The sequence below is a fragment of the Endozoicomonas sp. genome (assembly GCF_051008435.1).
Lineage (GTDB): Bacteria > Pseudomonadota > Gammaproteobacteria > Pseudomonadales > Endozoicomonadaceae > Endozoicomonas_A.
The window spans coordinates 1-44,633 of the sequence record NZ_JBPCXO010000487.1 but is presented as its reverse complement, the minus strand read 5'-3'; the positions used below and the strand labels follow the sequence as shown (position 1 = coordinate 44,633).

The 44,633-nt window shown below is 49.3% G+C and carries 41 protein-coding genes; 21 read left to right on the top strand and 20 right to left on the bottom strand.

Features of this window, described 5'->3' with window-relative positions:
* Positions 1–93 precede the first annotated feature (93 nt).
* Together ACR2PX_RS24140 and ACR2PX_RS24135 are read left to right on the top strand one after the other, a co-directional pair.
* On the top strand, positions 94–510 hold the full coding sequence (locus tag ACR2PX_RS24140; protein WP_434001905.1) for a GNAT family N-acetyltransferase: 417 nt from the start codon (positions 94–96) through the stop codon (positions 508–510).
* A gap of 443 nt (positions 511–953) precedes the next feature.
* Positions 954–2,084 carry a helix-turn-helix transcriptional regulator gene (locus ACR2PX_RS24135; protein ID WP_434001904.1) on the top strand — a complete coding sequence of 377 codons (1,131 nt, stop codon included), beginning with the start codon at positions 954–956 and terminating at the stop codon, positions 2,082–2,084.
* A gap of 164 nt (positions 2,085–2,248) precedes the next feature.
* Here ACR2PX_RS24135 and ACR2PX_RS24130 read toward each other — a convergent pair whose 3' ends face one another.
* Entirely contained in the window at positions 2,249–3,205 is a 957-nt protein-coding gene (locus ACR2PX_RS24130; protein ID WP_434001903.1) for a WD40 repeat domain-containing protein, read from the bottom strand.
* A 123-nt stretch (positions 3,206–3,328) separates the two neighbouring features.
* Between ACR2PX_RS24130 and ACR2PX_RS24125 the strand changes: the two genes are divergently transcribed.
* The 6 genes from ACR2PX_RS24125 to ACR2PX_RS24100 all read left to right on the top strand — a co-directional run bounded on the left by ACR2PX_RS24125 (position 3,329) and on the right by ACR2PX_RS24100 (position 10,420).
* Positions 3,329–3,469, top strand: a complete 141-nt coding sequence (locus tag ACR2PX_RS24125) for a hypothetical protein (RefSeq protein ID WP_434001902.1) — start codon at positions 3,329–3,331, stop codon at positions 3,467–3,469.
* Between the two features lie 331 nt (positions 3,470–3,800).
* Complete coding sequence (locus ACR2PX_RS24120; RefSeq protein WP_434001901.1) at positions 3,801–4,868, top strand: Rieske 2Fe-2S domain-containing protein; 1,068 nt, start codon at positions 3,801–3,803, stop codon at positions 4,866–4,868.
* 262 nt (positions 4,869–5,130) lie between these two features.
* The gene (locus ACR2PX_RS24115) at positions 5,131–6,738 is read left to right on the top strand and encodes a GMC family oxidoreductase (RefSeq protein WP_434001900.1); all 1,608 of its coding nucleotides are present in this window, start codon (positions 5,131–5,133) and stop codon (positions 6,736–6,738) included.
* A gap of 514 nt (positions 6,739–7,252) precedes the next feature.
* Positions 7,253–8,911 (top strand): arylsulfatase B, encoded by a 1,659-nt coding sequence (locus ACR2PX_RS24110; RefSeq protein WP_434001899.1) that lies wholly within the window; start codon positions 7,253–7,255, stop codon positions 8,909–8,911.
* Positions 8,912–9,082: 171 nt separating this feature from the next.
* Positions 9,083–9,292 (top strand): YgdI/YgdR family lipoprotein, encoded by a 210-nt coding sequence (locus ACR2PX_RS24105; RefSeq protein ID WP_434001898.1) that lies wholly within the window; start codon positions 9,083–9,085, stop codon positions 9,290–9,292.
* Positions 9,293–9,427: 135 nt separating this feature from the next.
* A complete protein-coding gene (locus ACR2PX_RS24100; protein ID WP_434001897.1) occupies positions 9,428–10,420 on the top strand; it encodes a hypothetical protein in 993 nt (330 codons plus the stop codon).
* A gap of 40 nt (positions 10,421–10,460) precedes the next feature.
* Here ACR2PX_RS24100 and ACR2PX_RS24095 read toward each other — a convergent pair whose 3' ends face one another.
* From ACR2PX_RS24095 to ACR2PX_RS24075, 5 genes are all read right to left on the bottom strand, one after another.
* Positions 10,461–11,291, bottom strand: coding sequence for an SDR family NAD(P)-dependent oxidoreductase (locus tag ACR2PX_RS24095; protein WP_434001896.1), 831 nt, complete (start codon positions 11,289–11,291; stop codon positions 10,461–10,463).
* An 82-nt stretch (positions 11,292–11,373) separates the two neighbouring features.
* Positions 11,374–12,423: a 4-hydroxy-2-oxovalerate aldolase gene (gene dmpG / locus ACR2PX_RS24090; RefSeq protein WP_434001895.1), complete on the bottom strand. Its 1,050-nt coding sequence runs from the start codon at positions 12,421–12,423 to the stop codon at positions 11,374–11,376.
* 2 nt (positions 12,424–12,425) lie between these two features.
* The gene (locus ACR2PX_RS24085) at positions 12,426–13,355 is read right to left on the bottom strand and encodes an acetaldehyde dehydrogenase (acetylating) (RefSeq protein WP_434001894.1); all 930 of its coding nucleotides are present in this window, start codon (positions 13,353–13,355) and stop codon (positions 12,426–12,428) included.
* Between the two features lie 69 nt (positions 13,356–13,424).
* A complete protein-coding gene (locus tag ACR2PX_RS24080; protein WP_434001893.1) occupies positions 13,425–14,216 on the bottom strand; it encodes a fumarylacetoacetate hydrolase family protein in 792 nt (263 codons plus the stop codon).
* Positions 14,217–14,237: 21 nt separating this feature from the next.
* Positions 14,238–15,062: an alpha/beta fold hydrolase gene (locus ACR2PX_RS24075; RefSeq protein ID WP_434001892.1), complete on the bottom strand. Its 825-nt coding sequence runs from the start codon at positions 15,060–15,062 to the stop codon at positions 14,238–14,240.
* 257 nt (positions 15,063–15,319) lie between these two features.
* Here ACR2PX_RS24075 and ACR2PX_RS24070 point away from each other — a divergent pair, with 257 nt between their 5' ends.
* From ACR2PX_RS24070 to ACR2PX_RS24040, 7 genes are all read left to right on the top strand, one after another.
* Positions 15,320–16,075 (top strand): NUDIX domain-containing protein, encoded by a 756-nt coding sequence (locus ACR2PX_RS24070; RefSeq protein ID WP_434001891.1) that lies wholly within the window; start codon positions 15,320–15,322, stop codon positions 16,073–16,075.
* 755 nt (positions 16,076–16,830) lie between these two features.
* Positions 16,831–17,607 carry an SDR family oxidoreductase gene (locus tag ACR2PX_RS24065; RefSeq protein WP_434001890.1) on the top strand — a complete coding sequence of 259 codons (777 nt, stop codon included), beginning with the start codon at positions 16,831–16,833 and terminating at the stop codon, positions 17,605–17,607.
* A gap of 3 nt (positions 17,608–17,610) precedes the next feature.
* Positions 17,611–18,105: an SRPBCC family protein gene (locus ACR2PX_RS24060; RefSeq protein ID WP_434001889.1), complete on the top strand. Its 495-nt coding sequence runs from the start codon at positions 17,611–17,613 to the stop codon at positions 18,103–18,105.
* Positions 18,106–18,264: 159 nt separating this feature from the next.
* Positions 18,265–19,812, top strand: a complete 1,548-nt coding sequence (locus tag ACR2PX_RS24055; protein WP_434001888.1) for a type I restriction-modification system subunit M — start codon at positions 18,265–18,267, stop codon at positions 19,810–19,812.
* On the top strand, positions 19,809–20,330 hold the full coding sequence (locus tag ACR2PX_RS24050; RefSeq protein ID WP_434001887.1) for a restriction endonuclease subunit S: 522 nt from the start codon (positions 19,809–19,811) through the stop codon (positions 20,328–20,330). Before ACR2PX_RS24055 ends, ACR2PX_RS24050 begins: the two co-directional genes overlap by 4 nt.
* Positions 20,275–20,976, top strand: coding sequence for a restriction endonuclease subunit S (locus ACR2PX_RS24045; RefSeq protein WP_434001886.1), 702 nt, complete (start codon positions 20,275–20,277; stop codon positions 20,974–20,976). Before ACR2PX_RS24050 ends, ACR2PX_RS24045 begins: the two co-directional genes overlap by 56 nt.
* Before the next feature lie 59 nt (positions 20,977–21,035).
* Positions 21,036–24,599, top strand: a complete 3,564-nt coding sequence (locus tag ACR2PX_RS24040) for a DEAD/DEAH box helicase family protein (RefSeq protein WP_434001906.1) — start codon at positions 21,036–21,038, stop codon at positions 24,597–24,599.
* A gap of 309 nt (positions 24,600–24,908) precedes the next feature.
* Here ACR2PX_RS24040 and ACR2PX_RS24035 read toward each other — a convergent pair whose 3' ends face one another.
* Together ACR2PX_RS24035 and ACR2PX_RS24030 are read right to left on the bottom strand one after the other, a co-directional pair.
* Entirely contained in the window at positions 24,909–25,349 is a 441-nt protein-coding gene (locus ACR2PX_RS24035; RefSeq protein WP_434001885.1) for a nuclear transport factor 2 family protein, read from the bottom strand.
* A complete protein-coding gene (locus ACR2PX_RS24030) occupies positions 25,346–25,732 on the bottom strand; it encodes a nuclear transport factor 2 family protein (RefSeq protein WP_434001884.1) in 387 nt (128 codons plus the stop codon). Before ACR2PX_RS24030 ends, ACR2PX_RS24035 begins: the two co-directional genes overlap by 4 nt.
* A 294-nt stretch (positions 25,733–26,026) precedes the next feature.
* Here ACR2PX_RS24030 and ACR2PX_RS24025 point away from each other — a divergent pair, with 294 nt between their 5' ends.
* Together ACR2PX_RS24025 and ACR2PX_RS24020 are read left to right on the top strand one after the other, a co-directional pair.
* Positions 26,027–26,698 (top strand): hypothetical protein, encoded by a 672-nt coding sequence (locus tag ACR2PX_RS24025; protein ID WP_434001883.1) that lies wholly within the window; start codon positions 26,027–26,029, stop codon positions 26,696–26,698.
* A 16-nt stretch (positions 26,699–26,714) separates the two neighbouring features.
* Positions 26,715–26,972, top strand: a complete 258-nt coding sequence (locus ACR2PX_RS24020) for an anion permease (RefSeq protein WP_434001882.1) — start codon at positions 26,715–26,717, stop codon at positions 26,970–26,972.
* 51 nt (positions 26,973–27,023) lie between these two features.
* Here the strand turns inward: ACR2PX_RS24020 and ACR2PX_RS24015 are convergent, their stop codons facing one another.
* From ACR2PX_RS24015 to ACR2PX_RS23995, 5 genes are read right to left on the bottom strand one after another with little or no spacing between them, the layout of a single operon-like run.
* On the bottom strand, positions 27,024–28,226 hold the full coding sequence (locus ACR2PX_RS24015; protein WP_434001881.1) for an acetyl-CoA C-acyltransferase: 1,203 nt from the start codon (positions 28,224–28,226) through the stop codon (positions 27,024–27,026).
* A 38-nt stretch (positions 28,227–28,264) separates the two neighbouring features.
* Positions 28,265–28,756, bottom strand: a complete 492-nt coding sequence (locus ACR2PX_RS24010) for a MaoC family dehydratase (RefSeq protein ID WP_434001880.1) — start codon at positions 28,754–28,756, stop codon at positions 28,265–28,267.
* A gap of 5 nt (positions 28,757–28,761) precedes the next feature.
* On the bottom strand, positions 28,762–29,544 hold the full coding sequence (locus ACR2PX_RS24005; RefSeq protein WP_434001879.1) for an SDR family oxidoreductase: 783 nt from the start codon (positions 29,542–29,544) through the stop codon (positions 28,762–28,764).
* 59 nt (positions 29,545–29,603) lie between these two features.
* A complete protein-coding gene (locus ACR2PX_RS24000; RefSeq protein ID WP_434001878.1) occupies positions 29,604–30,806 on the bottom strand; it encodes an acyl-CoA dehydrogenase family protein in 1,203 nt (400 codons plus the stop codon).
* Positions 30,807–30,826: 20 nt separating this feature from the next.
* Positions 30,827–31,999, bottom strand: a complete 1,173-nt coding sequence (locus ACR2PX_RS23995; protein ID WP_434001877.1) for an acyl-CoA dehydrogenase family protein — start codon at positions 31,997–31,999, stop codon at positions 30,827–30,829.
* A 144-nt stretch (positions 32,000–32,143) separates the two neighbouring features.
* On the opposite strand from ACR2PX_RS23995, the gene ACR2PX_RS23990 reads away from it, so the two are divergent.
* Positions 32,144–33,583: a YcjX family protein gene (locus ACR2PX_RS23990; RefSeq protein WP_434001876.1), complete on the top strand. Its 1,440-nt coding sequence runs from the start codon at positions 32,144–32,146 to the stop codon at positions 33,581–33,583.
* Complete coding sequence (locus ACR2PX_RS23985; RefSeq protein ID WP_434001875.1) at positions 33,580–34,572, top strand: TIGR01620 family protein; 993 nt, start codon at positions 33,580–33,582, stop codon at positions 34,570–34,572. The genes ACR2PX_RS23990 and ACR2PX_RS23985 overlap by 4 nt, the downstream gene beginning before the upstream one ends.
* Positions 34,573–34,576: 4 nt before the next feature.
* On the opposite strand, the gene ACR2PX_RS23980 is transcribed toward ACR2PX_RS23985, so the two are convergent.
* From ACR2PX_RS23980 to ACR2PX_RS23970, 3 genes are all read right to left on the bottom strand, one after another.
* On the bottom strand, positions 34,577–34,957 hold the full coding sequence (locus tag ACR2PX_RS23980; protein WP_434001874.1) for a thiol-disulfide oxidoreductase DCC family protein: 381 nt from the start codon (positions 34,955–34,957) through the stop codon (positions 34,577–34,579).
* Complete coding sequence (locus tag ACR2PX_RS23975; protein WP_434001873.1) at positions 34,935–36,551, bottom strand: serine/threonine-protein kinase; 1,617 nt, start codon at positions 36,549–36,551, stop codon at positions 34,935–34,937. The genes ACR2PX_RS23980 and ACR2PX_RS23975 overlap by 23 nt, the downstream gene beginning before the upstream one ends.
* Before the next feature lie 125 nt (positions 36,552–36,676).
* Complete coding sequence (locus tag ACR2PX_RS23970) at positions 36,677–36,994, bottom strand: hypothetical protein (RefSeq protein ID WP_434001872.1); 318 nt, start codon at positions 36,992–36,994, stop codon at positions 36,677–36,679.
* Between the two features lie 272 nt (positions 36,995–37,266).
* On the opposite strand from ACR2PX_RS23970, the gene ACR2PX_RS23965 reads away from it, so the two are divergent.
* A complete protein-coding gene (locus tag ACR2PX_RS23965) occupies positions 37,267–37,890 on the top strand; it encodes a hypothetical protein (protein ID WP_434001871.1) in 624 nt (207 codons plus the stop codon).
* Between the two features lie 260 nt (positions 37,891–38,150).
* On the opposite strand, the gene ACR2PX_RS23960 is transcribed toward ACR2PX_RS23965, so the two are convergent.
* From ACR2PX_RS23960 to ACR2PX_RS23945, 4 genes are all read right to left on the bottom strand, one after another.
* Positions 38,151–39,281, bottom strand: coding sequence for an acyl-CoA dehydrogenase family protein (locus ACR2PX_RS23960; RefSeq protein WP_434001870.1), 1,131 nt, complete (start codon positions 39,279–39,281; stop codon positions 38,151–38,153).
* 37 nt (positions 39,282–39,318) lie between these two features.
* Positions 39,319–40,506 carry an acyl-CoA dehydrogenase family protein gene (locus ACR2PX_RS23955; protein WP_434001869.1) on the bottom strand — a complete coding sequence of 396 codons (1,188 nt, stop codon included), beginning with the start codon at positions 40,504–40,506 and terminating at the stop codon, positions 39,319–39,321.
* A 113-nt stretch (positions 40,507–40,619) separates the two neighbouring features.
* Entirely contained in the window at positions 40,620–41,747 is a 1,128-nt protein-coding gene (locus ACR2PX_RS23950; protein ID WP_434001868.1) for a nitronate monooxygenase, read from the bottom strand.
* Between the two features lie 193 nt (positions 41,748–41,940).
* A complete protein-coding gene (locus tag ACR2PX_RS23945; protein ID WP_434001867.1) occupies positions 41,941–42,618 on the bottom strand; it encodes a nitroreductase in 678 nt (225 codons plus the stop codon).
* Positions 42,619–43,044: 426 nt separating this feature from the next.
* On the opposite strand from ACR2PX_RS23945, the gene ACR2PX_RS23940 reads away from it, so the two are divergent.
* Positions 43,045–44,526, top strand: coding sequence for a hypothetical protein (locus ACR2PX_RS23940; protein ID WP_434001866.1), 1,482 nt, complete (start codon positions 43,045–43,047; stop codon positions 44,524–44,526).
* Positions 44,527–44,633: the final 107 nt, after the last annotated feature.

Sequence of the window (44,633 nt, the reverse complement as noted above, 5' to 3'; positions counted from 1 at the left end):
AGGTGCATTACATGTAAAACTGATGTTTTTTAGAATCAGGGAAAACAGCCTGACTGCTTCTCAGGAAAATCCGGCAAAACTATACGACGAAAGGTGTTCTACCTGTGCTTTGAAATTCCTATACATCGAGATAGCTTTCTGGACTTTCTGACAGAAGAGTTTTCCGATGCGAACCTGCAAAAAAGAATCCGAACCGAACAGGTTCTGGTGGTGGAGTCAGGCGAACACATTTGTGGCTATGCGGTTTTGGATCGACCCGAAAAAGGCAAAAAAAGTGAACTGATCACGCTTTACTTACTGCCTGAATTTCACGGAAAAGGTGTGGGAAAAACTCTGCTGGACGAAGCCATAAAGCAGTCACCTCAAGGCATATGGCTTAGCTGTTACGAAGGTAATCAAAAAGCATTAAATTTCTATAAAAGACAGGGGATGAAAGTGACTGGAACTCGCTATTTTCAACTGGATGAAGAAAAGCATTTGAACTGGATTTTAGAAAGTCAACCAGCTTAACACAGGCCCAAAGCAACACACAACATCGTCCAAAAAGACGATAAAGCGCTTGCTTGACAGGTCTTTAACGAAGTATCCTGCTGCCATAAACGTGGTGACCGAAAGGAGTTTACGGGTTACCGAGATAACAACAGGGATAATCCCATCAGTACCATTGCATCTGATGTTTACCAACAAACTCTGAGCGACTGTTTGCCCGCATAGTAGTAGCCATGAGCCACTCTAGGAGCCTGTCGGACTTATGCTTTCGGGCATAAATTTCAGTAGAACGAGTCGAATTATTCGATGGATTCGTGAGAATAGTTGACCTATTTAATCGAATTCATCGAATAATTGAGCCGTTCTTTCTGGAATTTAGGCCGAAATTGTCTTAAGTCCGACAGGCTCCTGGGCCATGATTAAAAAAGAAAGCAGTCCTGGGTAAGAAGAAAAAGAACAGAGCCATGAGCGAGATTATCAGTGTAGAAGAGTTCAGCCATCTTACAGGCGCATTATACGAAGGGCTTCAGCAAAAGGTCCCCTGGAAATCCTTTCTGCACAGTCTGCAGGAAAAAATGGATGCCAATTTTGTGACCTTCATCATACGACCACCTTCCAACGAATCAGATGGACTGATTCTCAGTACCGGACATACCGGTGATGAAGTGGTCGCCTCATACAACAAACACTTTTTTGCGATGGATCCTTTTGTCGACCTGCCCAGCAGCAGTGTTGTGACACTGGATGAATTCATTCCGGAAAGTGAGCGCAAAAACTCGGACTATGTTCAGCAGTTTCTGGCCCCCATGAATGTCCATCACATTCTGGGCACGGACATCAATACCCGTGACGGAGCCAAATACAGCCTGCGAATTAGCCGAAGTTCCGAAAGCGACCCATTCACGCAGAAAGATAAAGAGGTGGTCAGCCTTTTTGTCCCTCACTTGATGCACGCTATTGATATCAACCACCAGATTAATCGGGTTGAAACGGAACGAGATCTTTATGCCGGTGCGGTCGACCAGCTTGCGGTCGGCACTATTATTCTGGATGAAGAAGGTAAAGTGCTTCAGACCAACCATGTGGCCCAGGATCTTATCCAGGAAAATGACGGACTGAAGCTCACTGGGCACTCACTGCAAGTGGGAACCAGCCGTGACACCCGTAAACTCCGGGAACTGATCAAACAGGCGCTTTCTGCCCAACAAAATAACACGCCATCGGTTGTAGAAGCCCTGAGAATTCAGCGACCTTCCGGCAAGAGTGATCTGGGTATTGTGGTTCGCTCCGTCCCCACCAACCAGTGGGCGGAAGGCAAGCACTGCCCATCCGTCGTGATTTTTGTCAGCGATCCTGACCGACAGTCACAGGCACCGCAGGAAATCGTCAAAGCACTGTTTGATCTGACTCCTGCTGAAGCTCAACTGGCCATGCTGCTGGCCAACGGTCTGACCCTGGATGAAACATCAGAGCAACTGTGCATCAGCCGTAATACCGCCCGTGCTCACCTGCGCTCGATTTTCTCCAAGACCGGCGTTACTCGCCAGACCATGCTGGTGAGACTGATTCTCAAAAGTGTGGCAACTCTGGGCTAACTTTCAGAAGAAACAGAGGGGCATTTTTTGTCTACGGCTTCCCTGAGTTGCTGAGTCATCTTCTGAACATCATCCTTGTTCAGATCCAGTTCCTGAGCAATCCCGAAAATGGAAAGTCGCTCAGGTGGCTTGCCGTGGTGTGCTCGGGTCTGGTTCCGTTGAGGCTACCACAACCACGCCATACCCATGATCATCAACAGGGTAGCCGCTGACAGGGGAGTCGTAGAGGTACTGTCCGGGATACCTGTTGTACTTACCCCATAAATCCTGACTGTTCCGTCAAATCCTCCGGTCGCCAGCCAGTCGCCGTCGGGGCTGAAGGCGACGCTCTGCACACAATCTGTCGCCTCGGGCAGGGTCTGCAGGGGGCGCGAGGCCGGTGCCGTCCCGCTGTATATCCTGACGTCAGTGTCACCCCCCCCAGCCGCCAGCCAGTTGCCATCGGGGCTGAAGGCGACGCTGTACACCCTATCTGTCGCCTCGGGCAGAGTCTGCAGGGGGGGCGAGGCCGGTGCCGTCCCGCTGTATATCCTGACCTCTCTGTCAAATCCCCCGGTCGCCAGCCAGTTGCTGTCGGGGCTGAAGGCGACGCTGTACACCAAACCTTCCGCATCGGTCAGGGTCTCCAGGGGGGGCGAGACCGGAGCCGTTCTGCTGTATATCCTGACTTTTTTGTCAACCTCCCCAGCCGCCAGCCAGTCGCCGTCGGGGCTGAAGGCGACGCTCCGCACCCTACTTATCGCCTCAGGCAGCATGTGCAGGGGGGGCGAGGCCGGTGCCGTCCCGTTGTATATCCTGACCTTTGTGTCACCACTCCCAGCCGCCAGCCAGTTGCCATCGGGGCTGTAGGCGACGCTGTACACCAAACCTTCCGCATCGGTCAGGGTCTCCAGGGGGGGCGAGACCGGAGCCATCCCGTTGTATATCCTGACCTTTTTGTCAACCCCTCCGGTCGCCAGCCAGTTGCCATCGGGGCTGAAGGCGACGCTTCGCACCCAATCTGTCGCATCGGGCAGGGTCTGCAGAAGTTCGGGCTCTTCCCGGGTTATATCAAAGATTTGCACAGCGCCTGAGTATGGGCAGTCAGGAAACCCTGTCCCCGAACCTATCCCGACGGCCATCCGGGCATTTTTACGATTCCAGGCAACACTAAGAACCCAATGGGGTTCACAATGCGTGGGCATCGTCGTGTGTGTGGGTGTGGGGTTTTCGGTTCCCAAGCGATTGGGGTTTATGGAGATGCTATGGATCAATTCAAAGGGCATGCCTGTGGGTGTTTCAGAGGTAGCCGCCCAACCCTGAACCGACAGACAGCCGACCAGAATGGAACCCGTCAGCATCGCAATAGATGGACTCGCTTTAACTGTCATGATGACGCCTTTTGATTCGCTTTGAACCGTTTTAAACCAAGGAAACAACACTATAGATCAGAACAGCCAACAGTATGGAAAACACCAACAATATACCTGTGACCCTTCAGGGCAATCTCATTTGGCATCCAGTAACAGACAGTGATTTGGACAAAATGTGCTCCGTGAATTTTCTGCCACAACACCATCAGCCGTTGAAGTCTTGATGGGCTGCCTGTACCTGATGCCTCTGAACTTGTTAATCGTCCAGTCAGACGATGCCCTACCCCACCCTAAATCTACAATGCCAGAAAAGCATTCTAAAAATTCCAATCAGGCTATACAGCCCAGCGGGAGAATAATAACGATGAGCCAGCTGCATAGAATTGAAGCCAAAGAAATAGAAGATCGCTACGCCAGAGGCTGGCACTGCCTTGGCCTGGCTGAAGACTACAAAGACGGAAAGGCTCATACTCTGGACATCTTTGGCACCAAACTCGTAGCCTATCAAGGTGAAGACAAGGAAATCCACATCCTGGACGGCTATTGCCCTCACATGGGTGCGGACCTGAGTAAAGGGTGCATAGAGGGTAACTCCATTCGCTGCCCTTTCCACGATTGGCGTTGGGACTCCGATGGCAAGTGTGACGAAATTCCCTATGCCAAACGCATCCCCCGCAAAGCCCAGATCAAGTCCTGGCCCATCAGCGAACAGAATAACCTGCTCTTTATCTGGAACGACCCTGAAGGCAACCCGCCTATTGAAGAACAAGCGATACCCAGAGTAGAAGCGAGTTTCAGTGATGACTGGGCTGACTGGGAAGTCGCCGATCTTACGATCAACACCAACTGTCGTGAGCTGATCGACAACATTGCTGACAAGGCACACTTTGGTCCGGTACACGAATCACCCAACACCTTCTTCTCAAACCGGTTTGAAGCCCATGTAGCCGAACAAACCATGATCGGAAACAGCCCAAGACTCTCAGGTGAAAGTCAGCTGAAGACGGTAGCGACTTATTACGGACCGGCTTATCAGATTACCGAAATGACGGGCGAGATGGACGGTATGCCCATTCACTCTATTTTGCTGAACTGCCATGTACCTATTGATCGCGATAGTTTCCAGCTGCGCTACGGTGTACTGGTTCAGAAGGTTCCGGGTCTGACAGCAGAGCAGAATCGTGAAATTGCCCAGGGTTACATTCAATTAGCCCAGGAAGCCTTCTTTGAAGACGTAGCGATCTGGGATACCAAGGTTCGCGTTGATAATCCTATCCTCTGTGATGGTGACGGACCTGTGTATCAGTTAAGAAAATGGTACGATCAGTTCTACGTTGACGCTGCGGATGTCAAAGAAGAAGTAAAAGAGCGTCAGTACTTTGAGTACATAGACGAAAAACATGAGGAAAAGCTGGAAGCAGAACCAGCCTGAAACTCTGAGCCACTATGAGAACTCTGTCACCACTCACAGTAATGACATAATTTTCATAGAGATTACTCAATAGAGATTACTCAATAGAGATTACTCAGATAAATCGAAAACAAAGGGATGCAAGGCATCCCTTTTTAGAAACTGTTTGAATGCAAGGCGATTGACTTATAATCATTAAAACGTCTATCTTCATTCACTTCTTACTGAAAAATCCCCCAATAAAGAGCTGCTGATGGCTCACAAACTATAAAAGGGATCCTCCATGATTGATGCCGTTGACTACATCATCATCGGTGCTGGCTCCGCCGGATGCGTTCTGGCTAACCGGCTCTCCGCCTGTGGAAAATACCAGGTACTAATGCTGGAAGCTGGCGGCGGTGACCGCAACCCCCTGATTCATTTACCCATGGGTTTCAGTCAGCTGATTGCTACCCCGAGTGTTAACTGGGGCTACAAGACCGAGCCAGAACCTTTCATGAACAACCGGATCATAGACTGGCCCAGAGGTCGTGTTGTTGGTGGCAGCAGCTCTATCAATGGCATGGTATACGTCCGTGGTCAACTTGAAGATTTTGACGACTGGAACGCCCTGGGGAATGAAAGCTGGTCGGGTAAAGAAGTACTCCCCTACTTCAAGAAAAGTGAACAGTTTGAGCGCGGTGGCAATGAGTATCATGGCAATCAGGGCGAAATGGCTGTTTCCGATTCGGACTACAGAGACCGCCACCCTCTGACCAACCTTTATGTTCAGGCCGCCAACCAGGCCGGCTTGCCCTTTAACGACGATTACAATACGAACACTCAGGAAGGGATCACCTTCACTCAGAACACCATTAATAATGGCCGCAGGGCAAGCACTTACAGAGCATTTGTAAAAAATGAATTAAAAGAGCGCAATAACCTGACGGTGATCACAGACGCTCTGGTCGAGAAAATTGACATTGAAAACGGCGCAGCTTCTGGCGTGACCTTCCTACACAAGGGTCAACGACACACCGTCAAGGCAACCAGAGAAACCTTACTGGCTGCAGGTGCTAACAACAGTCCAAAGATTCTGGAGCTTTCCGGAGTGGGACGAAAAGACATTCTTGAGAAAGCCGGTGTTAAACAGAAGCACGAATTGAAGGGTGTCGGTGAAAACCTGCAAGATCATATCCAGATGCAAGTGGTTCACCAACTCAAAGGCGTTGGCAGCGCTAATGACGCCCTGAAGCCCCACCGCCTGATTATGGAAACCGTTAAATATCTGGTGAAACGACGCGGCTTCCTGGCCAATGGCGTAGCACCCATTCTGGGCTTTATAAAAAGCAATATCGGTGAATCCCGTCCTGATCTACAACTGCACTTTGCTCCGGCTGGCGGTGATGTAACAGACACTGGACGTTTATTACCTGCAAAAATACCGTCCATCACTTCTACAGCCAATGTCATGCGACCCGAAAGTAGAGGTTATAGCCATATCAGAAGCAGTGACCCGAAAGAAGCTCCTGCTATTCTGGCCAATTACCTGTCCACCGATCATGATCGCAAAAAATCCATTGAGTGTGTGAAGTGGCAAAGAAAGATTTACTCCCAGTCGCCACTAACCCAACATCTGGACAAAGAGACTTTCCCTGGAAAAGCCATTGTCAGTGATGACGAGATTCTCGACTACATCATGCGGGAAGCAAAAACAGCCTACCATCCCGTAGGTACCTGTAAGATGGGTCATGACTCTGAAGCGGTAGTCGACTCCCGCCTGAAGGTACACGGAATAGAGAAACTCAGGGTAATCGATGCCTCGGTTATGCCTCTCATCCCTTCTGCCAATACCAACGCAGCAACCATCATGATTGCAGAGCGTGGTGCCGAGTGGGTACTGGCTAGCTGACATTTCAGACTAAAGCAGGCAAAGTCATTTTTATAGCTTCCTATATATACCCATTGGATTTCAAGTTGCTACTAGGCGGCAAGTTCGTGAAGCCCCGGGAGCCTACAAACAGTAGGTGACTGGGGTGATCGAACGCTGACAACAACGTAGCAACTTGAAAGACGATGGGTATAAAAGGCTTTGCCTGCCTCCCCTTATTACCCTCACTTAGAGTAAATTCCACAATATCAACCGCCCCCGGGATTCCTGCATAATTACACGACGATTTCACATTATGTAACCCTTCTACTCATGATGAATATTTTCACCCACTCCCTTCACAAAAACACTTAATACAGCCACATCAAACGATAGATTAACACAGTTGACTTAAAATTAATATACGACACTTCCACGTCATTTTAAGTGTTTTTGCGCACTCCATAAGTTAAATCACCTGCCTTACTATAGTTTCCGTCGAGGTTACTACCGAGACACAGAATAAAAACATTTCAAGCAAACAAAAAGAATAATCATGAACATTAAGAAAGCCATAGCTCCAGTGATGATGCTCTCAGCATTGTCGGCCTCCATGGCTGTAGTTTCTGAAGAAGCGCAGGCCAAACAACCCAACGTTGTCGTGATCGTAGCTGATGATCTCGGCTCTTATGACCTGGGCTTCCATGCCAAGAAGTTCCAACAAGCGGAAAACGCACCGACTGTCATCAGCACTCCAAACCTGGACAAGCTGGCTGAGGAAGGTGTTGAGCTGACACGCTTCTACACCAGCCCTAAATGTACTCCGACCCGTGCAGAAATGTTCACTGGCCGTAACACCATTGACATGGGTATCCAGTACTCAACCATTTACCCATGGGAACAAACATCCGTTCCTCTGTCCGAGCACTTCATGCCAGAGTCTTTCCAGGAGGCTGGTTATGACACTGCGATGATCGGTAAGTGGCACCTGGGTCATACCTACGACCGCCAGGCTCCAAACGCCCGAGGTTTTGACTATTTCTTCGGCCACCTGAACACCAACGGTGACTACTTCAAGCATACCGTTCAGCGCGCTCCAGACCTGCAGCGGAATGGTGTAACGGCTCATGAATACTTCGAAGACAGACCTGAGTTCAACCCGGATCTGCCAAACTACGGTCCGTTCGTTTTGAGTCACGAAGCGGTTGAGTGGCTGACGCATGAAAGAACCAACAAGAACAACAACAAGAAAAACCCATTCTTCCTGTACGTTCCATTCAAGGCGCCTCACTCACCTCTGCAGGCACCTGAAGAGCTGATCACTGAGACTGACGAAAACGGTACACCATGGGAAGACGATAACCGAGCCACTTACGCTGCAATGGTTACCGCCATGGACACCGCTATTGGTGAAATCGTTGAAGAACTGGAAGCTCAGGGTGAAAAAGAAGACACCATTATCATGTTCTTCAGTGACAACGGCGGCATGATTGGAAGCGGCGGTGCCAGCAACTTCCCACTGAAAGGCAAGAAAGGTCTTGGTTATGACGGTGGTATCCGCGTTCCAGCGATCATCAACTACCCCAAGAAGCTGAAGCCTGGTGTTAACAACCAGTTCATGTCTGCTATGGATATCTTCCCGACCTTTGCAACTGCAACAGGCGTTGAGCCGCTGAACACCAAAGAATTCGCTGGTGAAGACCTGTGGAAAGAGATCAAGAAAGGCAAGACCAAGCCACGTGAAGAATCACTGATCTACGGATCAAACGACGTAGTAGGTGACAAGCACCACTTCGCCGTCATTCGTCCAGACGGCATGAAGATGGTACAGACTGTACGTACCACTTTCGAAGAGCAGGAAATCACCAACGAACTGTACAACATCATTGATGACCCATCCGAGGCTGCCAACCTGTGGGGCACCCGTCCTCAGCTGCAGGCAGAGATGCAGGAAGAGCTGACCGAATGGCGCAAGCGTCGTCCTTGGGCGGGCGGTATCTCTAAAACGGTACCTCAGGCGGGCTGGAGAGCACCTGCAGACTGGGCTGTTGAACTGAAACTGCGTAGTTCCAACCTGCAGGAAGACGCTGTTGTCGAGAGTGGAAGTATCGATAACATCTACGGCTTCCTGAATGAAGTAGACAATGCTGGTGCCTTGTTCTTCCAGGACCTGAAATACAAGAAAGCCGGTGTTGGTGTTCTGAAATATGAGTGATCAATACTCAGTCAATCACTGATCTGACTTGAAAAAGACCGCCTCCATTTTGTGTTGTAATGGGGCGGTTTCTTTTATGTAGAAGAAAAAAGAATAAAACTTTTAGCTGTTAAAAGAATATAAACATGAGTTAGAGTCAGGGTTTAAAAATTCAAGCTACAGGAGTCTCAAATGAAATCCTTGTACCTGCCCGTGATCACTGCTGCAGTCCTTCTCACAGGCTGTGCCTCCCCTCACGTCATTACCATGAAAGATGGACGGAATATCCAAACCCAGGATACGCCTGAAATGAATGACGATGGTTTTTATGAATATGAAACTCAGGAAGGCTCTGATGCCCGAGTCAATGGCACAGAAGTTCTGGAAATAAACGAGAAGTAATTCGAAGGGAGAGCAGTTTACCTGCAACTGGATTCAACTCACTGATACCCAGCTCAAAGTCATTGCTCTCACCTTATTTAGACCCATCCCACATTCCAGTGGATATACTTCTCTCTTTAAACTCCACGATTTATCATGGCCTTTTTCAGCCGCTCTACTGATATTTTCGTAAACCCCATTCTGCATATTGCTCCGGAGAGACTACTTTTTCTAGCAGGTCCTGTTGATTACCCTGATGGTGGAATCCTTTTCCAACTGTCAGGTCATTCCAAAAAAATGATCTGGCTATCTGCCAGCATAAGGGTTTCCATGAAAAAGCTATTTGCCTTGTATCTGATGTCTGCCCTCTTTTCATCGGTATGTCTGGCAACCCAGTTGCCCTTGATACTCAATGCCAAAGTCACCGGATTTGCTCAGGCTCATGGGGATTACGGGAAACTGTCTGGGGTGGAGGTGATCGTTCTGGAAACAGGGAAGAAAATGGCGACTACCGATGAAAATGGGGAGTTTTCCTTCGAATACCAGGTAGGCAAGCCCCTGACTCTGATGTTCAAACATGCCGACTACCCCCCTTCACAATCTGCAACTATTGTGGTTCAACCTTCCGATGGCAGCGACAGTAAGAATTATTTTACCTACCAGGCCATCTCCCATTCCAAAACAGAATTGATCACCTGGACCAGACTATTTCCTGAATTAAAACCTACGATCAAGAAAGATCACTGCCAGATGATCGTTACCGTAGCAGCCAAAGGTAAAACCCTTTTTGATGAAGAGCAGGGTGAGGAAGGCGCTGAATTACTGATCAATTACTGGCCAGTTAAAAACAACACCTCACGCCTTCCAGGCGGTCCGGACACCTTTCACTTATGCTATTACGGCACGCTTTACTTTTTTCATACCAACCCCACCTGTATAAATAGTAAAACCACCAAAGATGGAGGCGTCTTTGTAGCCAACATTCCCAGCGACAGCACGCAAAAATACATAGCGTATGCTCGCAAACCAACCGTCTCGTTCAGTAACGCTTATTTTCAATGCAGAAAGGACTGGTGGGAAAAGCATGCTCCAGATCACCACTACAAGCTGATCAACCTTTCCCCACCCAACGGACCTACCGTTCAATAAAGACGCCTGAAAGACAGGGGATCTCTAACCTTTTCAAAGGTTACCCCTTTTCCTTGGCAAACTGTTTGGCAAAGGGCTTGTGAATTGCAGAAGGCAGGAAACGCTTCAGGATCTCGACGATTTTAGCGTCTACCCCAATCACTACCCGCTGTTTGTCTTTTTTAACCGCGTTCAGGATTTTTGCCACACACTTTTCCGGTGGCATGGCAAATTTCTCTACCTTATTGGCCGTTTCGGTAGCCACCTTGAGATTGGTCGAACTCTCCAGGTGTGCCCTCATAATATTGGTTTTAATCGCCCCCGGATGAACACTGGTCACACCGACATTATCCCCATGCAGTTCCGCCCACATGGTTTCACTGATCGTTCTCACAGCCGCTTTGGTCGCACTGTACGAAGCCGTGTTAGGCATTCCCATAAAGGCGGCAAGACTGGACATGTTAATGATATGAGCATTGCCACGGCCGGCTTTAGCCGATTCTTTCAAAGCAGGCAGGAAAACCTTACTGCCATAGATAACGCCCCACAGGTTAATCCCCAGGGCAAACTCCCAATCTTCAATGGAATGGCCTTCAAAGGTTTTCTGCAGGGTAATGCCGGCATTATTGGCAAGAATATTCACCTTGCCATGAATCGCTAACACCTCTGCAGGAAAGGCTTCCATTCTTTCACGACTGGTGACATCAACCACGTGATGACTGACTTTGACATTATACGACTCGAGCAGCTTTACCGACTCTTGAAGACCTTCTTCACTGATATCAGCCAGCGCTAGATTACAGCCTTCACTGGCCAGCTGCATCGCCATGGCTCTGCCAATACCACCGCCACCGCCGGTAATTACAGCTACTTTATCTTTGAAGTCCTTCATTAGGTACCACTCTTATTCTTATTGTTCGGAGCCAGATAAAGCCCGAAGAACAATATCCCCGGACTTACAACCAGTACTTGAATTAAATCAATCCTTTCTCTTTCGCCATGGTCAGTGCCAGATCTTCAATCATATCTTCCTGACCACCTACCGTACCACGACGACCCAGTTCCACCAGAATGTCACGAGCCTGAATACCGTATTTGGCTTCTGCACGCTTGGCAAACAACAGGAATGAAGAGTACACGCCCGCATAACCCAACGTGAGAGCATCGCGATCCAGACGAATAGGCTGATCCATAATCGGAACAACACGGTCTTCAGCGACATCCATAATCTTATAGAGATCAACACCACTTTCCACGCCCATACGATCCAGTACTGCGACCAGAACTTCCAGTGGTGTATTACCCGCACCCGCACCCAGACCAGCAACCGATCCGTCAATACGATCAGCACCTGCTTCGATGGCAGACAGTGAGTTTGCAATACCCATTGCCAGGTTATGGTGGCCGTGGAAACCAATTTCTGTATTGGCATTCAGTTCAGAGCGTAACAGGCCAATCTTTTCGGTGACTTCCAGAGGCAACATGTAGCCTGCAGAGTCTGTCATATAGATGCAGTTAGCGCCGTAACGCTCCATCAGTTTTGCCTGCTCCAGAATTTTTTCCGGGCTGACCATATGAGCCATCATAAGGAAACCCACGGTATCCATTTCCATCTTGGCAGACATACCAATATGCTGCTCAGAAACGTCCGCTTCGGTACAGTGAGTGGCAACACGAATACACGACACACCCACATCTTTTGCCATACGCAGATGATCCAGCGTACCAATCCCAGGCAGTTGCAATGCTGAGATTTTGGCATTCTTCATCTTGGGAATAACAGCGTTCAGGTACTCTTCATCGGTATGAGCCGGAAAACCGTAGTTCAAGGAAGCTCCACCCAGACCGTCACCGTGGGTGACTTCAATCATAGGCATACCCGCATCATCCAGAGCGGTGGCAATGCTAACCATTTCGTCCAGTGAGATCTGGTGCTGTTTAGCATGCATGCCGTCGCGCAGACTCATGTCATGGAGCTTGACTGTTTTCCCGCTCAAGGCTGTTTTTTTACCTTTCAAATCCATTATCAAACTCTCCTCTCAACAAGTCCACGCTCTGGCAGGGTGATATTTCCGGCAGCCGCTTCTTCTGCAAACATCTCGGCTGTTCTCAGGCCCGCAGCCGTCATGATGTCCAGGTTACCTGCATACTTAGGCAGGAAGTCACCCAGACCCTCTACCTCCATGAATACGGACACTTTACGGCCGTCAAAGATAGGGCCATTCACCAATTTATAACCAGGAACGTATTTCTGTACGTCTGCCACCATATCGTGAACCGACTGGGTAATGGCTTCCTGATCAGGCTCACCTTCGGTCAGACAGTGAATCGTGTCACGCATGATCAACGGTGGCTCAGCAGGATTGATAATGATGATTGCCTTACCTTTTTTAGCACCACCCACTTTCTCTACCGCACCCGATGTCGTGCTGGTAAATTCATCAATATTCTGACGTGTACCAGGACCTACAGAGCGAGAAGATACTGTGGCAACAATCTCACCGTACTCAACCGCCTGAACCCGTGATACAGCAGCCACCATAGGAATGGTTGCCTGACCACCACAGGTCACCATGTTAACGTTCATTTTCAGGTCAGTGGTGTGTTCTTTCAGGTTCACTGGCGGCACACAAAAAGGGCCAATAGCAGCTGGAGTCAGGTCAATCATGATGACGCCAAGCTCATTCAGCTTGCGGCTGTTTTCAGCATGAACGTAGGCCGATGTCGCATCAAAAGCGATACGGATGTCGTCTTCTTCAACATGAGGAAGGACGCCATCGACGCCTTCGGCAGTGGTTTTGATACCCATTTCACGAGCACGTTTCAAACCTTCTGAATCAGGATCAATACCCACCATCCAGACAGGTTCAATCCACTCGGAACGTTTCATTTTCATCAGCAGATCAGTACCGATGTTACCGGGGCCTATAATGACCGCGTTCAGCTTTTTACTCATATTGCTCTAATCCTTTGCCTTTATTCTTCTTACAGGAGTCTGTGGACTGGCCAAGACCCGGGCTATTCTTCAGGCACCAAATGTAACAGCTGCCGTGCCCATGCCTTCAATTTCAAGCGTCATGACATCGCCCGGCCCCACTGGTTCAAGGGGAACCAGAGACCCGGAAAGAATGATCTCACCCGCCTTGAAAGGAATACCAAACTCACCGAGGGTGTTTGCCAGCCAGGCCACTGCCGTCAAAGGGTTGCCCTGCACCGCAGCGCCAACGCCTTCACTGATCAGCTCACCATTTTTAAAGACTTTCATCTGAGCTTTAGGCAGATCAATCGTACGAGGGTCAACTTCGTTTTCGCCCAAAACAAAAACGCCGCAGGAAGCGTTATCTGCGACGGTGTCCTGAATTTTGATCTGCCAGTTATGAATACGGGAATCAACAATTTCAAAACAAGGCATGACACTTTCGGTAGCATCCAGAACATCCTGTTCAGTCACACCCGGACCCACCAGATCTTTCTTCAGTCTGAAAGCAATTTCGCCTTCTGCCCGGGGCTGAATCAGCTTGTTGTTTGAAATAGAAATGGTTTCAGCATTGTCGAACCACATTTCACGGGTGATGAAGCCAAAGTCAGGCTGATGCACATTCAGCATTTCCTGAACGGCTTTGGACGTTACACCAATTTTTTTACCGACAATTTTATCACCATTGGCTACCCGGCGTTCCACCATGTGCAGCGAGATATGATATGCATCTTCTATGCTGATCTGTGCTTCACGGTCAGTGAAAGGGTCAATGGTCTTACCGGATTTCAGAGCTTCGTAAAGCTCATCCCCGTATTGGGCTCTTTGTTCGTTATTCATTCTTGCGGCCTCGTTAGACGATCAGTGACCAGACTTGATAAAGTCGAGGCATTCACGGTTAAACAATTCTTTATGTTCCACCATGACCCAGTGACCACATTCACTCAGCAGGTTAAAGCGGATATTGCTGCAATGTTCCATCATGGTCTGAGCACCGTGGGATGGACAGAACTTGTCGTTCATTCCCCAGAATCCCAGAATCGGACCCTGCAACTCTTTCAGGCGCTCTGTCAGAACAGGTACCTGCATAGTGGACAGAACGCATTTGGGCTGATTTAGAACAATGGCTACACGCTCATGAACAATGTCATCGCTGATCTGATCAGGATTGAACAGTTGCAGACCCAGCAGCCGTTTCATGCCAACCGGCTCGTTTAATTCACCGGCAGCAAAGGCAGCACCCATTTTCTGAATGCCTTCCATCTCCAGGTAGTAGCGCTCTTTCTCCATCAGACCACCCGGTGCCATCAGGATCAGTTTTTCCACCAGCTCAGGCTTGTCCAAAGCCATCTTGATGGCAATGGCCCCACCCAGAGAGTTACCCACCAGCGTTACTTTTTCGATTCCGAGCTTGTCGATCAGCCCCATCATGGCGTCAACAAAGAAATCCAGCGTATATTCGGTTTCAGGCTTGTCACTCAGGCCATAACCAGGCAAGTCAGGCACAATGGCTCGATACCCGGCCTCGGCAAACACCGGATAATTGCCCTTGAAGTTACTAAAGCCGCTGGCTCCTGGCCCACTGCCATGAATGAACAGAACGGCAGGGCCGACACCTGCTTCCTGATAATGAAGGGTTAACCCATCCTCTACCTCTAGAAAGGCAGCTTCTGGAATCCTGCTCATGACCTGATCTCCTGATGATTGAAACCTGCCAGCGAATAGAGATGAAACGGACTCACTGCACGGTTTTTCTTAGCAAGAGATTTTTTCAATGCCAGCCATAGCATTCATCGTCTGTGTGGACTAAGAGACGTCGGCTCAGGTAGCTAACCTGATTGATGACTTACCGGATCTTAAAAAGAAGATCATCAGGAACCATTGACTTGGGCAGCGCTTTTATAGAGATTCCACCTCATAATAAAGCTGTGAGAGTCCCTCAAATGGAGTTCGTACTAGACAAATTTAATGGTATTACCATCGAGAGTGACTCGATCGTTGATTGCAGTAAGACTTTTCATGCCTCATTTCATGCCTCATTGATCGAGATCATCAACCTTGCTCAGCGCACGAAGAAGAATTTGATCTGGTTGACCCTGCCTATACATCAGTCACATCTGATCGAACCCTGCATAAGAGAAGGATTTAAATTTCATAACTGCCTGGAGACAGAACTGACGCTGATCTATAAAAATGCCCCCGATGCATTTGTCCCATTCATCCCTACGCACACCCTCGGCGCAGGTGCCCTGATCACCAATCACTCTGGCGAAGTACTGGTTGTGAAGGAACATGGCATGGACAGCTACAAACTTCCCGGAGGCCATATAGAGCTGGGAGAGCCTATAGAATCGGCCATCCAGAGAGAAGTTTTTGAAGAAACAGGCATAGAATCCCACTTCGCAGGCCTGGTAGGAATGACCGTCAAGCACCCCTACCGGTTTGGTAAATCGAATATGTACCTGATTTGTAGAATGCTTCCTGCTACGTATTCCATCAATATTCAGGACCAGGATGAAATAGTCGATGCAAAGTGGGTTTTGATATCAGATTACCTTGAAGACACCAATAACAGCCTTTTCAACCGTCAGATGGTAGAAAAACTGTCTAATGAAAAGGGCCTTGAGCTGACCCAACTGGAAGGCAACAGAGGGATTCATAAAAAGCAGGAGATTTTCTTTTCAAAATCCAAAGACTGATTCTTATGACAAAAAACCCAGAACAACAGTATCAAATCTATTATACGAATAAAAAATCTTGCGATCTTATCTTCCAGATTTTCTACCGATGAAAGAGAAATGTTCAGGTAACTCAATAGCTTTTGAAATTTAGCATTTTGATTCAGGGGCTTGAAGATAACTCCGGGTGTTTCCTTACCGGCCAGAGTCTTCAGCAACAATTGCGTATTCCCTATTTCTGAAAGGCTGTCTCCAAAAATAATCACCTTTTCAGGCAAAAAGGTTTTATCACTCAGGACGTTCTCTGATTGCTCGTGCTCCCGGACAAAAGCATTCAAAGACTCAACACGGTCTGCATCTTTTGAAAAAAAATCGGGGCAGCATAACCCCCGGCAGGAATGGCAAACATTGCCAAGACAGCCAGTCTCTTAAACATAGACATACAACTACCTGATGTTGGCTAGGACAGGAAATTCAAATGAGTTATGACGCGCAAGTTAAGGGGAATATAGTCAACCTTGTTTGAATGTGTATTAAAATTACTTTTCACTCATCAACATTGAACAACAGACTCAATCAATTTAAATCACCCCAGTGAAAATCCTCTTCAGGGGGGGGGGGTCTATCACAGCCACATTCCCTAAATCGTCCACATGAACTAATACAGAGTTCCGGGCAGTGGGTAACATCGCCCCATTCATGCCATAAACTAAGAAACTCATTTTATTGTCCAAGCAGAATAAAATGGGGTTCAGAGAAAATAACAAGAGGCCAACATGCAAAACCCATTGGATTTCACAGGCAAAGTGGTGCTGGTAACCGGGGGTGGCAAAGGCGCAGGAAAAGGCATAACCGAACGTTTTCTCGAACAGGGTGCCAATGTCGTCATTTGTGGTCGCAATGAGCCCGAAGATATGCCGGAGCATGACGGCAAAAAAGCCGTGTTTTTTTCCTGTGATGTTCGAGACATTGAACAGGCTAAACAGCTGGTTGATGCAACCGTAGAGCGCTTTGGTCGTCTGGATATTCTCGTTAATAATGCCGGTGGAGCACCAAACGCCGATGCAGCTACCGTTTCTCCTCGCTTTTCAGAATCCATTTTAAGATTGAACCTGATTGCCCCCCTGAATCTGTGCCAGATTGCCAATGCAGTGATGCAAAAGCAGGAAGAGGGTGGTGCCATCATCAATATCTGCAGTGTCAGTGCCAAACGTCCTTCACCCGGAACAGCAGCTTATGGTGCAGCTAAAGCCGGCTTATTGAATCTCACCACCTCACTGGCAGTGGAATGGGCACCAAAAGTCCGGGTCAATGCGGTCATTGCCGGTATGATTCTGACAGAACAGTCTCACATGCATTATGGAGACGATGCAGGTATTGCCAGCGTCGCTAAAACAGTTCCTCTGCAACGGCTAGCAACCCCGTCTGATATCGGCGATACCTGCCTCTACCTGGCTTCTTCTCTCTCCTCTTACGTCAGTGGTGCCGATGTCACGGTTCATGGCGGTGGTGAGAGACCCGCCTTTCTTGATGCTTCAAACGCCGAGGGTTAAGGAATGAGTTCAGAGATTAGCAGCCAGGTTATGATCAACCTGCCATTGGAGCAATCCTGGGAAAAGCTAAAAAATTTCACTTCGTCGCCTAATTACGTCCCGAATCTGACCCACTGTGAACTGCATGAGGGTCCCTCGGAAGGGGTTGGGGCCAGCCGAAGGGTTTATCAGAAGAACGGCCAATATCTCGATGAAACCATCATTCACTGGCAGGAGCAGCAGGGCTTTATCATGCGGCTGCATAAAGGTGACAAAGTAGCGCCACCTTTCAAGGAAGCGAATTTTCGTTACAAGATAAAAGCGGTTGGGGATCAAACTGAAATGACCACCACCATGACCTATGAACTGGGTGGAGGACTGTTCGGAAAAGTGATCGACCGACTGCTGTTCAGAATCATTGTCAAAGGGATGGTGAAAAAGATTGCGGGGAACCTGAAGTCTTTTTACGAGACCGGTCAGCCCGTAAACCCAACCATGACCAGTCACTCTCCTCTCTAAATACAGGCTAAATACAGGCTAAATACAGGAAGCCTGAATACAGGTCGTCTGAGTAAATAATCAGTATTTGCCCACCCGGAGCAGTGCTGCAAAGCAATATAATGCGTGTTTTTTCCATGGTAGGATGGAGTCGATTTCCCGTTACCTTGATGAGCCTTCATGCTGAACTCCAAAATACGCAACCAGATAGACACGGTTTGGGACACTTTCTGGACAGGAGGTGTCACCAACCCGATATCAGTCATTGAGCAGATATCCTACCTGTTGTTTATCAAACGACTGGACGACAATCAGCTGTCACTGGACCGTCAGGCACAACTGGGCCGCCCGGTCAAAAACATTTTCAGCGATGACGAGCAGAACCTGCGCTGGAACACCTTCAAAAACCTTGACCCTGATGTGATGTTTGCCCTGATCAGGGACCACGCATTCCCCAAAATCAAAACGCTGGGCGGTGAGCACGGCTCCTTTGCTCAACATATGAAAGACGCCATCTTTATGATTCCCCGCGCTGACATTCTGGATCAGGTGGTGCAGATGGTGGACGGCATCAATATGAAGGACAAGGACACCAAAGGTGACCTGTACGAATACCTGCTCTCCAAGCTGGCCACCTCCGGTGTGAATGGTCAGTTCCGTACACCTCGCCATATTATCCGCATGATGGTGGAGCTGATGCGCCCCAAGGTAGACGACACCATTTGTGATCCGGCCTGCGGCACCTGCGGCTTTTTAATGGGCGCTGAAGAGTACGTCAGCGAAGCCTTCCGCACCGAGCTCATGAACAAGGCACATAAACAACACTTTGGCAGTGGCCTGTTTACCGGCTTTGACTTCGACCAGCACATGCTGCGTATCGGTGCCATGAACATGATGCTTCACGGCATCGAAAACCCCACTGTAGCCTACCGGGACAGCCTCTCTGACGAGGGCGACAACAATATAGAAGAAGCCTTTAGCCTGATTCTCGCCAACCCGCCCTTTAAAGGTTCGGTGAACTACGATGCCATCTCTCCAGACCTGTTGAAAGCCTTGGGAAAGACCGCTAAAAAGAAAGCCACATCGTCGAAAGAAGACGAAGAAGGCAATAAGAAAAAGAAACAGCCCACCGAAAAGTCCGAACTGCTGTTTATTGCCCTGATTCTGCGAATGCTGAAAGCCGGTGGCCGGGCAGCGGTCATTGTGCCCGACGGCGTACTCTTTGGCTCCACCAAAGCCCATACCAAAATCCGCGAGTCTCTGGTGGAAAACCAGAAACTGCAAGCCGTTATTTCCATGCCTTCCGGTGTGTTCAAACCTTATGCAGGCGTCAGCACCGCCATTTTGATATTTACCAAAACCAACAGCGGCGGTACCGACAAGGTCTGGTTTTACGATATGCAGGCCGATGGCTATTCGTTAGACGACAAGCGCACTCCGCTTGCCAAAGACGATGCTGCCCCCATTCACGAGCAAAACAATATTCCCGATATTCTCAAACGGTTTAATGATCTGAAAGGGGAAACCCAGCGGGCCCGAACCGATCAGAGTTTTATGGTAGACAAGCAAAGCATTGTGGATCAGGGCTACGATCTCTCCATTAATCGGTATAAAGAAGTCGTTTATGAGGCAGTGACCTACGACAAGCCTGAGGTGATTATTGGGCGGATTAAGGCGCTGCAGAAAGCAATGACTGAGGGTGTGGGTGAGTTGGAGGGGTTGGTGTGAGCTTCTTTGTCAACTCTAAAAATTGGCCATTAAAGCCTCTTAAAGAAATTGCTACGTTAAAGCGTGGGTACGATCTTCCAGTTAGTGATAGAACCCCCGGTGCGTACCCAGTCTTTGCTGCAAATGGAGAACACGGCTCACATAATCAATACAAGGTAAAGGGGCCTGGTGTTGTAACTGGCCGCAGTGGGACAATAGGAAAAGTTCATTTTATTGAAGATGACTACTGGCCATTGAACACGGCCTTATACGTTCAGAACTTTCACGGTAACGACCCTCGATGGGTCATGTATATGCTGAGTTCATTTAAGCTTGAACGCTTCCTGCAAGGCGCAGGTGTACCAACACTCAATAGAAACTTGGTTCACAACGAACTAATCCCCCTCCCCCCCCCTCCCCATCCAACGCCACATAGCCCAAGTGCTGGATCAGGCCGACCAGCTTCGCAGGCAGGCGCAGCAGATGGAAACCGAGCTGAACCAGCTGGCTCAGTCGGTGTTTCTGGAGTCCCTAGGTGATCCAGTCATTAACCCGAAAGGATGGGAGCGATATACTGTGTGCCAACTTGGAATAGTTCAAGGTGGCCTTCAGGTTTCCCATAGAAGAGTGACACTGCCGATAGAAGTGCCTTATCTAAGAGTTGCGAATGTGTATCGTGAAAGGCTTGATTTATCTGAAGTGAAAACTATCAAAGTTTCACAAGCAGAGAAAGAGAGAGTATGTTTAGAATCTGGTGATGTTTTGATTGTTGAGGGTCATGGAAATAAAAATGAAATCGGAAGGTGTGCTGTTTGGGATGCTTCCGTAGAAAACTGCGTACATCAAAACCATTTAATAAGAGTGCGTTTTGACCGAACAAAAATATTGCCTGAATTTGCCAGCCTATATCTTAATAGTGAAGGTGGCAGGAGACAACTATTTAAATCTAGCAAGACGACATCTGGCCTCAACACAATCAGTGCCAATAATGTTAAAAATACTGGAATTTTAGTACCGCCTCTTAAAGTTCAGGAAAACTGCCTTAGTCAGATATTTATAATAAACGAGCAGAAAAACTATCTAATGTCTTCTCAGAAAGAATATTCCATACTCTTCCACGCCCTTACCCAAAAAGCCTTCAAAGGCGAACTGACCCTGCCGGACTCGATCACGGAAAGTGCATAAACAGCCATGAGCGAAGAAAAATAAAATAAAAGGAAACAGACGACCATGAGTAACTTTGCATTTCTCAGCGGCCTGAGCTGAAGGACTCGGCAGAGCAGGCGGAAAGCCTGGTGTACGCCAACCCTCGTGGCGCCTGTTTCTTTGCCCGCTATGCCCTGGAGCGGGCGGTAAAAACCCTGTATCGGCTCGACCCATGGCTGAAAAAACCGTATGACACCCACCTGGCCGCACTGATTCATGAGCCCAGTTTCCGTAACAGCCTGGCCAGTGGGCTGTTTCCCAAACTAAAGGCCATTCAGAAAGTGGGCAACCGGGCGGCTCATTCTGAATCCAAGCTCACGGATGCAGATGCTTTCTATGTGCTGCAAGAGCTGCACCACTTTCTGTACTGGCTGGATAAAACCTATTCAGAGCACCCCGCTGGCGATCAGGTGTTTGACGGCGACAAAATCCCCCGCACCGTCATGCTGGACGCCCAGCTGGATCTGAATACCGCTAAAAAGCTGAAAGCCCATGAACAGGCCCTGAAAAAACAGGACCAGGCCGCCACCAAAAAACAGGCCGAGCTGGAACAAAGCAACCAGCAACTGGCCGATGAGATTGCAGAGCTTCGCCAGAAAGTGGCCCAAACCAAAGCGGCCAATGAAGCCGCTGAGCAGGCGGCCGCCGACAGCCCTCTTTACAGCACTCTTTACAGCACTCTTTACAGCCACGACTACAACGAAGCGCAAACCCGTAAATACCTGATCGACGAATACCTGCGGGAAATGGGCTGGGATTTAAGTTGCGCTGATTCCGTCAGCCACTTTTCCGAAGAGGCAAAAAAGGCTGGCGTCAGTTTTGAGACCGAAGTGGAAGGAATGCCCAACCCATCGGGCACGGGTTTTGTTGATTATGTACTCTGGGGAGAAGACCACAAACCGCTGGCCGTGGTAGAAGCCAAACGCACCCGTCATTCGGCCAAAAAAGGCAAACGACAGGCAGAGCTGTATGCAGACTGTCTTGAGAAACAATACGGCCAGCGCCCACTGTTGTATTACACCAACGGGTATGACCTTTATTTCTGGGACGACACCCTGTACCCGGAGCGTCAGGTGCAAGGGTACCGCACCCGTAACGAATTACAGCGACTGGTGGATCGCCGCCGCAATCAGCTGCCCATCGTCAAAGCGCCTGTGGATAAAGCCATTGCCGGTCGTTACTATCAAATAGCGGCGCTGGAGAATATTGCCGAAAAATTCGAGCATGACCGGCAGCGGAAAACCCTGCTGGTCATGGCGACGGGCACCGGTAAAACCCGGACTTCTGTGGCTTTGGTTGATCTGCTGCTCAAAAACAACTGGGCCAAGAATGTCCTGTTTCTGGCCGACCGCAACGCCCTGGTCACTCAGGCTAAAAAAGCCTTTGCCCGGCACTTGCCCCGGACATCCCCCACCATATTGTCATCAGGGCTCACTGCGGCAGAAGTGCAAAGCCGTATGTGCTTCAGCACCTACCCGACCATGATGAACATTCTCAGTGAACCTGCCGCCAGTCGTCTGTTTGGTGTCGGACACTTTGACCTGATCATTGTCGATGAAGCCCATCGCTCGGTGTATAAAAAATACCGCTCTATTTTTGATTACTTTGACAGCCTGCTGGTCGGGCTGACCGCCACGCCCAAGAACGATATTGATAAAAACACCTACGACATTTTTGAGCTGGAAGCGGGCGTACCGACCTATGCCTACGAACTGGAAGAAGGCATTAAAGACGGTTACCTGACACCCCCAAAATGTTACTCAGTGCCGCTAAAATTCATGCGTAAAGGCGTAAAAAAGCACAAAGACCTCACCCCTGAAGAACAGGAAGAGTGGGACGAGAAAGAAGGGCTTGAAGGCCGGGAAGAAGTATTGCCTTCAGAGCTGAACCGCTTTCTGTTCAACACCGACACTGTGGATAAAATGCTGGAAGTCCTGATGCGTGAAGGCATTAAAGTCGGCGGCGGCGACAGGCTGGGTAAAACCATCGTCTTCGCGGCTAATAATGACCATGCCCAGTTTATCCAGAAACGTTTTGATGCCCAGTATCCCAAGTGGGCAGGCAAGTTCGCCCGAGTGATCACCTATAAGAACAAGGAAGACTACGCCGAAACCCTGATTGATGAGTTTAAAGAGGTCATCGTTCCTTCTGGCAAGATCCCCCTGAACATAGCCCTGTCGGTGGATATGCTGGATACCGGCATTGATGTGCCGGAAGTGGTCAATCTGGTGTTTTTCAAGGTCGTGCAGTCCAAGGTCAAGTTTTTGCAGATGGTGGGCCGGGGCACCCGGGTGTGCCCTGAACTCTTTGGCCCGAATCTGACCTTTGATAAGAAAAGAGAGAAAAGAGAGAAAAGAGAGAAAAGAGAGAAAACAAACGACAAACAGTTTTTCAAAGTATTTGACTACTGCCAGAACTTTGAGTTTTTTGAACAGAAACCCGAGGGTGCACCGGATTCCAGCCAGAAGCCCTTAGCGCAGTTGATCTTTGAGAAAAGACTGGAGCTCAGCCACGGACTCAACAAGGCCGAAGAGGAAAGCGACCTGACACTTCGTGCCTACGTGCTGGATATTCTTCATCATCAGGTAGCCGGTATGACGCTGGATAACTTTATTGTCCGGCCAAAACGTGAGTCTGTGGAGAAGTATCTGAAACGGGAGATCTGGGATGCCCTGACCGATGAGCAGTACAGCGAGATTATTAACCAGATCGCCAGCCTGCCCACCGAAGCCGATGCCATCAATGACGACGAAGCCGATGACGAGCTAGCCAAACGCTTTGATCATCTGTTGCTGCACATGCAACTTGAGCAGCTGAACACGAATGTTATTTCTGAAACTCGCCGCTTGCGGGTAGTAGAAGCGGGCGAACGACTGGAAGCCAAGTGTTCCATACCCATGGTGGCGGCCCACCTGGGATTGTTGCAACGGATTCAAACCGTTGAGTTCTGGGAACACACCACTCTGAGTACTTTGGAGGAGGTACGCCGCACACTGAGAAACCTGATGCAGTTTCTCGATAAGGGCGACAAGGTCATTGTTTATACCCGTTTTGGCGATGAGTATGAGGGGGAGATTAAAGAAGTCCCACTGCCTGCCACCAGCGTCGGCCTCGAACAGTATCAGAAAAAAGTAAAGGTCTTTGTCAGAGAGAATGAAAACCAGATCACTATTCAACGCCTTAAACGGGGCAAGGCGGTGACCACTCAGGATCTGGAGCAACTGGAAACCCTGTTGTTCGAAGCCTCAGGTATAGAAGACAAAGTTCGCTATCAGGAAGTAGTGCACCCTAAAGAATCTGTAGGAGTGTTTATTCGCAGTCTGGTAGGGCTGGATCAACACGCTGCCAAAGAGGCTTTTGCCCAGCACCTGAATAACGCTGGCTTGGGTTCGGTTCAAATTGAATTTATCAATACTCTCATCGACTGGCTCTGTCAAAATGGCACGATGGAACCTGCTGCTTTGTATGACTCGCCTTTTATCGACTTTGACGATGACAGTGTATACGGTTTGTTTCCCGACGAGCAGGCAGAGGCGATTGTGAATACGTTGATAGCAGTGAATGACTCGGCCTTTCCTGTTGAGAAAGACGAGGCGGGTTAACCTTCTATCCAGATACAGAAGACTTTCTGACTCCTGCCAAGAAGCCAACCAGTAGCCAGCAAGATGTGATTGATGACTGGAATCTGACCGAGAAGAAGCTGAAGGAATTGGGTGAACTCACTGAGGCCAGCAATAAGGAAGAAATTGAGCGTTTTGCCTAGAGATAGAAAGAGTCAGAACTAACTCTTTCTATCCCTGTTTTATACCCATTGGATTTCAAGTTGCTACCAGGAGCCTGTTGGACTTAGCCGACCGTAGCGAGAAAAAGTCCGGCAGGCTCCTAGACGGCAAATTCGTGAAGCCCCATAGCTAACCAGCTTTCTCGGTATTATGAAAAGAATGAGCTTTGAAGGTGGTACGGAAGATTTTCCATTCCCCATCAATCCTCTGATACTCATCTTCATAGATACCACCGAGCTGTTTGGTCGCTCCCGAGCGGGCATCAATATTGAAATAAAACAGCGCCCACCGCGCCAGCGCACTGTCACCTTCTACCTTGATTTCGGGATTGGCACCATGATGAAGGTCTACCACATGATTATGACAAGCCATCACCCGGAACAACTCAACAAACTGATCACGATCCTTAAACACACCAACAGGCCCGTAATCGATCAGAATCTCACCCTCGGCAAAACATTCCCGAACTCTCTTAACCTGCTTGGTATCGCAGGCATTCAGATAACGATGCTTGAGCAGACGAATGGCTTCGATGTCCTCAAGACGCTGAATTCTCTCTTCCAGTGTCATGCCAGCTGCTCCACGTTGTCTTCGTAACTCCAGTAGGCTTTCATCGAAGTAACTTTGCCTTCATTGTTCAGCTCCATGACATCCAAAGTGTCGATCAGCATATTCATGCCTTCCATTTTGATCTTCACCTGAAACGCCATGGCCCCTTCATTGGCACTGGTGGTTCTGACCGGACCAATCAAATGGGCAGAAGCCTCAGCCTGTCCCAGTCCATTGCGGTAAAAATCTTCGATGGCTTTGATACCCACATGAGGATCAGTACCAACCGGGTCTTCGACCACTGCATTTTCGTCGTATAAATTCAAAATACCGTCAATATCACCGGCATCAACCAGCTCAACGTATTTTTCAAGAACGGTCTTTATAACTTTGGTGTCTACCATTGTTTTTATTCTCCCCGTTGATCGTCCGACTTTGAATGCCAAGGCCCGGAACGCATTCCAGTTTATTGCAACCGCTGTAAAAAATCGATCCTGACGCCCACTCATAAAAGACAAATATAAACTCTTATTATTTTTTAATGATTTACCTCGATGCTTTTTACTGAGTTCCCCATAATCAGGCCCTCACAAAACTTCCGTGGTTCCTCACTCTTAGTGTTTTCTGGAAAAGCCTCGCTCACAAACATCGTTTTTGCCGAGACGCCGAGCATACCCACTCTCTCAGAAATCAGCTACGTGGGCACCACTCCCGAGAGTTTGGTACTGACCGATGTTCTATGGAGTATCCGTTATTTAGCACCTTATAGCTGCAGTAATAATGGAAAGATCAGTACCACCTCTGCCCAGGAACCTGTCAGCAATACGCCAACCTCCGGTAGTGGCTGTCGGTCTGCATGGGTGAGCTGCCTCCGCTTTTTATTCTGCTGTGGAGGTTCCGGTGGAGGTGATGATGATGGCCGGAATCAATGGCGCATAGAGGAACGATTAAGAAGGCAGAAAAACCAGGACTCTATGCAAACGCCTGCACCTGGAATCCTCAGTCGGCAGCAATCGGATGGCAGCAGAACTTCAGACTCTTCTGATCACCGAAGGAGATTTCCCGGCCTTGGCAGACGAGCACGGTCAGCCAATGATGTCAGCAGGAAAACACCCAGCACAGAAGACCTGGATAAACAGCTGGCATCGATCAGAAACGACTTGAGACGAATGAGTGCAACGAATGTCGATATACAGTGGCAGCAGTTTCTTCTGAATCAGCACTGCAGTGAGATTTCTCAAAGCCTCAATACTCTTCCGCAGAACAGACCGCCTTCCAGAGTCCAGTTCGAGCGCATTCACTCAACCACTTTAGGTATGGGAAATATCCATGAGGTTGCCGGTGATGAAGATGAGATCACAGAGTTATAATCTTTACTGAATGCTGGTGGCTCTTGGCCCTGTTTTGCTGGGCGCCCTGATCGCACTTGATGTTGACCCAATGCTTTCGGTTCTGGCCATTGCCGGTATCACCAATATTGGTTGCAACCTGACAACCTATAGCCACGCTAGAAACCCTTTGCTGATGGGATACGGTTATCACACTGATGGAGAATGGATGAAGACCGGACTGGTAATTTCCATTGTCGGGATGATTATTTTCATGACCATCGGACTGTTATGGTGGGGAGTACTGGGAACCTGATAGGAAAGGAAGAAGAACGGTGGAGGCTGATTGCCTCCACCGCCAAAGCAATTACACGACCTCAAACAATCCTGCCGCGCCCATTCCACCACCCACGCACATGGTGACAACAACGTATTTCACTCCACGACGCTTGCCTTCAAGCAATGCGTGGCCAACCATTCTGGCACCTGACATACCAAATGGATGACCAACGGAAATAGCACCACCATTGACGTTCAGGTTTTCGCTGGGAATGCCCAGTTTGTCCTGACAGTACAAGACCTGGGAAGCAAAGGCTTCATTGAGTTCCCAAAGACCAATATCGTCCATTTTCAGACCGTTGCGCTTCAACAGTTTGGGAATGGCGAATACTGGACCAATACCCATTTCATCAGCGCTGCAACCGGCAACAGCCAGGCCACGATAGATCCCTAATGGATCAAGACCTTTTTGTTCTGCCAGCGTACTGCTCATTAATACAGAAGCTGATGCGCCATCAGACAGCTGGGAAGCATTACCCGCTGTGATAAAACGCCCTTCCTTAACCCACTGACCGTCCTTGAAGACTGGCTGAAGACCTGAGAGGCTCTCCAGCGTAGTGCTCGGACGATTGCACTCATCGGCACCAAGGATAACCTTTTCGTAGGTTGTCTCTTTGGTTTCCCTGTTGAACACCGCTTTCGTGGTGGTCATTGGCACAATTTCTTGATCGAACAGACCATCACGCTGAGCCTGGGCAGTTCGCATCTGGCTCTGATAACTGTATTCGTCCTGAGCTTCGCGGGAAATACCATAGCGGTCAGCTACGATCTCACCGGTCTCAATCATAGGAATATAAGCGGTGGCATCCTGCTCCAACACCAGTTTGGACTGGTTGCGATAGACATTCTTATGCTTGTTCTGAACCAGAGAGATGGATTCAAGACCACCGGCAACAGCCACATCAATCTCGTCACACATGATGCTTTTGGCTGCTGTGGCAATAGTCATCAAACCCGAAGAGCATTGACGCTCCATAGCCATGCCGGCTACTGAGTCTGGCAGACCACCTGCCACAGCACAAAGACGACCAAGGTTGTATGACTGAGTTCCCTGCTGGGCAGCAGCCCCCATCAGAACATCATCCACTTCACCGGGCTCAATACCAGCTCTTTCTACAGCTTCCCTGACAACATGGCCACCCATGGCAGGCGCTTCAGTATCATTGAAGGCTCCACGAAAAGCTTTACCAATGGCAGTACGTGCAGTGGATACAATAACAGCTTCTTTCATATCAGGTTCCTTGACGTAATGGTTGTTATTCTGGCTTGTTATTCTGGATAGTAACGAGAAATGGTATCCACGACGCAGGCAGGACGATCTTCATCTTCTACTTCCACTGTGACTCTCACAGTAGACTGAATTCCACCTTTGACTTCTTCTACCTGCACCAGTTCTCCGACACCACGTACACGAGAACCGACTTTGACTGTGTTAGGGAAACGTACTTTTTCGCAGCCATAGTTAACGCCCATCTTAATGCCCTGAACGTCGACAATGTCTGGTAAAAACAGATTGACCAGTGACAGGGTCAGGTAACCATGGGCAATACAGGCGCCAAACGGTCCATTCTTTGCCTTCACAGGATCCACATGAATCCACTGATGATCGCCGGTCGCTTCAGCAAACAGGTTAATGCGCTCCTGATCGACTTTCAGCCAGTCGCTGGTACCCAGTACTTCACCGACCTTATCTTTCATATCCAGAGGCGATTTAAAAACCGTGGTCGCTTTCTTTTGGCTCATGGCTGTTTGTTGGCTCATGGCTGTTATGCCCTCTGACTACTGGCTGAAATCACTTCACCAGCCAGGTAGGAACTGTAATCACTGGCCAGGAACATCATGATATTGGCGATCTCCCAAACTTCCGCAGCACGACCAAAAGCTTCACGGGAAGCCAGTTGATCCAGAAGGTCCTGTGGTGCTGACTTTCTCAGGAAATCATGCAGGGCAATACTGGGGCTTACAGCATTAATGCGAATACCGTATTCAGCCGCTTCAACGGCTGAGCAACGCGTCAGCGCCATGACACCGGCTTTGGCTGCAGCATAGTGAGCCTGTTCTTTCTGAGCGCGCCAGCCAAGAACAGAAGCATTGTTAACGATGGCGCCAGACTTGCGCTCCATCATTTTTGGCAGCATGGCTCGGGTCATTCGCATGGTGCCAGTCAGAGTAACATCCAGAACCCGGTCCCATTCTTTATCTTCCATTTCTACCAGCAATTTGGAGCCACCCAGCCCGGCGTTGTTAATCAACACATCAACACCCGACAACTGTTGTTCTGCGGCTGCAATCAATGACTGAACGTCGTCTTCTACAGTGACATTGCAGACATGGGTATAAACAGCTTCCATCCCGGTTTCATCTTTAATCTTTTCAGCCGCTTCATTCAAACGACCGTCATGAATGTCGCTGATCATCAGGGCACGACATCCCTCTTCAGCCGCCTTGATGGCCGCTGCATAACCGATACCGGCACCGGCGGCCGCAGTAATCAAAACAGACTTGCCCGCCAGCAGATTGTGCCCTTTGACGTACTCAGGAATCAGCATATCTGATCCGCTCCTTTCTTTAATTCTTATTAAAACTGTTAACGGATAACTGTCTGCTTCTATCGGCCTTTAGGCTCTTTGGGCATCCCCAATGCACGTTCAGCGATAATGTTCCGCTGGATCTCATTGGTGCCACCGTAGATAGTGTCAGAGCGGGTGAACAGGTACATAGACTGAAGCCGGTCCAACTCATAAGGACCTTCCGGCAGAATTTCAGACTCAGCGCCCCGAACGTCCATGGCCAGCTTGCCAAGATCAGAATGCCAGGTCGCCCAGTACAGCTTGTAAATCATGGCTTCTTTCTGCAGGCTGCCATCCTGAGGACCGGATAACATTCTCAGAGAGTTGTACCGCATGATGCGAAGGCCCATCCAGGCATCAGCAATTCGCTGTCGTATGGCTGGATCTTCGGCAGCACCGCTTTCCTGAGCCGCTTTAATCACTTCGTCCAGCTCATTCTGGAAATGCATTTGCTGACCCAGTGTGGAGACACCCCGCTCAAAACCAAGCAAAGCCATAGCGATCTTCCAGCCTTCGCCTGGTTTACCGACTATGTTGTCTGCATCAGTGACTGCGTCATCAAAGAAGACTTCATTAAACTCGGAAGTACCCGTTAACTGTTCAATTGGGCGAACTTCGATATTGGGCTGATCCATGGGCACCAGCAGGAACGATAATCCTTTGTGCCCCTGACTGCCGGGCTCGGTTCTGGCGATCACAAAACACCAGTCAGATTCATGAGCCAGAGATGTCCAGACTTTCTGACCACTGATCTTCCATTGTGCTTTTTCTCCAGCGAGGCCTTCATCCAGAACCGCCTTGGTCTTAACATTGGCCAGGTCAGAACCTGCACTGGGTTCGGAATAGCCCTGACACCAGTACTCTGTGCCATCGACAATCCCCGGAAGGAACCTTTTTTTCTGTTCCTCGGTACCAAACGCGATGATGGTCGGTCCTGCCAGACCTTCACCAATATGTCCCATATGGCCCGGCCCACCAACACGGGCATATTCTTCGTGGAAGATCACCTGTTGGTTAATAGAAAGACCACGACCGCCGTGTTCTTCTGGCCAGCCCGGGCACGTCCACCCGGCTTTGGCCATGTGCTGCTCCCAGACTTTTCGTTCTTCTGGAAACATATGCTCATCACCGGGTCCACCACGATGACGCAGCTGTTCAAACTCACCCTTCAGATTCTCTTTCAACCAGGTGGCAATCTCTTCACGAAACTGTTCGTCTTCAGGACTGAAGCTGATTTTCATTGTTGTAATCTCCCCTGAATTTACAGAATCTGCTGAGCAATTTTTTCACGGTGATAAGCACCGTTACCGAGGAATGTTTCCGTGGACTTGGCGCGTTTGAAGTAGAGATGGGGATCGTATTCCCAGGTAAATCCAACACCACCATGAAGCTGGATAGCTTCGGCAGCACAATGGAAGAAAGCATCAGAACAGTAGGCTTTTGCCAGAGCAGAGGCAACGGGCAACTCATCGCCCACCGCACTTTCAAACAGTGCCTCTTGAGCCACACAGGCTGCGTAATAAATAGCCGAACGGGAACACTCAACCTGAACCATCATGTCAGCGGCTCGATGTTTAATGGCCTGAAAACTGGCAATGGTTCGACCGAACTGAACCCTTTCCTGGGTGTATTCGACGGTCAGATCCAACGCCTGTCGAGCACCACCGCATTGTTCAGCAGAAACTGCGACAGCGGCCAGCTGCAGAATTTTTTCAAGATCCGTCCAGGCCTCACCGGCATTACCCAGAAGTGAATCCGCACTGATAAAGACATTATTCAGAGAGATTTCTGCCTGCTTTCGGGTCTGATCCATAGTCGGCGTCCACTTTCGGGTGACACCCTCCGTATCAGCAGGCAGAGCAAACAGACTGATACCGTTCTGACCTTCAGAGTCCTGACTGCGGGCAGCAACTACTAGAAGATCCGCCGTGTGCCCGTCGGGCACATATTGGTAGGTACCGCTAAGCACAAAGCCATCGCCTTCTTTTTGGGCAATAACATCAACGGCTTTTGCGTCCCAACGATTTCGAGAGGTATAAGCCAGAGTCGCGGTCAGACTGCCTTCTGCTATCTGTGGCAACCATTGTTGCTTCTGGGCTTCATTACCAGCCACCAGCAATGCATTGACGCCCAGACCCACTGTAGAAGAGAAAGGAGAACACAGCAGACGCCGGCCCATTTCCTCCAGCAAAATGGTCAGTTCAACATAACCCAGTCCAAGACCGCCATACTCTTCCGGAATGGTTAAAGCCTGCCAGTACATTTCTGTACAGATACGTTGCCACAACTCGGAGTCAAAACCGGCTTCGGTAACCATGGCTGACCGAACCGCTTCTGAAGTGGAAACGTCCTGAAGAAAACTTTCGGCTGAATCCCGGATCATTTCCTGTTCATCGGTGAAAGCGAACTCCATCCCCAGCGACCCTCTTATCATTCTTGTTCTGCGGCTGCACGCCGCTCATTGAGGCATACTGTGGCTTGAAAGACACTTTGGTTAATCGTTCGAATGGACGATTTGCCCCATCCCCTTGAAAAAGGCCCAAAGCGACAGCACTATCAATAGAACCAACAAAAACAGATGACTCATGTGCGAAAGCAAGCCCTCAAAGAAACGTTGAAAAGAACTGGCAACAAGGCGAGAGACCTGGCCAGTTCCACATCAGACGCTGTGGCTGCGGGTGTTGACCGCCTGCTCGATAAAAGAATCTGTCTGGGAGTTACCGGTTTCAGTGGCAGCGGCAAAACCACCCTGATCACCAGTCTGATCCATCAACTGCGTTACTATCCTGATGCGGCTCTTACCGCTTTGCCTCCGGCCCTGCAGGATCGTTTGCTGGGTGTTGAAATATCCCCCCTCAAAGATCTTCCCCTGTTTCCTTATCAGGACGGAGTCAATGCCCTCAACAGAGAAGCATGGCCCAGTGCCACACGTCAGGAATCAGGCTGTCTGCTGGAAATAAAATACCGTGCCCGCAGCCATCTGATCCCAGGAAAAAAACCTGGCATTGGCCACCTCTACCTCGAAATACACGACTATCCAGGTGAATGGCTGCTGGATCTTCCTTTGTTGAATATGACTTATGAAGACTGGTGTCAGCAAAGCCGAAAGCTGGCAGCAACCCTGTCTGACGATCCCTTTATCGATCTGTTGAAAGCCCTGGACCCTCTGGAACCTCTGAGTGAATGGACCCTGAGTTCATTGTGGCAGCAACAGCTGGAATTTTTGAGACGCTGCCAGCAAAAAGGGCTGACCATGATCCAGCCCGGAAGATTGCTGCACATAGCGCCTGACAGCCCTGAGAGTGGTTTTCCGTTTATTCCACTGCCGCAACTGGCGGCATTAAGTGAAGAAGAAAAGTCCGGGGCACCCGACAATGCGCTGTTCCGGGTTTGTGACAAACACTATCAGCATTATCTGAACGAGTGGGTCAAACCCTTCTACAAAAATACCTTTCAACGCATTGACCGTCAGCTGGTTCTAGTTGATGTCCTCAGGAGTCTGAACCAGGGTCAGGAGGCTATGGAAAACCTGAAGCTATCGCTGACCCAGGTTCTTCAAAACTTTGAATACGGCACCAACAATATGATTCGCCGGCTGATTCAGCCTCGTATTGGCCGGATTGTTTTCGCTGCCAGCAAAATCGATCAGGTCTTACCCGATCAGCATGAACAAGTGCGATCTCTCACCGCCTCTCTGGTCCGGGAGTCACAACGCCAGGCTACGTTCAAGGAGGTGGATATTCGCTGTGAAGCTATCGCTTCTGTTCGCTCCACAACCTACGCCGACCATCAGGGCCAGAAGGTACTAAAGGGCAATACAGAGGACGGTCCAGGCCTTCTTCTCCACCCTCCCCTGCCGGAACAATACCCCGACAATGAATACTGGCAAAACTGCAAACAGTGGCAACTGCGCAACCTGCTGCCTCCTGCCGGGCTGAAACTGAACAACGGAAGCCGGTTACCTCATATCCGCCTGGACAGCGTTTTGAATGATCTGCTGGGAGATAAATTCCAATGAAACCCACTCAAGAGAAAGACGACTTCTTTATCCCACTGGATCAAAGTGTTGAACTGGAAACCCCGGAATCCCTGAGCGATGATCAGGATCTGCCGTTATTAAGTGATCCCTCACTTTCACTCAAGCCTTTGCGTTTTTTGAGTCGTGCGGCCAAAGGCATTCTGGCCCTGATTACCGTGCTGGCTACCTGGCAGACGGTGGAGTTCTTCCACTTTCTTTCTCAGGCTCACTGGTCTCTGGCAGCACTATTTGGCTTGCTGATTGCTGGCCTGACAGGGGTTCTGGGAAAAGCTGCCTGGGAATACTTTGGCTACCAGAAAGACTTCAAAGGCGTCGACCAGTTACAGTCCAGTGCCGAAGGTCTCCTGAAAGCCCGGTCTTCCGGACAATCCAAGTCCTGGCTGGCAAAATTGAACGCACTCTATCGGAACAAGCCTCATCAGCCCTTGCTGGAAAAGGCCCTGAGCACTCTGCCCGATTACGCCGATGATGCTGAAACTCTCCAGCACCTGGATCAACACTTATTCCGAAACCTGGATCAACAGGCTATCTCCAGAATTTCCCGTCACAGTCAGCAAACAGCCATTATGGTGGCAATCAGCCCACTGGCACTGTTGGATATGGTGCTGTCTGGCTGGCGCTGCCTGAAGATGCTGGATGAAATCTGTCAGATTTATGGCCTGCGTCCTTCCCTGCCTGCAAGAATGAAACTGTTAAAGATGATTCTTACCCAGATGGCCCTGGCTGGCAGTACGGATCTGATCACTGACCAACTGGCAGACCTGACCTCCAGCAAACTCATCAGCACAATCAGTACTCAGGCCGCCACGGGAGCCGGTATTGGTTTCTATACCGCAAGGATCGGTTTTCTGGCCATGGAGCTATGCCGTCCGGTGCCTTTTGCAGAGGGACAACGACCGGGAATGGGGAAAATGGCGAAGGAGATCATTAGCTCAATCAGAGCCCGGTTCCAGAAGGATGAGAACTAGCTTTTTACTTGCATTGCTTTGAGTTGCACTGGCCGGGCCAGCGACCTTCTTTTTTCAAACGGACCTTTGTCATCCAGTCATAGGTCCATTTCAAGAACTGTTTCAAGCCCGGCAGGCTCATAACCCAACCCAGCCAGGCCCAGGCAGATAACTCTTTGAGCAAGAGAGAGTAACTGTCAATGCTGGTATAGACCTGACCATCATCGGTCATAGCGTGCAATTCCAGGAGGGCTTTCTGTGGATCAATTCCCCACTCTTCCAGCACCTTTTCCTGCCCGGTAATGTCAAACCATTCAACTTCATTGCGGAATCGGGCATTACGCCAGCGCTTAACTTCCTTCACACAAAGAGGGCAGAGACCATCATACAGAACCCTTATTGTCATCGTATCTATCTCCTAGGCGCTCAGCTGCCTGACGAATTGTCTTCAAGGCCTGCTCTGTGTCTATTGTACGCTCAGTAAACCAGGGATGCTCTAAAGCCTTCGCGGGCGTCATCCGCATCTCGGGTACCGGATGCAACAAACCATTGATCATGTCCGTAAGCTGACTTTTACTTTTCTTCATCTCTTCTGCTGACGCTATCAGATGCCCCAAATCCTCTACTGTTTCTTTATCCGGAGTCGTTAATTTGCTGTAGAGCAATCGCTTGATAGTCTGGACATCATGAAACGACAATGCACCATCCAACAGCCCTTTAACGGTCTCACTGTCATCAGCATTCAATTTCCCTTTCAGCATTTTCTTGATTTGCAAAACATCACTGACGCTTAAATTTCCATCCAGTAATTTAATGATTCCTTGAATATCATCACTGGAGGTCAGTTGGCTGTTCAGGTTAAAGTCCTTTAACTTCATACGTTCAGATTCGGCTTCCAGATCACCCTCTGTCCATTCAGGACTGACGGGTATCATTGCCTGTTTGTGACTGCCATCGGGATTCGGCTTCTGATACTCAAGAAATGCCCTGAGCACTTCAAAAGCAGACTCAGATCGTTGAGTCAGAGTATATTTACCCCAGGGCTCTGCGCCATTGGTAAATGAGTGCGTATGAAGCTGACCATGACTGGTCAAACACCGATAAAGATGCTGACCCTGAGCAAAAGCGTCCGTCGCATAACTGGCTTTAACCTCATCTTTTTTCAGTAACTCCGACCGGTACAATTCTGGAGAGGCATAGTCTTCATGGCTATAACTGGCTTTCTCACCTTTTTCTTTGGCTCCACCAAAATCAATCAGTTTCAAGTGACCTCTTTTTAAATCGATCATTACGTTGTTGGGCTTGAGATCGTTATGAACAATGCCTTTCTTATGCAAATGATCCAGCGCCTGGAATTTCTCATACTCCATAAATGCCAATACATTGAAGAACTCCTGACTACTGAGCCTGCCATTCCCATAGAGATCAATCAAAACCGTCATCACACTGTCCTGGGAAGGGCCTTCAACCAATTCCGTCAGGAGCCCTCTGACACCATCAACCTTGTCCATCCCATAGCTTCTGACAATATTTGGATGATCTCCCAGCTTCTTTAAAATCCCGGCCTCCAACTCACCCTCACTGCCCAAACGAGCGTGTTTTAATGCAAAGTGTTCTTGCTCACCCTCACTCTTGCTTTGTGTCACCCGAAAGACGGTCGCGAAGCGCCCTGTACCCAGCGTTTTCTTATCCAGAAAAGCCGTTTCATTCAAAGGCGAAGCCAACAGAAAGACATCATCTTCAGGAAACAGCTCGGTATCACTGAATCCGCCTGGGGTTGAAGGGTAGGAAGACACTGAATACTCGGACATTTCTCCAAAATCCGAGACTGATTTCGAAGCATTTTCTATCAGATTGCTGGTCTTCACATCATTCAGCATGACTTTCTTACTCAGCCACTTACCCTGTTTCTTCTGCTCCGGAGACAGCGAGTCAGTATCCTTGGAAACCCCCTTTGACACGATGGTGGCAGGCCCTGGCTTTTTTCCTGGAATATCCACAGATCTCCCCTAAATATCTTCGAACTTTAAAGGAGTGCATCGGCAGAGAAGAGGGGCAATTAACGGGAACGAGTGGGCTAACTGGAAATGATCAGAGGGATACTAAATAGGAATAAGAGAGAGATTTAGTCACGAAAAGCGAGATCAAACCTGAGCGTTCTAAGCTTTTCGGTATATTCCACAAAATCCAGATGCCCGATTAGCTCGTCAATAGTAACGGAAATGGGGACTTCTTTCTTTTTGGGCTCGATTTTTTCCAGCTGGCTCAGCTGCTTCTTGATCTTCAGCATTTTCTCGCGGGTTTCCTGCACATCCTGTTCAGGAACGGTGGCTTCAGCCGCCGGGCTTTCATGGATAGTCGCGATGATTTCTGCTCTGACTAAGGCCGGAGACATCAGCAATGTCAGCAACAGAATTTGGATAATTCGGGTTAGACTCGTCATGGATGGATACAGCTCTGTTTTTGATTTTATACTGCGTTGGCAATCCACTTGACTGCCCTCTGGCTCAGTTTGACCCCTGCCGGATATTTGTCTGGAGTTCCATCTGAGTACGGCTTTGATTTAATAGGTATTTTTACCTAAGGTCAAGAAACTGTGACATGGTTAGCTATATTTTACATTCCTGTAACATTAGTCATTTGACTTATATTTATGACACAGGTAACAGGTGAACGGTAGGATAGTCATAAGTAGAATAATCAGGGAAGAAAAGTATGAATCGATTCCCCATAGCAGGCCTGCTGTTTTTTGGACTCTTTGCCGCCTTCTGTATACAGCTGGTTTTTCTTATTGAAAAAGCAGATCAGCTCGACAAAGCCACCGCTCAGATCATGAACGCCAAGCGCTTTCAGCAGACAGCCCCCGTACTGGAAGAAAATTGTCCTGACCTGAATATCAAGGAAGCCTACCGAATACAACAAAAGACAGTGGATCTTCAACTGGTAGAAGGTCAACGTATTATTGGCTACAAAGCAGGCTTAACCCATGAGCAAGGGCAACAGACTTTTGGACTTTCCGAGCCTGTAACGGGAGCCTTGCTTTCTGATGCTCAATGGCAGAATGACCGGGATTATCCGGTCAGCCAGGGAAGTCGAATCATGATAGAACAGGAGCTGGCCTTCAAACTGGACCGCCCTGTAAGACAGTACGTTCAAAATACTGAAGCACTTCGTGCCTTTATTTCAGAGGTAGCCCCGCCATCGAACTCCCCGATCCGGGTTTTGACGGACAACCCAGAGGTGTGGACATCATTGCCAATAATGTCGCTAACAAAGCCTTCTATATCGGACAGTGGCAAACTATTCCCGATAATCTCAATACTCCGGCCTTATCATTAAGCTGCAATGGTCAAACTCTGAGTCAGACCACCTCCGGAAATACCATGGAAGGACAGTGGCAGGCTTTGTTATGGATGGTTAATCAACAGCTGAAGCCGGGATACCCTCTCAAGAAAGGGCATGTTCTGATGACGGGCAATCTAGGAGCCTGTTGCCGGGGAAACCCTGTGAGTATAAAGCTGATTTTGCTCACCTTGGAGCCATCGAATTTACTCTGACACAATAAAAAAGCCCCTGAACCTTTCAGGGGCTACTGTCATTTATTCAGCAAACGCCTTCCCTTCAGCAATCCTGCCACCCAGAGCTGCCAGCAGTGCTGCAGATGAGCCCAGAACCATTTCCAACTGTCTGGCCCAGAGGCAATATCGCCAGAGGTGATAGTCTTTATCAATTCCGGTACCTCCATGCAAATGCTGGGATGCATAGCTGACACGATGTCCGGTATCTCCCGCCCAGATTTTGGCCATCAGGACTTCATTAGTGGCCTCTTTTTCCGAGTCCAGCATAGACACGGCTTGATAAGTGGTCAGCTTCAGACAGGTGACATCAATAAAGCAATCTGCCGCCCGATGCTGCACGGCCTGGAAAGAGCCCACAGGCACTCCGAACTGCACTCGTTCACAGGTATAACCTGCCGTGATTTTCATGCACTGGCCGACAACACCTACCTGCATGGCACAGCTGGCAGCAACCGTTCGCTCTGCAATCCAGAGTGCAGCAGCCTGGCCTTCAGGTCCGGCGACCAATACATCTTCTTCAGCCACCAGAGCTTCGCTCAGAACCACTTCGAACCAGGGTTCACGAGTCGTAGAAACCTCGCGGTTCAACTCAACACCCTCAGCGTTAGGGTCCAGCAGAAAAACACCGACGTCCTCACCTACTTTTGCCGTGACCAGAATGCGTTGGGCTTTATGAGCAAAAGGTACGGCAATTTTGCTCCCTGTCAGCTTGAAACCTGTGCCTGCGGGCTCTGCAACTGTTGCTGGGGCAGAAGGACATTCTGCCAGCGCTTCTGAAAGACCCGCTGTAATCAGTTTCTTCCCGGTGACTATGTCGGGTAACAAACGTTTCTGCTGTTCCGGGGAACCAAACTTCTGAACGGGCAAGGCCCCACTGACCAGCACAGGGATAACCGGGGCAGCGGCAACGGTTCTGCCTATTTCTTCAATAAAGAGACTGAGTTCAGTGAAACCGAAGCCCATACCACCATTGTCTTCTGATATCGCAACGCCCAACAGACCCGATTCAGCCAGCTGTGCCCAGAGCTTATCGTCGAAACGATCTTCCTGCTGGTCTATGGCATTCAGGCGCTCTGTTGTCGAAAGATCAGTGAGAATCTGGTTGGCCAGATTCTGGACTTCTTTCTGGGTGTCGTTAAATGAAAAATCCATAATGATCGCTACCTTCTATTTTGGCGCTCTGGGCAACTTAACGTTTGGCTCTGGGCATACCCAAACCACCCCGGGCAATCAGGTCACGCTGAACTTCATTGGTGCCACCACCAAAGGTAATGATGGAAGCGGTCCGGTAGAGTTCTTCCAGACGGCCATTAAGCACTGACCCCTTGGAGTCACGGTGCAGAGTACTAGTGACACCCAGAACTTCTGCCAGGTTTCGATAGAACTCAACAAAAAACTCAGTGCCATAAACCTTGGCGGCTGAAGCATCTTCCATGGCCAGATTGCCCCGGGTCATTTCTGAAGCCTGTCGGTAACAGATCAGTTTCAAGGCTTCCAGGCCCGCACGGCATTTAGCCAGATTGATTTGAACCCAGGGTTGATCAATCACTGTCTTGCCACCGGGGATTTCTGTATCGCTGGCCCATTGCGTGACGTCATTGAACAGTTTCAGAAAGGAGCCTACATTCACCAGAGAAAGTCGCTCACGATTCAACTGTTCAAAAATCATCAGCATACCCATGCCTTCATCGCCGACCAGATGATCAGCAGGCACACGAACATTGTCGTAATAAGTAGCATTGGTACGAACATCACCCAGAGTATGCACAGGTGAACAGCTATACCCTTCTGCATCCGTAGGAACCAGAAAGATAGAAATGGCCGAGTGGCTTTTTACTTCGGGATCAAAATTGGTACGCGCCGCCAACCAGACATAATCAGCGTGATGCGCCAGAGAGGTCCACATTTTCTGGCCATTGATCACCCATTCATCACCGTCCTTTTTTGCCGTAGTCTTAAGAGACATCAGATCGGTTCCTGCTCCGGGTTCGGAATAGCCGATGCCCAGCATCATTTTCCCGCCCAGAATTTTCGAGACCAGCTCTTCTTTCATTCTCGCTGTCGCATACTTGGCAAGAATCGGCCCAACAGATTCAGTCGTCAGGAACGGAAAAGGAAAACCGGCCCTCATTACTTCCTCGACAAAGATAAACTGTTCCATCTCACTGAGACCACGACCACCCATATCTTCTGGCCAGCCCACACCAATCCAGCCATCCTGGCCCAGTTTGTCCATGGCTTTCCAGAAAAGGGGACCACCACCTTCACCCACTGCCCTGGATACTTCGGCGGTCAGTTCGGCGGTCATTAATTCGCTAAAATAGGCTCGCAGCTCCTGACGAAGTGCGTCCTGTTCAGGGGTAAATTCTATTTTCATTGCAGCACCTGAATTCCTTTCGCCCGTCGAAACAGCCGTGAGCTAAAAAGGGCGCAGAGACATTCTCTGTCTGTGCGCCCTCAGCAACTCAGATTTTATTGACTCAGTCAGACTCAGGCTTCTTCCAGAAGCTCATTGACGTGAGTGATACTGTCGGCGTATTCAAACAGCAGTCGCTCAACGACTCGACGACTGGATTCAATATCTTTGATTTGTCCCACCACCTGCCCAACCGGGTTGAACGCCACCTTCTGACACTCACCTTTAGCGGCATAATGGTGTGTACGACGGATACCATCAGCAGTCACCAATCCCTGCAAAGGCATTCCAAGTGGATCAGGGGTGTCTTCCTGTTCCCAGGCTTCCGTCCAGGCATTCTTAAGCATGCGACAAGGTTTACCGGTCCAGCTTCTGGAACGGATCGTATCTTCAGAGGTAGCGCTCAGGTAAGACTCTTTCTGGGCAGGTTCGGCTTCGGCTTCTTCAACGGTCAGCCAGAGAGAACCGGTCCAGACGCCCTGGGCACCCAGGCACATGGCAGCAGCCATTTGACGACCATCACCAATGCCACCAGCCGCCAGCACAGGCGTGTCGCCCACGGCATCGATAATCTGAGGCCAGAGAACAATAGAGCCCACATCACCGGTGTGGCCACCCCCTTCTCCGCCCTGGGCAATAATAAAGTCGAGACCGGCTTCCTTGTGCTGAACCGCTTGTTTAACACGCCCACACAGCGCACCGACCAAACGTCCAGAATCTTGAACCTGCTTGATAATGTCAGCAGGAGGCGTACCCAGAGCGTTAGCAATCAGTCGGCAGTTTGGACGCTCAAGCGCCACATTAATCAACTGGGAAGCCATGGCTTCGTTCCAACCCAACAGCCCCATCTCGTCGTCTTTGTCCGGCCATTCAGGTACTCCGTGTTCAGAGAGCAGTTTGGCCGCAAAATCATGGTGTTCCTGAGGAACCATACCTTTAAGCATGCTTTCCAGTTTATCAGGGTCCATCTCGCCCATACCTTCGTATTTCTGTGGAATAACCACATCAACACCGTAAGGCAGATCACCGATATGAGCATCAATCCAATCGAGCTCTTCCTTCAGTTTCTCAGGAGAAAAACCTACAGCACCCAACACACCCAGTCCGCCAGCTTTACTGACAGCAACCACTACGTCACGGCAATGAGTAAATGCAAAAATGGGTGTCTCTATCCCCAGTTTTTTACAGATTTCGGTTCTCATATTTCCAGCCTCGTTCTTATTATTTATATGCTGTGGCCCAATGAATTGGGCCGCATCATTTCAGGCTCATGGCTGCCTTTATTGCTCTTGTGGTGACGACTACTTAAAGCACCTAACGAGCAGAACAAACAGCTCCTGAGCCTGTCAGACTTAAGCTTTCGAGCTTGAAATTGACTTGAGTCTGACAGGCTCCTTATTTAACAAACTGAACGTTCTGGTCCAGTTCAGCCCGGCCAACGCGACATGCATTGGCAGGATGTTCCTTGTCTTCGTAACCAAACGAGATGCCAAACATCAGCTTCATACTGCTATCCACCTCCAGCTCTTCCCTCACGGTATCGCAGGCAAAACTCAGGGCTGTCTGGGGACAACTGGCAAGGCCATGAGCACTCAAACTCAGCATCAATGTCTGGGCATACATACCCAGATCCGCTGCTTCACGAATGCCAAACTGCTCAGGCAAAAACAGAAAAGCTGCATGAGGGGCGCCAAAGAAATCAAAGTTACGCATAAAGGCCTCATGCCTCGCTGCTTTATCGTCTCTGGCTATTCCCATTGCTGAATAGAGATCACTGGCCGCACCGTGCTGACGCTCTTTATAGAGACCGTCATAGCTTCCCAGATAGGGAAAATCCATCTGGTACAAGCCCTGATTCAAAGCATCTTGCAATTTTTTCCCCAATGCCCGACAGCGCAGTCCACTGACGACAGCGGTATGCCAGGGCTGGGTATTACAATTAGAGGGCGCTTTCTGTGCTTCCAGGAAGATTTTCTGCAACAGTATCTGGTCGGCCTGCTGTTCCGTGTAGGCCCGAACAGAACGTCGGTTATCAAGGATCTGTTGAAAAGCAGTACTGTGATCGGTGCTCATATGATTGAATGCGCCAGTCGATGCCAGCGCTTTGCCTCTGTCTTGTTCTCAACCATGATGCTCAGATGCGGTTCTGTAACGGCTCAAAACGACATCGGGATCATGGCAATTGGCTTATTATTCAAGGCTATTTGACGCATTTAAAACACGTGCTTTACCGTGCACACCTTGGTCCGAATCCACAACAACTTCATCGTTCAAACAGACGATGCCGGAACTCCAAAACCTCGACACTGGCGGGCTTTATTGGAGGTTTACAAATCTCTCTTTATCGTTATTATTAAGTCACCAACCTTAATGCGGTAGCGCTCTTAAACAGCCATGAGCTGAAAATGTCATTCACCCCGAACGAATGAACGGCTGTCATCCAGAACAAGCGGCATTTTCTTAATAAGGTGGGACATGGATTTAACGAGAATAATAAAAATGATATGGAATTTTTCAGCAGGAAAGGCGACTCCTGCCAAATACACAAATAGCCGAAAGCCCGGTTACAGAAACACTGCCTGCAAAGCCGGAACACTCCTCACTTCGCTTGCCCTGTCCATTTCAGCGGCTTCAGCCAACAGCCTTCCTCCTGAAAACCCTTACCTCGCTGACTCGACTTATCCGATCACACACGTCACCAGTGCCCAACAGGGAGCGATTGCAGTACAAGGACCTGAAGATAAAAACCGCCGCCTAACGGATGCCGAGAAGGAATATATCTACACGGGACCCAGTCATCTTATTTTCAGCATCTCCGGAAAATACGACAACGGTAAAAGAGTCATCTGGTCTTCCGGTTCAGATCGTCTGGTCAAGCAGGATTACGAGTCTTTTGAAGTCCTCGACACCGTCATGCTGCGTGAAGACGAAGGTTGGGATGAAGCCTGGTCAGAAGAACGCATGAAGAAGGTCGCATCAGGATGGGAACCTCTCAGAATTTATAACGCCTTGCAGGAAATGCTGCGATTTGCAGAAGCTGGCGGCATCTACCCTATGATGGATGCGGACAATAATTTCTACCTAGGCAGCACCGACGGCACCATTCAGGTTTATGGCGACAGTGTGCCAGGTGATCCATCTTCCACTATTTCCCTGAAACATCGCTATCAGATCAAAGCGCCCGTTACCGGCAAGGTTAATGGCTTTAACATCAGTTATGACGGTTATATTACGGCGGTAACAGACGACGGATGGATGGTCGCTATGAGTCGGGACTTCAAGGAGCAGTTCCAGATCAAGCTGGAAGGTGCACCTGATGAATCCTACAACAAGGAAGATCCGCTCAGCGGCTGGATTCGTAACTCCTTTGCTATGGAACCCAATGGTATGACCTATGTTGTCAGCCGGGATTTTCTTCATGGCATTAAATGGACAGGTAAAGGCTGGTCTCAGGATGCCAAAGACGGTGCCTGGATTGCTCCCTACTCCAATACCAAAGGTTTTGGATCAGGTTCCACTCCATCCCTGATGGGCTTTGGTGCAGAAGACAAACTGGTCGTGATCACAGACGGTGATGATCTGATGAACCTGACGCTCTTCTGGCGGGATGCCATTCCTGAAGACTGGAAAGGCCTACCAGGCGAAGATCGTCGTGTAGCCGGAAAAATAGCGGCCAACATGGCTCGTGAAGATCTGAAAAAAGTTCAATCAGAACAGTCTGTAGCGGTTTACGGTTATGGCGCTGTGATCGTCAATAATCAGCCACCCAGCCTGCCTTTCTACACTCCCGAGATTTTTGCCCCGGTATTTGTTGGCTTACTGGGCACCGAAGAGGATTACAAGCCGCACGGTATTCAGAAGTTTGTCTGGAATCCGGAACAACGGACCCTGAGCCAGCAATGGGTCAATAACCATATCAGCTCACCCAACTCCGTTCCGGTCATTGCTGCCTATAACAACATGGGCTCTTTTGAAAAATGAGTGGGTAACCATGTATATTTACCCACTTCACTCACCCCATTGAACTCACCTGAAGGCTCACATGGAAGACCTGTTTCAGACCGCTCTTGGCATTACCGCTCCTTGGT

What these genes read in the sequence shown, in the direction of transcription:
- ACR2PX_RS24135 (WP_434001904.1), top strand. Translation starts at nt 954, where the DNA reads ATGAGCGAGATTATCAGTGTAGAAGAGTTCAGCCATCTTACAGGCGCA.
- ACR2PX_RS24130 (WP_434001903.1), bottom strand. Translation starts at nt 3,205, where the DNA reads ATGGCCGTCGGGATAGGTTCGGGGACAGGGTTTCCTGACTGCCCATAC.
- ACR2PX_RS24125 (WP_434001902.1), top strand. Translation starts at nt 3,329, where the DNA reads ATGGATCAATTCAAAGGGCATGCCTGTGGGTGTTTCAGAGGTAGCCGC.
- ACR2PX_RS24120 (WP_434001901.1), top strand. Translation starts at nt 3,801, where the DNA reads ATGAGCCAGCTGCATAGAATTGAAGCCAAAGAAATAGAAGATCGCTAC.
- ACR2PX_RS24115 (WP_434001900.1), top strand. Translation starts at nt 5,131, where the DNA reads ATGATTGATGCCGTTGACTACATCATCATCGGTGCTGGCTCCGCCGGA.
- ACR2PX_RS24110 (WP_434001899.1), top strand. Translation starts at nt 7,253, where the DNA reads ATGAACATTAAGAAAGCCATAGCTCCAGTGATGATGCTCTCAGCATTG.
- ACR2PX_RS24105 (WP_434001898.1), top strand. Translation starts at nt 9,083, where the DNA reads ATGAAATCCTTGTACCTGCCCGTGATCACTGCTGCAGTCCTTCTCACA.
- ACR2PX_RS24100 (WP_434001897.1), top strand. Translation starts at nt 9,428, where the DNA reads ATGGCCTTTTTCAGCCGCTCTACTGATATTTTCGTAAACCCCATTCTG.
- ACR2PX_RS24095 (WP_434001896.1), bottom strand. Translation starts at nt 11,291, where the DNA reads ATGAAGGACTTCAAAGATAAAGTAGCTGTAATTACCGGCGGTGGCGGT.
- dmpG (WP_434001895.1), bottom strand. Translation starts at nt 12,423, where the DNA reads ATGGATTTGAAAGGTAAAAAAACAGCCTTGAGCGGGAAAACAGTCAAG.
- ACR2PX_RS24085 (WP_434001894.1), bottom strand. Translation starts at nt 13,355, where the DNA reads ATGAGTAAAAAGCTGAACGCGGTCATTATAGGCCCCGGTAACATCGGT.
- ACR2PX_RS24080 (WP_434001893.1), bottom strand. Translation starts at nt 14,216, where the DNA reads ATGAATAACGAACAAAGAGCCCAATACGGGGATGAGCTTTACGAAGCT.
- ACR2PX_RS24075 (WP_434001892.1), bottom strand. Translation starts at nt 15,062, where the DNA reads ATGAGCAGGATTCCAGAAGCTGCCTTTCTAGAGGTAGAGGATGGGTTA.
- ACR2PX_RS24070 (WP_434001891.1), top strand. Translation starts at nt 15,320, where the DNA reads ATGGAGTTCGTACTAGACAAATTTAATGGTATTACCATCGAGAGTGAC.
- ACR2PX_RS24065 (WP_434001890.1), top strand. Translation starts at nt 16,831, where the DNA reads ATGCAAAACCCATTGGATTTCACAGGCAAAGTGGTGCTGGTAACCGGG.
- ACR2PX_RS24060 (WP_434001889.1), top strand. Translation starts at nt 17,611, where the DNA reads ATGAGTTCAGAGATTAGCAGCCAGGTTATGATCAACCTGCCATTGGAG.
- ACR2PX_RS24055 (WP_434001888.1), top strand. Translation starts at nt 18,265, where the DNA reads ATGCTGAACTCCAAAATACGCAACCAGATAGACACGGTTTGGGACACT.
- ACR2PX_RS24045 (WP_434001886.1), top strand. Translation starts at nt 20,275, where the DNA reads ATGGAAACCGAGCTGAACCAGCTGGCTCAGTCGGTGTTTCTGGAGTCC.
- ACR2PX_RS24035 (WP_434001885.1), bottom strand. Translation starts at nt 25,349, where the DNA reads ATGACACTGGAAGAGAGAATTCAGCGTCTTGAGGACATCGAAGCCATT.
- ACR2PX_RS24030 (WP_434001884.1), bottom strand. Translation starts at nt 25,732, where the DNA reads ATGGTAGACACCAAAGTTATAAAGACCGTTCTTGAAAAATACGTTGAG.
- ACR2PX_RS24015 (WP_434001881.1), bottom strand. Translation starts at nt 28,226, where the DNA reads ATGAAAGAAGCTGTTATTGTATCCACTGCACGTACTGCCATTGGTAAA.
- ACR2PX_RS24010 (WP_434001880.1), bottom strand. Translation starts at nt 28,756, where the DNA reads ATGAGCCAACAAACAGCCATGAGCCAAAAGAAAGCGACCACGGTTTTT.
- ACR2PX_RS24005 (WP_434001879.1), bottom strand. Translation starts at nt 29,544, where the DNA reads ATGCTGATTCCTGAGTACGTCAAAGGGCACAATCTGCTGGCGGGCAAG.
- ACR2PX_RS24000 (WP_434001878.1), bottom strand. Translation starts at nt 30,806, where the DNA reads ATGAAAATCAGCTTCAGTCCTGAAGACGAACAGTTTCGTGAAGAGATT.
- ACR2PX_RS23995 (WP_434001877.1), bottom strand. Translation starts at nt 31,999, where the DNA reads ATGATAAGAGGGTCGCTGGGGATGGAGTTCGCTTTCACCGATGAACAG.
- ACR2PX_RS23990 (WP_434001876.1), top strand. Translation starts at nt 32,144, where the DNA reads ATGACTCATGTGCGAAAGCAAGCCCTCAAAGAAACGTTGAAAAGAACT.
- ACR2PX_RS23985 (WP_434001875.1), top strand. Translation starts at nt 33,580, where the DNA reads ATGAAACCCACTCAAGAGAAAGACGACTTCTTTATCCCACTGGATCAA.
- ACR2PX_RS23980 (WP_434001874.1), bottom strand. Translation starts at nt 34,957, where the DNA reads ATGACAATAAGGGTTCTGTATGATGGTCTCTGCCCTCTTTGTGTGAAG.
- ACR2PX_RS23970 (WP_434001872.1), bottom strand. Translation starts at nt 36,994, where the DNA reads ATGACGAGTCTAACCCGAATTATCCAAATTCTGTTGCTGACATTGCTG.
- ACR2PX_RS23965 (WP_434001871.1), top strand. Translation starts at nt 37,267, where the DNA reads ATGAATCGATTCCCCATAGCAGGCCTGCTGTTTTTTGGACTCTTTGCC.
- ACR2PX_RS23960 (WP_434001870.1), bottom strand. Translation starts at nt 39,281, where the DNA reads ATGGATTTTTCATTTAACGACACCCAGAAAGAAGTCCAGAATCTGGCC.
- ACR2PX_RS23955 (WP_434001869.1), bottom strand. Translation starts at nt 40,506, where the DNA reads ATGAAAATAGAATTTACCCCTGAACAGGACGCACTTCGTCAGGAGCTG.
- ACR2PX_RS23950 (WP_434001868.1), bottom strand. Translation starts at nt 41,747, where the DNA reads ATGAGAACCGAAATCTGTAAAAAACTGGGGATAGAGACACCCATTTTT.
- ACR2PX_RS23945 (WP_434001867.1), bottom strand. Translation starts at nt 42,618, where the DNA reads ATGAGCACCGATCACAGTACTGCTTTTCAACAGATCCTTGATAACCGA.
- ACR2PX_RS23940 (WP_434001866.1), top strand. Translation starts at nt 43,045, where the DNA reads ATGATATGGAATTTTTCAGCAGGAAAGGCGACTCCTGCCAAATACACA.